Origin of the sequence: Pseudomonas sp. IPO3774 (genome assembly GCF_013386835.1) — a bacterium.
Lineage (GTDB): Bacteria > Pseudomonadota > Gammaproteobacteria > Pseudomonadales > Pseudomonadaceae > Aquipseudomonas.
In genome coordinates, this window is the sequence record NZ_JACAQY010000001.1 from 1 (window position 1) to 56,441 (window position 56,441).

At 59.9% G+C, this 56,441-nt stretch carries 54 protein-coding genes, 1 tRNA gene and 1 pseudogene (1 of these 56 running past the window's edge); 21 read left to right on the top strand and 35 right to left on the bottom strand.

Going from position 1 to position 56,441, the window contains the following annotated elements; genetic code table 11:
• Nucleotides 1-52: 52 nt before the first annotated feature.
• The 3 genes from nadA to HYE77_RS00015 all read right to left on the bottom strand — a co-directional run bounded on the left by nadA (nt 53) and on the right by HYE77_RS00015 (nt 4,317).
• Nucleotides 53-1,111, bottom strand: coding sequence for a quinolinate synthase NadA (gene nadA / locus HYE77_RS00005; protein ID WP_003209852.1), 1,059 nt, complete (start codon nt 1,109-1,111; stop codon nt 53-55).
• A 219-nt stretch (nt 1,112-1,330) separates the two neighbouring features.
• Complete coding sequence (locus HYE77_RS00010) at nt 1,331-2,902, bottom strand: lactate dehydrogenase (RefSeq protein ID WP_218174500.1); 1,572 nt, start codon at nt 2,900-2,902, stop codon at nt 1,331-1,333.
• A gap of 128 nt (nt 2,903-3,030) precedes the next feature.
• Nucleotides 3,031-4,317, bottom strand: coding sequence for an OmpP1/FadL family transporter (locus HYE77_RS00015; protein ID WP_003209847.1), 1,287 nt, complete (start codon nt 4,315-4,317; stop codon nt 3,031-3,033).
• Between the two features lie 359 nt (nt 4,318-4,676).
• Between HYE77_RS00015 and HYE77_RS00020 the strand changes: the two genes are divergently transcribed.
• On the top strand, nt 4,677-6,635 hold the full coding sequence (locus HYE77_RS00020) for a PAS domain-containing sensor histidine kinase (RefSeq protein ID WP_087692901.1): 1,959 nt from the start codon (nt 4,677-4,679) through the stop codon (nt 6,633-6,635).
• Here the strand turns inward: HYE77_RS00020 and HYE77_RS00025 are convergent.
• The gene (locus HYE77_RS00025; protein WP_003209844.1) at nt 6,632-7,537 is read right to left on the bottom strand and encodes a LysR family transcriptional regulator; all 906 of its coding nucleotides are present in this window, start codon (nt 7,535-7,537) and stop codon (nt 6,632-6,634) included. The genes HYE77_RS00020 and HYE77_RS00025 overlap by 4 nt on opposite strands.
• A 107-nt stretch (nt 7,538-7,644) precedes the next feature.
• Between HYE77_RS00025 and lldD the strand changes: the two genes are divergently transcribed.
• The 5 genes from lldD (at nt 7,645) to pstB (ending at nt 12,683) form a co-directional block, all read left to right on the top strand.
• On the top strand, nt 7,645-8,787 hold the full coding sequence (gene lldD / locus HYE77_RS00030) for an FMN-dependent L-lactate dehydrogenase LldD (RefSeq protein WP_003209842.1): 1,143 nt from the start codon (nt 7,645-7,647) through the stop codon (nt 8,785-8,787).
• A gap of 169 nt (nt 8,788-8,956) precedes the next feature.
• Complete coding sequence (gene pstS, locus HYE77_RS00035) at nt 8,957-9,973, top strand: phosphate ABC transporter substrate-binding protein PstS (RefSeq protein ID WP_003209841.1); 1,017 nt, start codon at nt 8,957-8,959, stop codon at nt 9,971-9,973.
• A gap of 66 nt (nt 9,974-10,039) precedes the next feature.
• A complete protein-coding gene (pstC, locus tag HYE77_RS00040; RefSeq protein ID WP_087692899.1) occupies nt 10,040-11,035 on the top strand; it encodes a phosphate ABC transporter permease subunit PstC in 996 nt (331 codons plus the stop codon).
• Entirely contained in the window at nt 11,032-11,904 is an 873-nt protein-coding gene (gene pstA, locus HYE77_RS00045; RefSeq protein ID WP_003209837.1) for a phosphate ABC transporter permease PstA, read from the top strand. The genes pstC and pstA overlap by 4 nt, the downstream gene beginning before the upstream one ends.
• Complete coding sequence (gene pstB / locus HYE77_RS00050) at nt 11,904-12,683, top strand: phosphate ABC transporter ATP-binding protein PstB (protein WP_003209835.1); 780 nt, start codon at nt 11,904-11,906, stop codon at nt 12,681-12,683. The genes pstA and pstB overlap by 1 nt, the downstream gene beginning before the upstream one ends.
• A 118-nt stretch (nt 12,684-12,801) precedes the next feature.
• Here the strand turns inward: pstB and HYE77_RS00055 are convergent.
• From HYE77_RS00055 to HYE77_RS00140, 18 genes are all read right to left on the bottom strand, one after another.
• Nucleotides 12,802-12,877, bottom strand: a tRNA-Lys gene (locus HYE77_RS00055).
• A 63-nt stretch (nt 12,878-12,940) separates the two neighbouring features.
• Nucleotides 12,941-13,618 carry a 7-cyano-7-deazaguanine synthase QueC gene (queC, locus tag HYE77_RS00060; protein ID WP_043225928.1) on the bottom strand — a complete coding sequence of 226 codons (678 nt, stop codon included), beginning with the start codon at nt 13,616-13,618 and terminating at the stop codon, nt 12,941-12,943.
• Between the two features lies 1 nt (nt 13,619).
• Nucleotides 13,620-14,267, bottom strand: a complete 648-nt coding sequence (queE, locus tag HYE77_RS00065; protein WP_003209831.1) for a 7-carboxy-7-deazaguanine synthase QueE — start codon at nt 14,265-14,267, stop codon at nt 13,620-13,622.
• Between the two features lie 164 nt (nt 14,268-14,431).
• Nucleotides 14,432-15,265: a tol-pal system protein YbgF gene (gene ybgF / locus HYE77_RS00070; protein WP_023659229.1), complete on the bottom strand. Its 834-nt coding sequence runs from the start codon at nt 15,263-15,265 to the stop codon at nt 14,432-14,434.
• 6 nt (nt 15,266-15,271) lie between these two features.
• The gene (gene pal, locus HYE77_RS00075) at nt 15,272-15,772 is read right to left on the bottom strand and encodes a peptidoglycan-associated lipoprotein Pal (RefSeq protein WP_003209827.1); all 501 of its coding nucleotides are present in this window, start codon (nt 15,770-15,772) and stop codon (nt 15,272-15,274) included.
• Between the two features lie 55 nt (nt 15,773-15,827).
• On the bottom strand, nt 15,828-17,108 hold the full coding sequence (gene tolB / locus HYE77_RS00080) for a Tol-Pal system beta propeller repeat protein TolB (protein WP_032868196.1): 1,281 nt from the start codon (nt 17,106-17,108) through the stop codon (nt 15,828-15,830).
• Between the two features lie 17 nt (nt 17,109-17,125).
• Nucleotides 17,126-18,199 carry a cell envelope integrity protein TolA gene (gene tolA / locus HYE77_RS00085; RefSeq protein ID WP_177068226.1) on the bottom strand — a complete coding sequence of 358 codons (1,074 nt, stop codon included), beginning with the start codon at nt 18,197-18,199 and terminating at the stop codon, nt 17,126-17,128.
• The gene (gene tolR, locus HYE77_RS00090) at nt 18,199-18,651 is read right to left on the bottom strand and encodes a protein TolR (protein ID WP_161635741.1); all 453 of its coding nucleotides are present in this window, start codon (nt 18,649-18,651) and stop codon (nt 18,199-18,201) included. The genes tolA and tolR overlap by 1 nt, the downstream gene beginning before the upstream one ends.
• Nucleotides 18,652-18,674: 23 nt before the next feature.
• Nucleotides 18,675-19,370 carry a protein TolQ gene (gene tolQ / locus HYE77_RS00095; RefSeq protein WP_003209819.1) on the bottom strand — a complete coding sequence of 232 codons (696 nt, stop codon included), beginning with the start codon at nt 19,368-19,370 and terminating at the stop codon, nt 18,675-18,677.
• Nucleotide 19,371: 1 nt separating this feature from the next.
• Nucleotides 19,372-19,827 (bottom strand): tol-pal system-associated acyl-CoA thioesterase, encoded by a 456-nt coding sequence (gene ybgC, locus HYE77_RS00100; protein ID WP_008432379.1) that lies wholly within the window; start codon nt 19,825-19,827, stop codon nt 19,372-19,374.
• Between the two features lie 138 nt (nt 19,828-19,965).
• A complete protein-coding gene (ruvB, locus tag HYE77_RS00105; protein WP_003209815.1) occupies nt 19,966-21,024 on the bottom strand; it encodes a Holliday junction branch migration DNA helicase RuvB in 1,059 nt (352 codons plus the stop codon).
• Entirely contained in the window at nt 21,025-21,636 is a 612-nt protein-coding gene (ruvA, locus tag HYE77_RS00110; RefSeq protein WP_003209814.1) for a Holliday junction branch migration protein RuvA, read from the bottom strand.
• A 115-nt stretch (nt 21,637-21,751) separates the two neighbouring features.
• A complete protein-coding gene (ruvC, locus tag HYE77_RS00115) occupies nt 21,752-22,276 on the bottom strand; it encodes a crossover junction endodeoxyribonuclease RuvC (protein WP_003209812.1) in 525 nt (174 codons plus the stop codon).
• A gap of 155 nt (nt 22,277-22,431) precedes the next feature.
• Nucleotides 22,432-23,178, bottom strand: coding sequence for a YebC/PmpR family DNA-binding transcriptional regulator (locus HYE77_RS00120; RefSeq protein ID WP_003209810.1), 747 nt, complete (start codon nt 23,176-23,178; stop codon nt 22,432-22,434).
• Between the two features lie 151 nt (nt 23,179-23,329).
• Nucleotides 23,330-25,105, bottom strand: a complete 1,776-nt coding sequence (aspS, locus tag HYE77_RS00125) for an aspartate--tRNA ligase (RefSeq protein WP_003209808.1) — start codon at nt 25,103-25,105, stop codon at nt 23,330-23,332.
• A 108-nt stretch (nt 25,106-25,213) separates the two neighbouring features.
• Nucleotides 25,214-25,435, bottom strand: coding sequence for an FmdB family zinc ribbon protein (locus HYE77_RS00130; RefSeq protein ID WP_003209804.1), 222 nt, complete (start codon nt 25,433-25,435; stop codon nt 25,214-25,216).
• A gap of 218 nt (nt 25,436-25,653) precedes the next feature.
• Entirely contained in the window at nt 25,654-26,007 is a 354-nt protein-coding gene (locus HYE77_RS00135) for a ribbon-helix-helix domain-containing protein (protein ID WP_043225921.1), read from the bottom strand.
• A 209-nt stretch (nt 26,008-26,216) separates the two neighbouring features.
• Nucleotides 26,217-26,690 (bottom strand): Dps family protein, encoded by a 474-nt coding sequence (locus tag HYE77_RS00140; protein ID WP_003209800.1) that lies wholly within the window; start codon nt 26,688-26,690, stop codon nt 26,217-26,219.
• 428 nt (nt 26,691-27,118) lie between these two features.
• Here HYE77_RS00140 and HYE77_RS32815 point away from each other — a divergent pair, with 428 nt between their 5' ends.
• Nucleotides 27,119-27,721 (top strand): cold-shock protein, encoded by a 603-nt coding sequence (locus tag HYE77_RS32815; protein WP_003209798.1) that lies wholly within the window; start codon nt 27,119-27,121, stop codon nt 27,719-27,721.
• A gap of 85 nt (nt 27,722-27,806) precedes the next feature.
• Here the strand turns inward: HYE77_RS32815 and HYE77_RS00150 are convergent, their stop codons facing one another.
• Together HYE77_RS00150 and HYE77_RS00155 are read right to left on the bottom strand one after the other, a co-directional pair.
• Nucleotides 27,807-28,013, bottom strand: coding sequence for a SlyX family protein (locus HYE77_RS00150; RefSeq protein ID WP_003209796.1), 207 nt, complete (start codon nt 28,011-28,013; stop codon nt 27,807-27,809).
• A gap of 3 nt (nt 28,014-28,016) precedes the next feature.
• Complete coding sequence (locus HYE77_RS00155; RefSeq protein WP_003209794.1) at nt 28,017-28,442, bottom strand: HIT domain-containing protein; 426 nt, start codon at nt 28,440-28,442, stop codon at nt 28,017-28,019.
• Nucleotides 28,443-29,325: 883 nt separating this feature from the next.
• On the opposite strand from HYE77_RS00155, the gene HYE77_RS00160 reads away from it, so the two are divergent.
• Complete coding sequence (locus tag HYE77_RS00160; RefSeq protein ID WP_003209790.1) at nt 29,326-30,597, top strand: OprD family porin; 1,272 nt, start codon at nt 29,326-29,328, stop codon at nt 30,595-30,597.
• Nucleotides 30,598-30,788: 191 nt separating this feature from the next.
• Here the strand turns inward: HYE77_RS00160 and HYE77_RS00165 are convergent, their stop codons facing one another.
• Together HYE77_RS00165 and HYE77_RS00170 are read right to left on the bottom strand one after the other, a co-directional pair.
• The gene (locus HYE77_RS00165; protein WP_003209787.1) at nt 30,789-31,631 is read right to left on the bottom strand and encodes a mechanosensitive ion channel family protein; all 843 of its coding nucleotides are present in this window, start codon (nt 31,629-31,631) and stop codon (nt 30,789-30,791) included.
• A 134-nt stretch (nt 31,632-31,765) separates the two neighbouring features.
• Nucleotides 31,766-32,251 (bottom strand): YajQ family cyclic di-GMP-binding protein, encoded by a 486-nt coding sequence (locus tag HYE77_RS00170; RefSeq protein WP_017475669.1) that lies wholly within the window; start codon nt 32,249-32,251, stop codon nt 31,766-31,768.
• 125 nt (nt 32,252-32,376) lie between these two features.
• Between HYE77_RS00170 and HYE77_RS00175 the strand changes: the two genes are divergently transcribed.
• Genes HYE77_RS00175 through HYE77_RS00185 form a run of 3 tightly spaced genes read left to right on the top strand, consistent with a single transcriptional unit; the run spans nt 32,377 to nt 35,958 of the window.
• Nucleotides 32,377-33,294: a putative 2-dehydropantoate 2-reductase gene (locus tag HYE77_RS00175; protein WP_177068227.1), complete on the top strand. Its 918-nt coding sequence runs from the start codon at nt 32,377-32,379 to the stop codon at nt 33,292-33,294.
• Nucleotides 33,295-33,340: 46 nt separating this feature from the next.
• The gene (locus HYE77_RS00180) at nt 33,341-35,377 is read left to right on the top strand and encodes an ATP-binding protein (RefSeq protein WP_003209782.1); all 2,037 of its coding nucleotides are present in this window, start codon (nt 33,341-33,343) and stop codon (nt 35,375-35,377) included.
• A 2-nt stretch (nt 35,378-35,379) separates the two neighbouring features.
• Nucleotides 35,380-35,958 (top strand): cob(I)yrinic acid a,c-diamide adenosyltransferase, encoded by a 579-nt coding sequence (locus HYE77_RS00185; protein ID WP_003209781.1) that lies wholly within the window; start codon nt 35,380-35,382, stop codon nt 35,956-35,958.
• A gap of 84 nt (nt 35,959-36,042) precedes the next feature.
• Here HYE77_RS00185 and HYE77_RS00190 read toward each other — a convergent pair whose 3' ends face one another.
• The 3 genes from HYE77_RS00190 to secA all read right to left on the bottom strand — a co-directional run bounded on the left by HYE77_RS00190 (nt 36,043) and on the right by secA (nt 41,104).
• Nucleotides 36,043-36,987: a Nudix family hydrolase gene (locus HYE77_RS00190; RefSeq protein WP_102369787.1), complete on the bottom strand. Its 945-nt coding sequence runs from the start codon at nt 36,985-36,987 to the stop codon at nt 36,043-36,045.
• Nucleotides 36,988-37,028: 41 nt separating this feature from the next.
• Nucleotides 37,029-38,246 (bottom strand): bifunctional glutamate N-acetyltransferase/amino-acid acetyltransferase ArgJ, encoded by a 1,218-nt coding sequence (gene argJ / locus HYE77_RS00195; RefSeq protein WP_177041498.1) that lies wholly within the window; start codon nt 38,244-38,246, stop codon nt 37,029-37,031.
• A gap of 122 nt (nt 38,247-38,368) precedes the next feature.
• A complete protein-coding gene (gene secA / locus HYE77_RS00200) occupies nt 38,369-41,104 on the bottom strand; it encodes a preprotein translocase subunit SecA (protein ID WP_003209775.1) in 2,736 nt (911 codons plus the stop codon).
• Nucleotides 41,105-41,409: 305 nt separating this feature from the next.
• Between secA and HYE77_RS00205 the strand changes: the two genes are divergently transcribed.
• On the top strand, nt 41,410-41,865 hold the full coding sequence (locus HYE77_RS00205) for a DUF721 domain-containing protein (protein WP_008432358.1): 456 nt from the start codon (nt 41,410-41,412) through the stop codon (nt 41,863-41,865).
• 121 nt (nt 41,866-41,986) lie between these two features.
• On the opposite strand, the gene HYE77_RS00210 is transcribed toward HYE77_RS00205, so the two are convergent.
• Entirely contained in the window at nt 41,987-43,465 is a 1,479-nt protein-coding gene (locus tag HYE77_RS00210; protein WP_177028602.1) for a helicase HerA-like domain-containing protein, read from the bottom strand.
• Between the two features lie 196 nt (nt 43,466-43,661).
• On the opposite strand from HYE77_RS00210, the pseudogene HYE77_RS32845 reads away from it, so the two are divergent.
• Both HYE77_RS32845 and HYE77_RS32850 read left to right on the top strand, forming a co-directional pair.
• Nucleotides 43,662-44,693: pseudogene (locus tag HYE77_RS32845) on the top strand (cache domain-containing protein); the annotation flags it as partial.
• 93 nt (nt 44,694-44,786) lie between these two features.
• Nucleotides 44,787-45,551 (top strand): methyl-accepting chemotaxis protein, encoded by a 765-nt coding sequence (locus HYE77_RS32850; protein ID WP_371132408.1) that lies wholly within the window; start codon nt 44,787-44,789, stop codon nt 45,549-45,551.
• Nucleotides 45,552-45,561: 10 nt separating this feature from the next.
• Here the strand turns inward: HYE77_RS32850 and HYE77_RS00220 are convergent, their stop codons facing one another.
• Both HYE77_RS00220 and purU read right to left on the bottom strand, forming a co-directional pair.
• Nucleotides 45,562-45,762 (bottom strand): hypothetical protein, encoded by a 201-nt coding sequence (locus tag HYE77_RS00220; RefSeq protein WP_023659227.1) that lies wholly within the window; start codon nt 45,760-45,762, stop codon nt 45,562-45,564.
• An 84-nt stretch (nt 45,763-45,846) separates the two neighbouring features.
• Nucleotides 45,847-46,695 carry a formyltetrahydrofolate deformylase gene (gene purU, locus HYE77_RS00225; RefSeq protein WP_003209762.1) on the bottom strand — a complete coding sequence of 283 codons (849 nt, stop codon included), beginning with the start codon at nt 46,693-46,695 and terminating at the stop codon, nt 45,847-45,849.
• 349 nt (nt 46,696-47,044) lie between these two features.
• On the opposite strand from purU, the gene mvaT reads away from it, so the two are divergent.
• Complete coding sequence (gene mvaT / locus HYE77_RS00230; protein WP_003209760.1) at nt 47,045-47,419, top strand: histone-like nucleoid-structuring protein MvaT; 375 nt, start codon at nt 47,045-47,047, stop codon at nt 47,417-47,419.
• Nucleotides 47,420-47,509: 90 nt separating this feature from the next.
• Here the strand turns inward: mvaT and sbcB are convergent, their stop codons facing one another.
• The gene (gene sbcB / locus HYE77_RS00235) at nt 47,510-48,937 is read right to left on the bottom strand and encodes an exodeoxyribonuclease I (protein WP_177068228.1); all 1,428 of its coding nucleotides are present in this window, start codon (nt 48,935-48,937) and stop codon (nt 47,510-47,512) included.
• 189 nt (nt 48,938-49,126) lie between these two features.
• Here sbcB and HYE77_RS00240 point away from each other — a divergent pair, with 189 nt between their 5' ends.
• From HYE77_RS00240 to HYE77_RS00265, 6 genes are read left to right on the top strand one after another with little or no spacing between them, the layout of a single operon-like run.
• Nucleotides 49,127-49,819 (top strand): RDD family protein, encoded by a 693-nt coding sequence (locus HYE77_RS00240; protein ID WP_003214165.1) that lies wholly within the window; start codon nt 49,127-49,129, stop codon nt 49,817-49,819.
• Nucleotides 49,816-50,796 (top strand): stage II sporulation protein M, encoded by a 981-nt coding sequence (locus HYE77_RS00245; RefSeq protein ID WP_087694641.1) that lies wholly within the window; start codon nt 49,816-49,818, stop codon nt 50,794-50,796. Before HYE77_RS00240 ends, HYE77_RS00245 begins: the two co-directional genes overlap by 4 nt.
• Nucleotides 50,783-52,312, top strand: coding sequence for a DUF4129 domain-containing protein (locus HYE77_RS00250; RefSeq protein WP_177068229.1), 1,530 nt, complete (start codon nt 50,783-50,785; stop codon nt 52,310-52,312). Before HYE77_RS00245 ends, HYE77_RS00250 begins: the two co-directional genes overlap by 14 nt.
• Nucleotides 52,309-53,466, top strand: coding sequence for a DUF4350 domain-containing protein (locus tag HYE77_RS00255; RefSeq protein ID WP_177068230.1), 1,158 nt, complete (start codon nt 52,309-52,311; stop codon nt 53,464-53,466). The genes HYE77_RS00250 and HYE77_RS00255 overlap by 4 nt, the downstream gene beginning before the upstream one ends.
• Complete coding sequence (locus tag HYE77_RS00260) at nt 53,463-54,443, top strand: MoxR family ATPase (protein WP_008432346.1); 981 nt, start codon at nt 53,463-53,465, stop codon at nt 54,441-54,443. The genes HYE77_RS00255 and HYE77_RS00260 overlap by 4 nt, the downstream gene beginning before the upstream one ends.
• Nucleotides 54,444-54,450: 7 nt before the next feature.
• Nucleotides 54,451-55,782 (top strand): DUF58 domain-containing protein, encoded by a 1,332-nt coding sequence (locus tag HYE77_RS00265; RefSeq protein WP_177068231.1) that lies wholly within the window; start codon nt 54,451-54,453, stop codon nt 55,780-55,782.
• Between the two features lie 16 nt (nt 55,783-55,798).
• Here HYE77_RS00265 and HYE77_RS00270 read toward each other — a convergent pair whose 3' ends face one another.
• A complete protein-coding gene (locus HYE77_RS00270; RefSeq protein ID WP_134327238.1) occupies nt 55,799-56,158 on the bottom strand; it encodes a PilZ domain-containing protein in 360 nt (119 codons plus the stop codon).
• A gap of 226 nt (nt 56,159-56,384) precedes the next feature.
• Nucleotides 56,385-56,441 carry the 3' portion of a tol-pal system YbgF family protein gene (locus HYE77_RS00275; RefSeq protein ID WP_003214151.1) on the bottom strand. Its footprint extends 318 nt past the window's final position, so 57 of the gene's 375 nt are visible here — the last part of the coding sequence; its start codon lies off the right edge, out of view; it ends in the stop codon at nt 56,385-56,387.

Genomic DNA, 56,441 nt, shown 5'->3' on the forward strand with positions numbered 1-56,441 from the left:
AGGTGGCCGTTACCGCAGCAATGGATATGTACACAAACCAACCCACCGCAAATCAAGCATTCCCCGCCAACCTCAACCGAGCCGCCTGAGTAAAATCCAACATCCGCTTCAGCGGTCTAACCGCCTGCGGAATCACCGAAGGCTCAACAAAAATCTCATTACTCCCCTCACGCAAACACTGCAGCGTACGCTCCAGGGTATTCATCGCCATCCAGGGACAATGCGCACAACTGCGACACGCCGCCCCATTCCCCGCCGTCGGCGCCTCGACAAACACCTTGTCCGGGCACAGCTGCTGCATCTTGTAGAAAATGCCACGGTCGGTGGCCACGATAAACGTCTTGTTCGGCAACCGCTGCGCCGCCGCAATCAACTGGCTGGTAGACCCCACCGCATCCGCCAACTCGATCACCGACGTCGGCGACTCCGGGTGCACCAGAATCGCTGCATCCGGGTACAACGCCTTCATGTCCTCCAACTGCTTGGACTTGAACTCCTCGTGCACGATGCACGCACCATCCCACAGCAACATGTCTGCACCCGTCTGACGCTGGATATAGGTGCCCAGGTGCTTGTCCGGCCCCCAGATAATCGTCTCGCCGTTATCCATCAGGCTTTCGACAATCTCCAGCGCACAACTGGAAGTCACCACCCAATCAGCACGGGCTTTCACCGCCGCCGACGTGTTGGCATAAACCACCACCGTGCGCTCAGGGTGCTGATCACAGAATGCCGAGAACTCATCCACCGGGCAGCCAAGGTCCAGGGAGCACGTGGCTTCCAGTGTCGGCATCAGGATGCGTTTTTCAGGCGTGAGGATCTTGGCCGTCTCCCCCATGAATCGCACGCCCGCCACCAATACGGTCTTGGCCGGGTGCGCCGCGCCGAAGCGGGCCATTTCCAGGGAGTCGGAGACACAGCCACCGGTTTCTTCGGCCAGGGCCTGAATCACCGGGTCGCAGTAGAAGTGTGCCACCAGCACCGCGTCCTGAGCCTTGAGCTCGGCGGCGATGGCGGCGCGGTAGCCCGCCTCTTCTTCGGCGCTCAGCACCTTGGGCTGCTTGGCGTCGAGGTGGGCTTGGACCAGAAGGCGTTCGGAAATTTGCGTCATGTTCGCAAGCCCTGCAGGCGCAGTTGCGCGAAAGTCGAGTGTACCACCGGCTCTGGAGCCTTTCGGGCGCCGCCGGACGAAGTGATTGTGTTCATCAAGCACGGTGAAGCTGCGCAAGGCTACAGAATATCGAATGGTTTCAAAAGCCTAATCTGGGATTCGGCCAGGCATGAAAAAGGGAAACCCGGCCAGGGGTTTCCCTTTTTTACAACGACCGGTTTAACCGGGCAAAGCGGACGGATCGCCTTGCAGCAACGCCCACTGATGCATGTTCGCCAGGGCATCCTTCAGGATGGTTTCATCGGCGCCCTTGGCACTCTTGCCTTCCCGCGCCGCATATTCCAGCAGTACCAGGTAGTCGCGATGGCTGGTGGCCTCGTTCGGTACCACGCTGTCTTTAACCAGTCGAGCCATCTCGTATCGCTGGGTGCGGGTGTTCTGGCTGGCGCTTTGGTCCACGGAGGCGTTGGTCAGGAAGCCATCCTTGTAGGTGATGTTCGCCGCACTGCTGGCCTTGTCGTCGACCTGCACATAGAGGTAGTTCTGCGACTCGCGCCTGGTATCGAAAGCCGGCGGCTTCCCGCCATCCAGGCCCTGATGGAAACTGGCCTTGAGGCTTGATCGCTGGACCTGATCGATCGTGCGATTGGAGAGGTCATTGCCGCCGATGCGCGTTTTCTGGGAAATCCCATAGGCAAACGTATCGGTTTCCCCTGGGCGCGCCGGGTTGGGGGAGCTGGCCGCCTGGCTGATGGAGGCCTTGAAATCCGCCAGGCCCGTCAGCAGGCCTTGATCTGCCGCGCTGCGGGTCAGCGGCGCAGGCGCTTTGGCGCCCTGCGGGTAGTTGCTGTTCATGGCGGTAAACGCATCCTTGAACATCGCCATCAGGTCAGCATCTGCCTTGCCCCGCGCCTGGGCCTTGTCGAACTGGGCCAGGTAGCTTTTCAGCGCGATTGCCTGTTGCTTGGCGTTGCCGAGGATGCCGGCGTTCTTCAGGTCGACCGAGAGATTCACTTCCCCCGCCGGGCTACTCATGCGCGTGGTGCGGCCCTGGCTGTCCGCATGGAATGCAAGCGTGAGGTCGTCAGTATTGCTCACTTTCAATTTGCCGCTGAGGTCCACCGAAGCCAATACGCTGGAATCAAACTGCGTCAGCTTGCTCAGCTCGAGCTTCGGCGGCTGGGCGGCCAGGCCGTCGATCGCGTCCTGGAAGGCTTCGCCCAACTTGGCGACTTCCTTGAGTTCGGCGGCGCTGAGGGCGCCACCGTCCACCTTCGCCTGCGCGGCCAAGCCTCCCAACTGGCTGGCCAGGCTGAAGGTGACGGTCTTGCCGCTGGCCGTCTTGACGGTCAGGCTGACCAGGTTGTCGGCCCTGCTGTGCAGCAGCGCCTGTTGAACCTTGAGTTCGGCGGGGCTTTGGGTCCTGGAAGAGCTGGTGCTCAGCGCCGACTGGGAAATGTCGGTACCGCTCTTCGCAAATTGCTCAATCAGGGTGGCGCCCAGGCCGCTGAAGCCTGTGCCTCTGGGCAGTGCAGGGAAATTCGTGCTGATCGCTTTGGTGACCGCATCGTCGCTGTCACTTTCCCAGGCATTGATCGGCCCATGGCCGGGCAATTGGCCGTTGCGGGAATACGTCTCGGCTTGAACGTCCACCGTGACATTGCCAAGGCTGACCACCGAGGAAGGTCGCACGGCAGCGGCGTCCGTTTCTGGCGCCTGCGTAGCTGGCGGGGTAACGGCGGGTCGATTGGTAAGGGCGATGGCGGAGCTGATCGGCGAAAGCGTAGTCATGACGATCCCTGTCTTGAGCTGGATTGCAGCCAATTTAACCAAGACAGGGAAGGTTTGGTAGCGCGACCGATACAATTGCTAGCAAAGAGCCATGTCAGAAAACTGACTCTTTGCCCTCTTCCGGTGCATCAGAAGCGGTAAGTCACCGAACCGCCGAAACCGTTGGCGCTGTTTTCATACTTGGCGTCGTAGGTCAGCGCCAGTTGCGGATTATTGTCGCGGACCTTGATCGGCTCTTCTTTCAAGTAGGAATAAGCGACGTCGAAGGTCAGGTTATCCACTGGCGTCCAGCCAGCGCCCAAGCTGAACACCGTGCGATCGCCCGTAGGAATACGTACGGACCGGTCGGTGTTGTTGGTGGGCGTCTGGTCCACCGAAAAGCCGGTCCGCAGCACCAGTTGCTTGTTCAACTGGTACGACAGGCCGATGGCGTGAGACCAGGTGTCATGCCAGTGCTGTTCTTCGGTGATGGAGTTCAGGCCGGCCAGTTCGGTGGCGAGGTCAGAGACGCCACTGTTGTTGATCGTAATCTTCTTCAACTGGCTCCAGCGGGTGTAGGTGCTGCCGACGTACAGGGTCCAGTCATCGTTGAGTTTATGGGTGACCGAGAAGTCCACGGACGACGGCGTGGTGACATCCAGCTTGGCGTCATACCGCTGCGGGCCGCCATCCACCAGGTCGGTGAGCACCCCCGAGGCGTTGGTTTTGCCCGACAGGTGATACACAACCTGCGAGTGGTAGGTCACACCAATGCGCGTGCTTTCAATCGGCTGCACCAGGATACCGGCGTTGAAACCGGTGGCGGTGTCGTCGCCCTTGACCTTCACGTTTTCCGTGCCGAGGCCAAATGCCGGGACCTTGGAGTCCAGTTCGCCACTGATACGGTTGAAGGTCGGACCGAAGCCCACCGAAACCTTGTCGTTGAAGGCATAGCTGACGGTTGGCTGCACGGTGATGACTTGAACCTTGCTTTTGTTGCCAAAGCCATTGCCCTGGAAGCTGTGTTCATAGTCGGTCACGAGGCCGAACGGCGCGTAGATTCCCAGGCCAAACGCCCAGTGTTCATCAATCGGCGTCACCAGGTAGCCCATCGGTACGGCGATGCCGGGGACCATATCGCCTTTGTTGGTGCCGGGGTTGTCCACGCCACCTTGGCTGGAACTGGCGTCCTTGATGTTCGACTTGGCATCCAGGTAGGTCGCCCCGATGCTCACTTCATTCTGCTTGAGGCGAGACATGCCCGCCGGGTTGCCGAACACCGTGCTGGCGTCATCCGCGGAGGAGGAACGCCCGGCGTAACCGGTCCCCATTGAACTGATGCTTTGTTCGTTGAGGGCAAAACCACCGGCAAACAAGGAAGTGGAGGCAAGGGAAATCGACAGCGCCAAAGCGCTCTTGAAGAGTTTTTTATTCATTATTAGAACTCGAATTATTGGGCAGCGAGAGGAAGCTACCAATCTTCGAGCGGGCAAATTATGAAGAGTTTTTCATGCGCAAAATTGTCCGACAATCCTATTTCTTTCAAAGACTTCGACGGTTTTTCCAGCACTTATTCAGACCCCGGAACCTGAATATGACTGACGGGTTTTAATCTCGCCGTCACGCTTGCAGCAGGCCGGATTGCCTGCCATCGAATATGCGTGAAGGCGCTGGTGATATAAGTGTCGCAATGACATGATGACGGCCATTTAACACGTGTGGCAGCACTCAAATGAATAGCACTATCGGGACGGGTCCTGAGACAAACAGCCCACCTGAATCTGGCGAGAGTGATTTGTCCGCCGCGGGCCTCAACCACAGCGAAGCCTTCACCGAACGCGTGCTTGCCAGCATCAACGATTGCATCAAGGTGCTGGACCTCGACGCCCGCCTGACCTTCATGAGCGAAGGCGGCAAGCAGATCATGGAAGTCAGCGACTTCAATGCGATCCGCGGCTGCCCCTGGCCCGACTTCTGGCACGACCAGGGCAATCTCGATGCCAAGGCTGCCGTTGAGGCCGCCAAGGCCGGTCGCAATGCCAGCTTTGTCGGCGCTGCCCACACCCTGGCCGGCAACCTTAAATGGTGGCACGTGAACGTCAGCCCGATCATGGGCAGTGACGGCCTGCCGGAGAAAATCCTCTGCGTGTCCCGGGACATCACGCCCCTGCGCGAAGCCGAAGAGTCCCTGCGCAAACTCAACGAGTCCCTGGAACAGCGGGTGGTCGAACGCACTCGCGATCGCGACCGTATCTGGCGCCTGTCGCCGGACCTGATGCTGGTGGCGCAACTCGACGGTGTGATCTCCGCCGTGAACCCGGCCTGGACACGCATGCTCGGCCACGCCGAAAACGACCTGGTGGGCAGCCAGTTGCTGGCCCTGGTTCACCCCGACGACCTGGCCGTCTCATCCTCGGCGGTCAGCCGTTTGGGGGATGGCAAGAACTTCCCCAATTTCAAGAACCGTTACCGCCACCAGGACGGCAGCTACCGCATGATCGCCTGGACCGCCGTGCCCGACAGCGACTACATCCACGCCGTGGGCCGCGACATCCAGGCTGAGGAAGAAGCCAAGGAAGCCCTGCGACTGTCGGAAGACGCCCTGCGTCAGTCACAGAAACTGGAAGCCATCGGCCAACTCACTGGCGGTGTCGCACATGATTTCAATAACCTGCTGACGGTGATCAAGTCCTGTGCCGACTTGCTCAAGCCACCTGCCCTGAGCGAAGCACGCCGCGTGAAATACGTGGAAGCCATCGCCAGCACGGTCGATCGCGCGGCCCGCCTGACGGCCCAGTTGCTCACATTCGCCCGCCGCCAGGCTTTGCGACCCGAGGTGTTCAACGTCGGCGAAAGTGTAAAGCGGGTGGGCGAGATGATGGACAGCCTGACCGGTTCACGGGTCAAGGTAAGCATCCAGGTGCCTGACGACGCCTGCTTTATCAACGCCGACGAAAGCCAGTTCGATACCGCGCTGGTCAACATGGTGGTGAACGCCAGGGATGCCATGGCCGGCAACGGGCATTTGACCATCACCGTTTCGACGGCAAGCTGGCTACCCTCGGTTCGCGCTCACCCGGTACGTGTCGCCGATTACGTGACCATCGAACTGGCGGACACCGGCTCGGGTATCCCGCCGGAAAAACTCGACGCGATCTTTGAGCCCTTCTACACCACCAAGGGTATCGGCCAGGGCACCGGCCTGGGCTTGTCCCAGGTGTACGGCTTCGCCAAGCAATCAGGCGGGGAAATCCTGGTACAGAGCGAGTGCGGCAGGGGTAGCCAATTTACGCTGTACCTGCCCAAGGTCGAGCCAAGTGCCATGCCGGTACCTCAAGACACCAGCGCTTCGCCCATCATCTCAGGCTTGTGCGTGCTGATGGTCGAGGACAACGCCGATGTGGGCCTGTACACCTCGCAAACCCTGGAGCAGATGGGCTTTCACGTGCTGTGGGTGCCGGATGCGAACAGCGCGCTGGAAGCCCTGGCCCCCAACCCGGAAAGCTTCCAGGTGGTGTTCTCCGATATCTCCATGCCCGGCATGAGTGGCCTGGAGTTGCTGGACGCAATCGAAGCCTTGTACCCATGGCTGCCGGTGGTGCTCACCACCGGCTACAACGACGAATACGCGCGTATCGCCCAGGAAGAGGCCAGCCGTTTTGTCTTGCTGCAGAAGCCGTATTCCACCGAGGTGCTGGCCCTGCTGCTGCAAAAAGTCGTCAAGAGCCGCCTGCCCCTGGTCGCACAAGGCTAGACCGCAGGCCGGGTCGTGTCCGGAACATTCCCCATCTCCAGGGCCAGATCCAGCCAGGCCCGCGCCGCCGGTGGCAAGTGCGCCTGTCGCCGCCAGGCCAGGGCGATGTGCCAATCAGTCTGGGGCTCGTCCAGCTGGATCAGGGCGATGCCGGCGTGCAGGTGTTTGTAAGCCAGCATGCTCGGTAGAAACGCGACACCCAGGCCTGCGGCAACCAGGTCGACGATAAAGTCGATCTGCGCACTGCGGGCGGTGATACGCGGGACTACGCCTCTGCGCTCGCAGGCTGTGAGAATGATCCGGTTAAGCGCAAACCCGGCCTCGAACAGAATAAAGGGCGAGTCAGCCAGGTCGGAAAAATCGACGCTTTTGCGCCCGGCCAAAGGATGGTCGATCGGCATCACCACCATCAGTGGCTCGACGCGCACATCCTGATATTCAAATTCTCCCGCCACCGGTACCAGCAACGCGGCCAGGTCCACCTCCCCGGCCTCCAGGCATTCGCCCAACTTCTTGCTGCCATGCTCGATCAGCTCGATCTCGATTTCCGGATAACGCTGTCGATACAAGGCAAACATCGCCGCAAACAGCACCCCACTGCCCACCGGCGGCAAGCCGATGCGCAATACACCGCGCTTGAGCCCCAGCAAGTCGTTGATCTCGGCCACCAGGTCACTGCGCTCCGCCAGCAACACCAGCGCTCGGCGGTAGGCAATTTCGCCGGCGGCCGTGAGCTCGCTCTTGTGGCCGATGCGATTGAACAACGGCGTGCCCAATTCATCTTCCAGAGTCTTGACCGCCTTGCTGACGGTAGACTGGGTGAGCGAAACCACCTCGGCTGCTTGTGAGAAGCTGCCCTGGCGAACTACTTCGACAAAGGCCAGCAACGTACGAAGGTTCATGAGTATTCCGTTTGCGACTTGATTCAAGTTGGAAAAGTTGTTTTTACCATGAAAGGCCTTTGTCTATCCTCACCCCACCGTTTTCTTCACTCGGGGCATCACTGTTCATGATCATTTCGTCTGCATCGGATTACCGCGAAGCCGCCCGCCGCAAACTGCCGCGTTTCCTGTTCGACTACATCGACGGCGGCGCCTACGCCGAACACACCCTCAGGGCCAACAGCTCCGACCTGTCGGATATCAGCCTGCGCCAGCGCATCCTGCGCAACGTCGAAAGCCTGAGCCTTGAAACCACGTTGTTCGACCAGCCATTGGCGATGCCGGTGGTCCTCAGCCCGGTGGGCCTGACCGGCATGTTTGCCCGGCGTGGTGAAGTCCAGGCGGCGAAGGCGGCAGCGAACAAGGGCATTCCGTTTTGCCTGTCGACCGTTTCCGTGTGCCCGATCGAGGAAGTGGCGTCCCAGAGCCCGCAATCGATCTGGTTTCAGCTGTATGTGCTGAAAGACCGCGGCTTCATGAAAAACGCCCTGGAGCGCGCCCAGGCCGCCGGGGTGAAAAACCTCGTGTTCACGGTCGACATGCCCACCCCCGGCGCGCGTTATCGCGACGCCCATTCGGGTATGTCCGGTGCCTACGGGCCGCAACGCCAAATCCTGCAGGCCATGACCAAACCGGCCTGGGCCTTCGATGTGGGCCTGCTGGGTCGCCCCCACGACCTGGGCAACATCTCCAAGTACCTGGGCAAGCCCACCCAACTGAAGGACTACATCGGCTGGCTGGCCAACAACTTCGACCCTTCCATCAGTTGGAAAGACCTGGAGTGGATCCGCGAATTCTGGAAAGGCCCGATGATCATCAAAGGCATCCTCGACCCACAGGATGCCAAGGACGCGGTGAGCTTTGGTGCCGACGGCATCGTCGTATCCAACCACGGCGGGCGCCAGCTTGATGGCGTGCTGTCCACAGCCAAGGCACTGGCGCCTATCGTACAAGCCGTGGGCAGCGATCTGACGGTGCTGGTGGACTCCGGCGTACGCTCGGGGCTGGACGTGGTGCGCATGCTCGCGCTGGGCGCCAAGGGCGTTCTGCTGGGCCGTGCACAGGCTTACGCACTGGCCGCCGACGGGCAGCGTGGCGTGGAGAACCTGCTGGATATCTTCGCCAAAGAAATGCGCGTGGCCATGACGTTGACCGGAGTCACGTCGATCGCCCAGATCGATGAGTCGATCCTGGTGCGCAGCCAGGGTTGATCAGTGCAGCGACCTCGGAACATCCCTTCCGGGGTCGCCCACAGATATTTCTAAATGTTTCTTCATAAAGCCAAACCGTCATTAAACAGACACATTTCAGGAATTAAATCGTCACGTCCCAGGCAGGTGGAGCCCTCCACCTGCCCCCTTCCTTTGAGGTGTCGTCGTGATGTTGCTGACCAAAAAGAGTCTGTCAGTGTTGTTCACTGCCCTGTGCCTGAGTGGTGTCGCTCACGCCACTGACGTCACGGGCGCAGGCTCCAGTTTCGTCTACCCGGTGCTGTCCAAGTGGTCCCAGGAATACAGCAAAAGCTCCAGTGACCGGATCAACTACCAGTCCATCGGCTCCGGTGGTGGTATCGCCCAGATCAAGGCGGCTACCGTGGACTTCGGTGCGTCCGACGCGCCGCTGTCGGCGGATGAACTGAAGGCCGGCGGCCTCGGCCAATTCCCAAGCGTGATTGGCGGCATCGTGCCGGTGATGAACGTCGAGGGCGTTGCAGCTGGCCAGCTGAAACTCGATGGTGATGTGCTGGCGAAGATCTTCCTCGGTGACATCAAGGCCTGGAACGACCCGGCGATTGCCGCCCTCAACCCCGGCTTGAAACTGCCGGGCGCGAATATCACCGTGGTCCACCGCTCGGACGGCTCGGGCACCTCGTACAACTTCACCAACTACCTCTCCAAGGTCAGTGATGGCTGGAAAACCAAAATCGGTTTCGGCACCACCGTGCCGTGGCCGGTCGGTGTGGGCGGCAAGGGTAACGAAGGTGTTTCGGCCTACGTGAAGCAGATCAAGAACTCCATCGGCTTTGTTGAATACGCCTACGCCCTGCAAAACAAGATGACCTACGCCTCACTGAAGAACGCGTCCGGCAAATTCGTCGAGCCCAACGCCAAGGCCTTCCAGGCAGCGGCTGATACTGCCGATTGGGCCAACGCCCATGACTTCAACCTGATCATGACCAACGCACCGGGCGAGAACGCGTGGCCGATCACGGCGACCACCTGGATCATCATGTACAAGCAGGCAAAAAACGCCGAGCAAAGCCAGGCCGCTTTCAACTTCTTCAAATGGTCGTTGGAGAAAGGTCAGCAGCAGGCTGCGGCATTGGACTACGTAGCGTTGCCCGATTCCCTCGTGACCCGGATCGAAGGTTACTGGAAGTCTGACTTCGCCCACTGATCCGCCTCTATAGCCCCCTTCCTCAAGCATGTGCATGCTTGATGGAGGCGGGTGAGCACTTCTGATATGAACGACACCGTGCAATCCCTGGTTATGACTACTCACGCAAGCGACGTGTCGGGTGATAGCCGCGCCGCTCGCGATCAGCGCCACGATCTGTGGTTCAAACGCTCGATGTTCGGGGCCGCGATGCTGGTGCTGCTGCTCTTGGCAAGCATCGCCGCCTCCACCCTGTGGGGCGGTGGCCTGGCCTTCAAGACCTTCGGTTTCGGTTTCATCACCAGCACCGAGTGGGATGCCGTCAACAACCACTTTGGCGCCCTGGTACCGATCTACGGCACCTTGGTCACCTCGTTGCTGGCGTTGCTGATTGCGGTGCCGGTGAGTTTCGGCATCGCGATTTTCCTCACCGAAGTGGCGCCGCCCTGGCTCAGAATGCCGGTCGCCTCCGCCGTTGAATTGCTCGCGGGCATTCCCTCGATTATCTATGGCATGTGGGGCCTGTTTGTTTTCGGGCCCTTTATGGCTGAACACTTGTCACCCTGGATCAATGACTACCTGGGTGCGCTTCCGTTTATTGGCTCGCTGTTCCAGGGGCCGCCGCTGGGCATCGGGATGCTGACCGCCGGCATCGTGCTGGCGATCATGATCACGCCGTTCATCACGTCGGTGATGCATGAGGTGTTCCGCAGTGTGCCGACTCAATTGAAGGAGTCGGCCTACGCACTGGGCAGTACTACCTGGGAAGTGGTTTGGGACATCGTCCTGCCCTACACCCGTTCGGCAGTGGTCGGCGGGATCTTTCTCGGCCTCGGTCGCGCCCTGGGTGAAACCATGGCCGTCACCTTCGTGCTGGGCAACGCGCAACAGTTCTCCGCCTCGTTGCTGATGCCCAGCAGTTCCATCGCGTCCGTCATCGCCAACGAGTTCAGCGAGGCGTACACCGACCTGCATCGTTCGGCGCTGATCGCCCTGGGCTTCCTGCTGTTTATCGTGACATTCGTGGTGCTGGCACTGGCGCGGCTGATGCTCATGCGCCTGTCCCGCAAGGAGGGCCTATGAGCAGCAACGAACGCCTGTACCGCAAGCGTGCCTTGAAGAACCGGGTGGCCATGCTGCTCAGTTGTGGCGCGACAGTCTTTGGCCTGCTGTGGCTGGCGTGGATTCTGCTGACCACCATCATCAACGGCTTTCAGGCGCTCAACCTGCGCCTGTTTACCGAGATGACGCCGCCACCCGGAACAGACGGCGGCCTGGCCAACGCGTTTTATGGCAGCGCCCTGATGTCCGGGATTGCGCTGCTGATTGGCACGCCCATCGGACTGATGGCCGGTATCTGGCTGGCGGAATTCGCACGGCACTCGCGCCTGGGTACCACGGTGCGTTTCATCAACGACATCCTGCTGTCCGCGCCGTCGATCGTGCTGGGCCTGTTCATCTACACCGGGGTGATCCTGCCGCTGAACCTGCTGACCAATCACCAGGTAGGTTTCTCCGCCATTGCCGGTGCCCTGGCGCTGGCCTTGCTGGTGATTCCGGTGGTGGTGCGCACGACCGACGAGATGCTCCAACTGCAACCTTCCACCATGCGCGAGGCGGCCCTGGCCCTGGGCGTACCCCAGTGGAAACTGACGTTGCAGATCGTGTTGAGAGCGGCCAAGGCCGGCGTGGTGACCGGCATCCTGCTGGCGCTGGCGCGGATTACCGGGGAAACCGCGCCGCTGCTGTTCACCGCCTTCGGCAACCAGTTCTGGAGCAGCAACCTGCTCAAGCCGATTGCCAGCGTGCCGGTGGTTATTTTCCAGTACGCCATGAGCCCCTTCGATGACTGGCACTCCCTCGCATGGGCAGGCGCCTTGGTACTGACGATGTTCGTGCTGGTGCTGAGCTTGCTGTCTCGCCTGATTCTTTTGCGCAATAGGTCCCACTGATGCAATCGACCCGCCTTGATCCTGAAAAAACCAAAATCCGTGTCCGTGGGTTGGAGTTTTTCTACAACAACCAGCGTTCGCTGAAATCCATCGACATCGACATTCCGGAAAAACGCATCACCGCGATCATCGGCCCATCGGGCTGCGGCAAGTCGACCTTGCTGCGGGTGTTCAACCGTATCTACTCGATGTACCCGAAGCAGGAAGCCCGCGGTGAAGTGCTGCTCAATGGCGAAAACATCCTCGCCCCCGGCTACTCGATGAACCGCCTGCGCAGCCACGTCGGGATGGTCTTCCAGAAGCCGGTGCCGTTCCCGATGTCGATCTACGACAACATCGCCTATGCCGTGCGTCACCACGAAAAGCTGTCGCGCCGGGAAATGGATGATCGAGTCGAGCAAGCCTTGCGCGGCGGCGCGCTGTGGGATGAGGTGAAGGACAAACTCAAACAAAGCGCCCAGAGTCTTTCCGGCGGACAACAGCAACGCCTGTGCATCGCCCGCACCATTGCGCTGCGCCCACAGGTATTGCTGCTGGATGAACCGACCTCGGCGCTCGACCCGATTTCCACCGGGCGCATCGAGCAGTTGATCACCGAGCTGAAAGAGCAATACACGGTGATCATCGTGACCCACAACATGCAGCAGGCCGCCCGGGTGTCGGACAGCACGGCGTTCATGTTCATGGGCGAACTGATTGAGCATGGCAATACGGATGAGATCTTCACCAAGCCGAAGATGAAACAGACCGAGGACTACATCACCGGGCGGTTTGGCTAGCTTTAACAAAAAAGCCGATCACTCTCTGTCGCGAGAGTGATCGGCTTTTTACTGGGCAAAAAAAAACCCGGAAATCCTCACTTGCGTGGGCCTTCCGGATTTTCTAAACCGCCAAAAATGGTGGGTCGTGTGGGATTCGAACCTACGACCAATTGGTTAAAAGCCAACTGCTCTACCAACTGAGCTAACGACCCGCTGTGTGGTGGCGCGTATAATACTGATTTCTAAGGATTATTCAACACCTTATTTAAAATAAATCAGAAATAACGCGTTGGGTCAGTAATTCCGGCCGCTTGGAAGCCCTCTGCACGCAGTCTGCAGCTGTCGCATTTCCCACAAGCGCGACCATCAGTGTCTGCCTGATAGCAGGAAACAGTCAGCGAGTAATCGACGCCAAGTCCTACGCCTGCCTTCACGATATCGGCCTTGCTACGGTTCTGCAGTGGCGCCAGGATGCGAAAGCCCTGCCCTTCTACACCGGCCTTGGTCGCCAGGTTGGCCATGCGCTCGAACGACTCGATGTACTCGGGGCGGCAGTCCGGGTATCCGGCGTAGTCCAGGGCGTTGACGCCGATGAAGATGTCGCGGGCATTGAGCACCTCGGCCCAGCCGAGGGCCAGGGACAGGAAGACCGTGTTGCGTGCCGGCACGTAGGTCACCGGAATGCCTTCGCTGGGGCCTTGCGGCACGTCTATGGAGCTGTCGGTCAGCGCCGAGCCACCCATGCCGTCGAGATTCAGGCCGATCACCTTGTGCTCAACCGCGCCCAGGTCTCGGGCGACACGGGCGGCAGCGTTCAGTTCGGCACGGTGACGCTGGCCGTAGTCGAAGCTCATGGTGTAGCAGCTGTAGCCTTCTGCACGGGCCATGGCGACCACGGTCGCGGAGTCGAGGCCGCCGGACAGCAGGATCACCGCACGTTTTTGATCAGTCATCTCAGCGCCCCGGCTCATCGTTCCACAGGTACTTGTGCAGCTGCAGTTGCAGACGCACCGGAAGGTTGTCTGCAACGACCCAGTCGGCCAGGTCGCGAGCATTCAGGTCATGATGGCTGGGGGAAAACAGCACTTCGCCGGCCCGGCGGTCCAGGCCATACTGGATCAGCTTGGAGGTCGCCCAGTCGTAGTCTTCACGGGAACAGATGACGAACTTGACCTGGTCGTTGGCCGTCAGCAGCTCAATGTTCTCGTAGCGGTTGCGGTGCACTTCCTTGGAGCCTGGGGTCTTGAGGTCGACGACTCGGCTGACCCGAGGGTCGACTGCAGAGATATCGAGGGCGCCGCTGGTTTCCAGGGACACCTCGTAACCGGCATCGCACAACTGCTTGAGCAAGGGAATGGCATTGGGCTGTGCCAGGGGCTCGCCACCCGTGACGCAGACATAACGCGGCCGGTAACCGGCCACCTGCTCAAGGATGTCTTCAAGGGTGCGCACGGTGCCGCCGCTGAAGGCGTAGGCGCTGTCGCAGTACTGGCAACGCAGCGGGCAACCGGTGAGGCGCACAAATACAGTGGGCAGCCCGGCAGTGCGCGTTTCACCCTGCAACGAGTAAAAAACTTCGGTGATACGTAATGTGTCTTGCATAGTCGCCACGGGCGTAACAGCTAAACAGGCTGTCCGCCTCCGTCAGGCACTTCGAGGAATTCCGCCAACGCGTAAACCCCAGGAAGCGTGTTTCATAAAAGGGCGTGGATTCTAACGAAAAAACCCGCGCAGGGCGCGGGTTTCTTCTGAACGGGTTGCGACGCTTACATGCGTTGCAGATCCCGCTGAGCCAACTGGGCCGCAGAGGTACCCGGATACTGGGCCACCACCTGCTGCAGAATGCCTTTGACCTTGTCGGTATGACCCAGGCGGCGTTCTACGTCAGCCAGTTTGTACAGCGAATCCGGCACCTTGGCGTGCTTGGGGTACAGCTGGCTGACCTTGGCAAATGCCTGGCCTGCGCCCTGCAGATCACCCTTGGCCAGGTTCACCTCACCCAACCAGTACTGGGCGTTGCCCGCGTACTGGCTGTTCGGGTATTTGCGCAGGAATGCGGTAAAAGCCTGGCTGGCCTTATCGAAATCCTTGGCTTTGATCAGGTCGAAGGCTGCATCGTAATACAGCTTTTCCTTCGCCGGATCACCCGGTTCGCTGCTGGCGGCAGGGGCTTGGCTCGCAGCCGCGGCCCCTGCCGCTGCACCACCGGCGGCGCTTGCGGCGCCACCGGCAGAAGAATTATCAGGAGTGGCGGCTGGTGTAACGCCGGCTCCAATGCGTCGATCAAGATCCTGGTAACGCTCCAGGCCTTCTTGCTTCAGCTGGTTCACTTGATTCTGCAGAACCTCAATCGTGCCTTGTTGCTGCGACAATTGATCCTGCATGCGTTGCAGCTGGTTGAACAGTTCGCCCTGTGCCGAAGGCGCGGCAGTTGCCGCGCCCCCGGCATAGGCGCCGTTCGTGCCATAACCCGCTGGCGGATAACTGCTCCCGCTATTGTTATAGCCAGAGTTGCTATCTTCCACAGGAACCGCAGCCCACACCGCAAGCGGTGCCAGGCTGAGAGCCAATACAGTTAGAGCACGACGGCACGTTCGCATGACGAATTACTTACGCAGTTCGACGCGACGGTTTTGAGCCCAGGACTGCTCGTCGTGGCCAGTAGCAACTGGACGCTCTTTACCGTAGGAAACCAGTTCCAGTTGGCCTGGAGCAACACCTTGCAGAACCAGGTAGCGCTGAACGGCTTTCGCACGACGCTCGCCCAGTGCCATGTTGTACTCACGAGTACCACGTTCGTCGGTGTTACCTTCCAGAACAACGCGAGCGCCGTTAGCTTTCAGGTCCTTCGCGTGAACGTCCAGAGCGCGCATGGCTTCTGGTTTCAGGTCCGAACTGTCGTATTCGAAGTAGAAAGTGGTGATAGCGCGCAGAGCAGCTTCTTCGCTCAGGGAGCCGTCAACTGCACCAGTGTTAGCGCCGTAACCAGCGTTTGGATCAACAGCTGCGCCTTCACCGGCATTGTCGCCGCCTTTAGACGAGCAACCAACGGCTACGGACAGAGCCAGAGCCAGAGCAGCAAACTTACCAAACTTCAGCATTTCCATCGTGAAACTCCTAATGAACCCCAGTGTGTTAAGTACTTCTTTTTGTAGCGCCGCGTCAGTTCAGGTAAGGGGACCAGGACGGTTCTCTGACTTCGCCTTGAGCGGTAGGAAGCGGGAGCCTTACGCGTCCATTAATGGACACGAGCATCAAGACTCCCCGGCCCTGCTGGCGGGTGGCGTAGATTACCATGGTGCCGTTGGGCGCAACAGTAGCTGACTCATCAAGGTTGGTATCTGTAAGGATTTTTACGGTTCCACGCTGCAAATCCTGGGCCGCAACCCGGAAATTAGTGAAACCATCCTGACGGTGAATCATCACCAACGTCTTTTCATCAGCCGAAAGCTTAGGTGCAGCGTTGTAGTTACCAATAAAGGTCACTCGTTCGGCGCCGCCGCCGTTGACGCTGGTTTTGTAGACTTGCGGCTTGCCGCCACGGTCGGAGGTGAAGTAGATGGTCGAGCCATCCTTGCCCCAGAACGGTTCGGTGTTGATGCCCGGGCCGCTGGTAACACGGCTCAGTTGGCGCGAAGCCATGTTCATCACGTAGATGTCCGGGTTGCCATCCTTGGACAATACGAATGCCAGGCGTGAACCATCCGGCGACCAGGCTGGCGCGCCATTCAGGCCTTCGAAGTTGGTGATCTGCTCACGGCGACCGGTATCGATGTGCTGGACGAAGATCCGTGGACGCTTCTGTTCAAAGGACACGTAGGCAATACGCTTGCCATCTGGCGCGAAACGCGGCGACAGGATCGGCTCACGGGATTGCAGCAACGTCACTGCACGCGCGCCGTCATAGTCGGAACGCTGCAAAGTGTAACGAGTGTTGTCTACCGAAAAACGCTCGGCCGTTACATAGAGCAAGCGCGTGGAGAAGGCACCCTTGATCCCGGTCAGTTTTTCAAACGACTGGTCGGAGATGTAGTGCGCCATGTCCCGCAGCTGATCCGTGGTGCCCGACACGCTGCCGGTCAGCACTTGCTGCTCGGTCGCGACGTTGAACAGGGTGTACTGGATCTGCAGGCGACCGCCGGCGGGCGTGATGCTGCCCACCATCAGGTACTGGGCGTTCAGCGCTTTCCAGTCACGGAAGATGACTTCGCTGGCCTGGGTCGGCTGGCTGATCATGTTGCCTTTGTCGATCGGTGCGTAATAGCCGGAGTTGCGCAGGTCATCGCTGATGATCTGCGACATGTCGTCCGGCAGCACGCTGCCGCCCTGCCAGCCAAACGGCACAACGGCGATCGGGGTGGCCCGATCGCTACCGCTGGTGACCAGGATGTTCTTTTCATCCGCCGCCGCTATCCCTGCCATGCAGCAAATAACGACAAGCATTCCTCGAAGAAGGTTTCTCACAAGGCTAGATCCTCAGGTGTGAATGTCATCTTGAATGAACGGTAGGGAGCGAAGTCGCTTGGTTTCATTCCCTGCATCTCGGTCAACCGGCCAATGTTCTTGACCGCTGCTACCGCCGAACTGTCGAACGAACCGTCGCCACTGGACTTGGCCACGCTGACCGAAGTCACCGTACCGTCCGGCAACATGCCGATCTGCAGCACTACTGTCATGCCTTTACGTGCCGAAGGAGGACGGGTCCACCCTTCCGCTGCCCGTGAACGAATCAGGTCGTCGAAACTGCCCGCGACTTCATCACCACGTTCATCGGCCAAGGCTTGCTGGCGCTGCGGCGTGTCGGAAAGCAAATCGGCCAAGGCCTGGGCCTTTTTGTCTTCGGTCGATTTACGCGCTGCTTCCTGGGCCCTTTTCTTGGAGGCATCGGCGGCAGCTTTCTTCTTCGCATCGTCGGCGATCTTCTTCTTCGCCTCGTCAGCTTCAGCTTTCTTCTTGGCGTCGTCCGCGGCTTTCTTCTTCGCGTCTTCGACTATCTTTTTCTTCGCGTCTTCAGCGGCCTTTTTCTTGGCCTCTTCTTCGGCAGCCTTCTTGGCTTCTTCTTCAGATTTCTTCTTGGCTATATCAGCCAATTGTTTCTCTTCAGCCTTCTTGGCTTCGGCAGCTTTATCGGCTTTCTTGGCTTCATCAGCCTTTTGCGCCTCTGCAGCTTTCTTCGCCTCGTCAGCCTTTTTCGATTCCTCGGCCTTTTGAGCCGCCTCTTCTTTCTTTTGTTCCGCAGCAGCCTTCACCGCTTCCTGCTCGACCTTCTTCTGTTCCATCTGCTCGACTTCAGTCTGGCGCGCAGCCGACTTCTGGGCCTCACCCGCAATCTTCTGATTGGTCTGGGTGGTGGCCTGGCTTTTCGATTTCAGCTGATACAGGGTCGCCTGCACGATCGGCTTGGCTGGCGGCAGGTCCGGGGTCATGGCAAAGCTGACGAACAGCATGCCAAACACCAGGACGTGCAGGGCAATTGCCCAGACGCTAGGCCAGAAGTAGCTTTCCGAGGCGGACGGCTCTCGCTGTTGGTGCATCAGGGCGCCTCGGTAATCAAGCCAACATTACCGACCCCGGCCTTCTGCAGCCCGCCCATGGCGCCCATGACGGAGCCGTAGTCGACGACCTTGTCGCCGCGAATGAACACCTGGGTGTGCTTGCCACCTTCGTTGCCGGCGCGAATGATCTTGGTCACGGCATCAGTCATCTGCGGCAAGGTCATGGCCTTGTCCTGCTGTTTCTGAGTGTCGACTTCGCTGCCAAGGTTCCAGTAATAGGTCTTGTCAGCCTTGATCGAAATGGTCAGGACCTGGGTGTTGTTGTCCTGCGGCAAGGCTTCGCTGGAAACCTTGGGCAGATCAACCTTCACGCCCTGATTGAGCATCGGCGCGGTCACCATGAAGATAACCAGCAGCACCAGCATCACGTCGATGTAAGGCACTACGTTCATCTCGGCGACCGGCTTGCGCTTTTTGCGAGCTCGAGCGATTAAAGCCATTGGGAATTACCTGCTTATTCTTCGCTGGTGTGCACTTTACGGTGCAGGATCGCCTGGAATTCATCGGCGAAGGTGTAGTAACGGCTGATCAAGGTTTCGCCACGAGCGGCAAAACGGTTGTAGGCGATTACTGCGGGAATAGCTGCGAACAGACCGATGGCGGTGGCGATCAGCGCTTCGGCGATACCCGGGGCCACGGTGGCCAGGGTCGCTTGCTGGGCCTGGGCCAGGCCGCGGAAGGAGTTCATGATCCCCCATACGGTACCGAACAGGCCGATATACGGGCTGACGGAACCGACGGTGGCGAGGAACGGCAGGCTTTGCTCAAGCTTTTCTTCTTCGCGGGAGATGGCGACGCGCATGGCACGGGCCACGCCTTCCATGACCGCTTCCGGGTCAACGCCTGGCTGCTGGCGCAGACGGGAGAATTCCTTGAAGCCGGCGCGGAAGATCTGCTCGACGCCCGAATCCGGGTCCGGGTTGCTGCCCGCCTGGCGGTACAGCTTGGACAGGTCGATACCCGACCAGAAGCGCTCTTCGAAGCTCTCCAGGGCACGTCGACCAGCACGCAGCAGGTTGCTGCGCTGAAAAATCATGACCCAAGAGGTAACCGATGCGGCTACCAGGACCAGCATCACCAGTTGAACCACGACACTGGCATTGCTGACCAGGCTCCACATGGAGGAATGGTCGACGACGGTAGGTTCCACGCTAAATCTCCTGCTCTGAATGTTTACCCGCGCCGCTCACGCCGGCAAAGGCCGCGCGTAGAGTTTCGGGAATGGCCCGGGGTTTCAAACTATTGGTGCGAACACAGGCCACCAGGAACTGCCCCTCACAGAGCAGCGTTGCATCCGTAGCCCGCCTGACCTGCTGTTTAAAGCGCAGGCTGGCACGGTTCAATTCGGTTATTTCTGCGCTGACCAGCAGCTCGTCGTCCAGTCGCGCCGGCGCGTGGTAACGCGCCTCGCTGGAATGCACGACAAACAACAGGTCCTCCCCTGCCAGCTGGGATTGGGCAAAGCCCAGCTCCCGTAGCCGCTCGGTTCGAGCCCGCTCCATGAACTTTAGGTAATTGACGTAATAAACGATGCCGCCAGCATCGGTGTCCTCGTAATAAACGCGACAGCGATGTGCGAACGACTGATCCCCGTTTTGCGCGCGCATACTCTAGTGCTTACTCCTCAGGTTGCCAATCCGGCCAGGCAACTGTTTTTCATTCTGTGGCACATTTCTAACGAAAGAATGACGACGCCAGCCACTAGGACAGCACAAACTCCGAATAAATCGAATCGCCAAGCGTTTTTAATCGTCTACTGCATCGAGGAATTCGTCTACTACGGGCATCTCGCCCAATCGTGACGGAATGTTTAACCCAAAGTGCAGATACGCATGCCGGGTGACCACACGCCCCCTTGGCGTGCGCATGATGTAGCCCTGCTGAATCAGATACGGCTCCAGTACATCCTCAATCGTATGCCGCTCTTCGCTGATGGCGGCGGCGAGGCTGTCCACGCCCACCGGGCCGCCGTCGAACTTCTCGATCATGGTCAACAGCAGGCGCCGGTCCTGGTGATCAAAGCCATGCTCATCCACATCCAGCAGGTTCAGCGCCAGGTCTGCCACGGGCTTGGTGATATGCCCCTTGGCCCGCACTTCGGCAAAGTCGCGCACCCGGCGCAGCAGACGGTTGGCAATCCGCGGGGTACCACGGGCGCGGCGGGCGATTTCAAAGGCGCCTTCCGGGTCCAGGGGCAAGCCAAGGATGCTCGCCGAACGGCTGACGATGGTGGCCAGATCCGCCGTGCTATAGAACTCTAGACGTTGAACAATCCCGAAACGGTCTCGCAGCGGGTTGGTCAGCATGCCCGCACGGGTGGTCGCACCCACCAGCGTGAACGGTGGCAGGTCGAGCTTGATCGAGCGCGCCGCCGGGCCTTCACCGATCATGATGTCCAGTTGGAAGTCTTCCATGGCCGGGTACAGTACTTCCTCGACGATGGGCGAAAGCCGGTGGATCTCGTCGATAAACAGTACGTCGTGGGGCTCCAGGTTGGTCAGCAGCGCCGCCAGGTCGCCCGGGCGCTCCAGCACGGGGCCGGAGGTGGACTTGATCGACACGCCCATTTCCTGCGCGATGATGTTGGCCAGGGTGGTCTTGCCGAGCCCGGGCGGGCCGAAGATCAACGTGTGGTCCAGGGACTCGCTGCGCCCGCGCGCGGCCTGGATGAACAGCTCCATCTGCTCGCGCACGGTGGGCTGGCCGATGTATTCGGCAAGGCTCAGGGGGCGAATCGCCCGGTCCTGGATTTCTTCACGATCACGAGGCCCGGTGGCCGCGATCAGACGATCAGCTTCAATCACTTAAATCATTCCCTTCAGGGCGCGGCGGATCATGTCTTCGCTGCTCAGGTTCTTGTCCTTGATGGCTGACACGGCCTTGCTCGCCTCTTGCGGCTTGTAGCCCAGGGAGATCAGCGCGCTGACCGCATCGCTTTCAGCGCTGGCCACCGGCACACCCGGCGCATCAGGCTGGTTGGGCACCAGGGCAAACATGCTCGGCACAACCTCCCAGGCCTTGAAGCGGTCTTTGAGCTCCACCAGCAGGCGCTCGGCGGTTTTCTTGCCAACGCCCGGTACCTTGGTCAGCGCGGACGTGTCCTGGGCCGACACACAGCGCACCAATTCATCCACTTCCAGGCTCGACATCAGCGCCAGCGCCAGCTTCGGCCCCACGCCGTTGAGGCGGATCAGCTCACGGAAAAAATCCCGGTCACGCTTGCCAACGAACCCATAGAGCAATTGCGCGTCTTCGCGCACCACCAGGTGAGTGTGCAGGGTCAGCGGTTCACCGACCGACGGTAAGCGGTAGAGGGTGGTCATGGGCACTTCAAGCTCATAACCCAGCCCGTTTACATCCAGAATCAGGTGCGGTGGCTGTTTCTCAGCCAGGGTGCCGCGCAAGCGTCCAATCACGTTCGAATCCTTAAGAATCGGCTCAAATCAAGGCCTGGCCGGTAATAACGCGGGCATGCCGGCCGACAGCACAGGCCGTTCATGCACCCCACGCAGAATGAATGCGCTGATGCTATCAGAGACGCAGCCGGCCGCCACGACTGCGTGCGGTCCCCAAGCCATGGGGCATCAGGCTGGAACGGGTATGGGCATGGCAAATGGCAATGGCCAGGGCGTCGGAGGCATCGATTTGCGGTTTGGCGGTGAGTTTGAGCATGTGCATGACCATCATCATCACCTGCTCTTTATTGGCAGCACCGGTACCGACCACGGCTTGCTTGACCTGGGTCGCGGTGTATTCAGCGATCTCCATGCCCTCCTCGGCTCCGGCCACAATGGCCGCACCGCGGGCCTGGCCGAGCTTCAGGGCGGAGTCGGCGTTTTTCGCCATGAACACTTTTTCGATGCCCATGGTCACCGGCCCATAGGTCTGGATCACTTCACGCACGCCGCGATACACGATCTGCAAGCGCTCGGCCAACTCGCCGGCGCCGGTACGGATACAGCCCGACGCCACGTACACGCAGCCTCGCGGGGTCTGTTGGACCACGCCAAAGCCGGTGATTCGCGAACCGGGGTCGATACCTAGGATTAGAGTCATAACGCCTGCAGTTGGATAAAAAATTCTTGATATAGCCAAGATCAAAATGTGGGAGCGGGCTTGCTCGCGAAGGCGGTGTATCAGTCACCGTATTGACTGACTGACACGCCGCCTTCGCGAGCAAGCCCGCTCCCACATTAGATCTGCATCATCCTTCAGCCTAGCTGTTCAGCCACCGATTCCGGAATATCGGCATTGGAATAGACGTTCTGCACGTCATCCAGGTCTTCAAGCATGTCGAGCATCTTGAGTACCTTCTGCGCCCCATCCAGGTCCAGCTCGGCGCTGGTGGTCGGCAGCATCACGATTTCCGCGTCGGTGCCTTTGAAACCAGCCGCTTCCAGGGCGTTGCGCACCGAATAGAAGCCCGCGAACGAGGTGAACACGTCGATGGAGCCGTCTTCGTTGGTCACCACGTCGTCGGCATCGGCCTCCATTGCCGCCTCAATCAGCGCATCTTCATCCACGCCCGGCGCGAAGGAAATCTGCCCCTTGCGCTCAAACAGGTAGGCCACCGAACCGTCAGTGCCGAGGTTGCCGCCACATTTGCTGAACGCATGGCGCACGGCAGCCGCGGTACGGTTGCGGTTGTCGGTCATGCACTCGACCATCACCGCCACGCCACCCGGGCCGTAGCCTTCGTAGCTCAACTCGACCATGTCGTCGGTATCGGCCGCACCGGCACCACGGGCCACGGCGCGGTCGATGATGTCGCGGCTCATGTTGGCGCCGAGGGCTTTGTCCAGGGCCAGGCGCAGGCGCGGGTTGGAACCCGGGTCACCGCCACCCTGGCGCGCGGCAACGGTCAGCTCGCGAATCCACTTGGTGAAGATCTTGCCTTTCTTGGCATCCTGACGCTCTTTGCGGTGCTTGATGTTCGCCCACTTGGAATGGCCAGCCATAACACAACTCCGAAATTCTGTAGAAACCTGTCGATCCCGCCCCAGGCGGGACTTCCCTCTTTAACGTGCAGCCCTTGTAACGCAAAGGCGCATCCGAAGATGCGCCCTTAGCTGACAATGTAAAACCCTATCGCGCTTTCACGCTGCGGCCTTACTCAGCCTTTGGTGTCTCGCGCAGACGGATATGCAGCTCGCGCAGTGCCTTGGCATCCACCACACCCGGCGCTTGCGTCATGACGTCGGCAGCACTTTGGGTTTTCGGGAAGGCAATCACTTCACGGATCGACTGGGCACCGGTCATCAGCATCACCAGACGGTCCAGGCCAAAGGCCAGGCCGCCATGGGGTGGCGCGCCGTATTTCAGGGCGTCGAGCAGGAAGCCGAACTTCTCTTGCTGCTCATCTTCGTTGATGCCCAGCAGGCGGAAGACCGATTGCTGCATTTCCTTGCGGTGGATACGGATCGAACCGCCACCCAGCTCGGTGCCGTTGAGCACCATGTCGTAGGCACGGGACAGAGCGCCAGCCGGGTTGGCTTCCAGCTCTTGCGGCGTGCACTTCGGCGCGGTGAACGGGTGGTGCAGTGCGCTGAAGCTGCCGTCGTCGTTTTCTTCGAACATCGGGAAGTCGACAACCCACATCGGCGCCCACTGGCAGGTCAGCAGGTTCAGGTCGTTGCCGACCTTGATCCGCAGTGCACCCAGCGCTTCGCTGACGATCTTCGACTTGTCGGCACCGAAGAACACGATGTCGCCGTCAACCGCGCCAACACGATCCAGGATCACGTTGAGGTTGGCTTCAGGGATGTTCTTGACGATTGGCGACTGCAGGCCTTCGACGCCCTTGGCGCGCTCGTTGACCTTGATGTACGCCAGGCCCTTGGCACCGTAGATGCCGACGAACTTGGTGTAGTCGTCGATCTGCTTGCGCGGCATGCTCGCAGCGCCAGGCACGCGCAGTGCGGCGATACGGCATTTCGGGTCGTTGGCCGGGCCGCTGAACACCTTGAAGTCGACATCTTTCAGTTGGTCTTCAACGTCAACCAGTTCCAGCGGGTTACGCAGGTCCGGCTTGTCGGAACCGTAGCGGCGCATGGCTTCTTCGAAGGTCATGTGCGGGAATTCGCCGAACTCCAGGTTCAGCACTTCCTTGAACAGGTTGCGGATCATCTGCTCGGTGATGCCCATGATCTCTTTTTCATCGAGGAAACTGGTCTCGATGTCGATCTGGGTGAATTCAGGCTGGCGGTCGGCCCGCAGGTCTTCGTCACGGAAGCACTTGGCAATCTGGTAGTAACGGTCGAAGCCGGCGACCATCAGCAGTTGCTTGAACAGCTGTGGCGATTGCGGCAGGGCGAAGAAGGAACCGGCGTGGGTACGGCTCGGCACCAGGTAGTCGCGGGCGCCTTCCGGGGTAGCACGGGTCAGGATCGGCGTCTCGACGTCGAGGAAGCCGTTCTCGTCGAGGAAGCGACGGATGCTGGTGGTCATGCGCGAACGCAGGCGCAGCTTCTCGGCCATTTCCGGGCGACGCAGGTCCAGGAAGCGATAACGCAGGCGGGTTTCTTCGCCAACGTCAGAGAACTCGTTCAGCGGGAACGGCGGGGTTTCCGACTCGTTCAGCACTTCCAGTTCGTAACCCAGCACTTCGATCATGCCCGACGCCATGTTGGCGTTGGTGGCACCGGCCGGACGCAGGCGAACCTTGCCGGTGATCTTCACGACGTACTCGCTGCGCACGCGATCGGCGGCGGCGAAGCTCTCGGCGCGGTCCGGATCGAACACCACCTGGGCCAGACCATCACGATCACGAATATCGAGGAAGATCACCCCGCCGTGGTCGCGGCGACGGTGAACCCATCCGCAAAGGGTGATTTCCTGACCTTCCAGGGTCTCGTTCAGTTGGCCGCAATAGTGGCTGCGCATCATGATAGTGGTTTCGCTTCTCGTAATTCGAAATTCGGTGGAGGCCCGCCTCATCACCGTACAGCTAAGTCAGGTGACGGATAATGCAGGAGCCTGCGCGTAGAGTTCAACTCAGTCTGCTTTGTCGCCGCCGGCCAGATTCTTCTTCGAACCGGTCTTGAAGTCGGTCTCGTACCAACCGTTGCCACTCAGGCGAAAGCCCGGCATGGACAACATCTTCTTGAGCTCCGGTGCCTGGCAGGCAGGGCAATCGACCAGCGGCGCTGCGCTGATCTTTTGAATGGCTTCCAACTGATGACCACAGGAAGCGCATTGATAGTCGTACATGGGCATGGAGATGTCTCGGCGATCAGATCATTACTGCGCCACGCCCTGCCCTGGCTCTATCCTGTGGGAAAGTCCCGGCATGCGCAGCAAGGCCCGAGATTATATCTGGTAAATCGAGGCTGTGCAGCCGTAGCGGCGCGCTGCTCTTTATATAGATGACTGCAGCAGGCTTCTGCCGGGCGCCCGACCCGGGGCAATCCCGGGACGGGCGCCCGGCACAAGGTTCATGCAGGGTCCGGCTGGACACTGGGCGCGACAAGCCGCCCTTTCAATACATGCACCACGCAAACCACCCTGACCAGACCGCTGAAGTTCTTTACACCGCCATAACGCAAGTGCACTTCCCGGTCTACGTAAGACAGCAGCGCACTGACCGAACACGTATTGATCCTGGCGATCTCCGCGAGGATATTCCAATACACCTCTTCGAGCCGCAAACACGTCGAAAAACCATTAAGCCGAACCGATCGGGACAATGGCCTGGCCAAGTTCATATCGAACCCCTTGGCAAAGGGATCTACCTTTATCTTGTGCAATCCGCACGTTTCCATAACTCCATTACCTGCTCCGCGTGACATACACTTGACACTCCATTGCCTGACGGCCACTCATGTTCTCGTTGGCCGTTGAGCTATAAAACATCAAGACGACAAGTGCAGCCAGAAGACAGGGAGCCGATCACCGTAGGACAAGCCAACGCGCGTATCAGGAAGCTCGCGGAATCGCGGAAATCGCCGGGAAGCAGGCATGCGAGGGGCGTCAGCTCGACGCCCGCCCGCCACCGGTGTTACTTGTTTTCGAGCAGGGAACGCAACATCCATGCGGTCTTTTCATGCACTTGCATACGCTGGGTCAGCAAGTCCGCCGTCGGTTCATCACTGACTTTATCCAACAACGGGAAGATACCCCGGGCTGTGCGAGTCACCGCTTCCTGGCCTTCGACCAGTTGCTTGATCATGTCTTCAGCGCTTGGCACACCCTCTTCTTCCTTGATCGAAGAAAGTCGCGCATACACCGAGTAGGCACCCGGTGCGGGAAAGCCCAGGGCACGAATACGCTCTGCGATTGAATCCACCGCCAGCGCCAGTTCGTTGTACTGCTCTTCAAACATCAAGTGCAGTGTACGAAACATGGGCCCCGTTACGTTCCAATGGAAGTTGTGGGTCTTCAGGTAAAGTACATAGGTATCGGAAAGCAGTCGCGAAAGTCCATCAACGATTGATTTACGGTCTTCTTCACTGATACCAATATCGATTGCCATGTGTTTCCCCTTCAATTGATAAAAATTCATTGATCAGGTGCAGGACCACTCTAGCAAGAGTGCCGGCCGTGCGCAGCCTGGCTGACCCTTTCGAGGTGCGGCAAATCGCCCCTTGCAGAGCGGGCTTGCCCGACAGGCAAGGCTTCAACAGCTACCGGAAAAATTACCCAGCACCTGCGAAAAAGCCTGCACCTGTCTAGGACAAGTGTTTGACGCAGAAATGCCGTGCCCCTTGTAACAGCCTGAAATGCTTGATTTGAGTAGGCACAGGCTTTGCTGTTAAATAGGCAGCGTGTCGCCGCCGATATTTTTCGCGGCAAGCGGCATAGGCTGATACCCGTGCACGTGCCCAACGCCTCCCATTGTTCAGAAGCGAACCGTGCCCGTCAGCTCTTCCTTGTGATCCGTCTTAACGTGAGTTAATCAAAATGTTGAAAATCGTCCACCTGCTAACGGGCGCTGCAGCTTTGCTGCTGTCCTTTATCCCCAGCCTGCGATCAGAGACCCTGCCTTACCTGCAGCAACCTGACGCTCTCTACCTGACCTTCTTTGGTCTTCTTAACCTGACACTGGCTCCAGTCATTCCTTACTGGAACAAAGGCCCGCGTCATCAACTGCAAAACCTGGTCAGCGCCCTGCTGGTCCTGGCTGTTGTCGTGCAAACCCTCACCCTGCTGGCGCCTATGCCTGAAGTGGGTGGCCACCCGGCCGTCCTGCTCAGCCTGGCAATAGCACTGGTAGCCATCGTTCTTCATCTGGCCATCAGTTTTTACCGCTCCTCCCCGGCCGCTGCGTCGCAAAGCTACGACATGACCAACCGGGATACCGGGACCGTCAAGTGGTTCAACACCTCCAAGGGCTTCGGCTTTATTTCCCGGGATTCGGGCGACGATATCTTCGTCCACTTCCGGGCGATTCGCGGCGAAGGCCATCGCGTACTGGTGGAAGGCCAGCGCGTGGAGTTCTCCGTCATGAACCGTGACAAGGGGCTGCAAGCTGAAGATGTGATCGCCGCATTGCCGCGTCGCTGATTCCAGCACCCCGAAAAAAAGAAACCGCGATGCAGCCTGGCTGCATCGCGGTTTTTTTATGCCCGGGGGGTCAACCCCTGCCTTATTAATAATGAGGCGGCGGCGCCTCTTCCTCGGACGACTCGAACTGGCCGCCCATTTCTTCCTGGCGCTTGAGCAACGCAGTCATCTGCAACTGCAGGCGTTCCACGGCACGCTGCTGGGTGACCAGGATGTCATTCAGGGTCTCGATGGTGTCGTCCTGAAAGGCCAGGCGGCTTTCCAGGTCGGTCACGCGGGCTTGAAGATCCATGGCTCAAGCCTCCAGGAACGTGAAGTCGGCCGGCAGGATCTCGCGCAGGCGCGCACGAATTGCCACCACTTGCTCGTCACTGTAGGGCTTCGCCGGGTGCTTGCCCCAGACCGGCGCAGGCCAGGCCGCGTCGTCGCGCTTGCGTACGATCACATGCACGTGCAGTTGGCTGACCACATTACCCAAGGCACCGATATTCATTTTGTCGGCGCCGAACCCTTCGTTCAGCCACTGTGCCAGTGCCGTGCTTTCCTGCCACACCCGCTGCTGGTCGGCGACATCCAGTTGAAACACTTCGCTGATACCGTCGATGCGCGGCACCAGGATGAACCAGGGGTAATTCGAGTCATTGGAAAGCAGCAGCCGACACAGGGGGAAATCCCCGATAGGCAAGGTGTCTTGTTGAAGGCGTGGATCTAAGGCGAACACAGCAGTCACTCCCGTTCGGCGGGTCAGGTTTCAGGCGCCCAGCATACCTGCGAATGCCGGTCGCTTCACGGCGAATGCGCGTGGCCGAATACGCGCCCAAACAGGACGCCACGAAAAAAAGCGCACCATTTCGAGACAGGCCAATATTTCAGCTACGCTAAATGACCAATGTATCCAATTCTGGTCAAAGTCGGGACGCAGAACATGCTTCAAGACCTTGAGCCAGACGGCTTTCAAAAGGCGAAGGCTGAACGGGAGCAGAAACGCTGTCAGTGAAGCACTGCACCAAAATGACCCATTTGTGCTTCAAAGGGATCCGCCAACTACCCACCGAACGGGGTGAACCGGTAACGTTTTGCTCTGGTACAGGTTTTATGCGCCACCGAACCGGAGTGCGGCAGGCGCGTCAAGGCCAAACCAAACGGCGTAAAAAGCCCGTGCTTATGCGGTTTTTACAGGCCGTTGACACTTTTCACGAAAAAATCACATTCGGTTACCGGTTTGTGCACGCTTGTTGCATTCACACCCATATCGTCGACAACGGCACCGGCGGGAAGCAGGTGTTTCGCGACGGAAAATAACAGCGGTTCAATGCCTGGCAGGGATGAGTTGAAACTTTCAGGGGTGACTTTTCCACCCCGCTTCCAAGGTTTTAAAACAGCATTGAAGTTGTCAGTCCGGTTACAAGTGGACTGTGAATTTGCGACATGGAGCTAGCAATTTACGACAGGCCCGTAAAGAAGCTGAAAGGATAGATGTGCAAGTATCGTCAATAATGTCTGCGTGATATAACTTTGCGCCGACACAAAAAAGAAAGAGCCGCCCAGACAAAAATATAGGTGGGACGGCAGTACTCTTCCTAAAACCAAAGGAGCAAATCACGATGCGCGTGATGAAGTGGAGCATGATCGCCCTGGCTGTTTCAGCAGGCACCTCGCAGTTCGCAATGGCGTCCTCCCAGGACGATTCCAAGGGCTTTGTTGAAGACAGCACTTTCAGCATCAACACTCGCCTCCTGAACTTTAGCCGCGACTTCCGTAACAATGACACCGGCAAGAGCCGCGTCGACGAAACCGGTCTGGGCTTCAACGGCCTGTACCAGTCGGGCTTCACCCAAGGCACCATCGGTGTGGGTGTCGACGTCATCGGTCTGTTGGGCGTCAAACTGGACAGCGGCAAGGGTCGTTCCGGCACTGGCCTGTTTCCAACTGGCTCCGACGGTCGCGCTCAGGATGATTACTCCAAGGGCGGCGGCGCAGTTAAGTTCCGTATCTCCGATACGGTCCTGAAAATCGGCGACCAGTACACCACCGCGCCTGTATTCGCTTCCGATGACAGCCGTCTGCTGCCTGAATTGCCACAGGGTATCTCGCTGACCAGCAACGAGATCAAAGGCCTGAAACTTGAAGGCGGTCACTTCACTTCGAGCGTGGCACAAGCCCAGACCTACCGCGACAGCCTGGGCCTGACAAAAACCGACTTCATCGGTGGTGTCTACGCCCTGACTCCAGAAGTCAGCGCCAGCCTCTACTACGCGAAGACCGAAGACTACTGGAAGAAAACCTACGCCAACCTGAACTGGACCCATGCGCTCAGCAATGAGCAGTCCCTGGCGGTCGACTTCAACATCTACAGCACCAAAAGTGATGGCGCTGGCCTGCAACGGGCTGAGAAAGACGGCACCACCAAACTGGACAACCGTGCCTACAGCTTGCAAGGCGCGTACACCATCCAGGCTCACACCTTTACCCTGGCCTACCAGAAGGTCAGCGGTGACGGTGACTACGGCTACGGCGTAGACGGCGGCGGCACGATCTTCCTTGCCAACTCCATCGCTCGTTCCGACTTCAACGCTGAAGACGAGAAGTCGTTCCAGGCTCGCTACGACCTGAACATGGCGACTTTCGGCGTACCAGGCCTGAGCTTCATGACTCGCTACGTCAAAGGTACCGGCGCCAACACCGCCGACACCTCGAACGGCAAAGAGTGGGAACGTGACATCGAAGCCAAGTACGTGATCCAGAGCGGCCCGGCAAAAGACCTGAGCCTGCGCGTGCGTCAAGCCACTTATCGCTCCAGCGATGGTGTGTACTACGGTTCGGCGTCCATCGACGAACTGCGTCTGATCGCGCAATACCCGCTGAACATCTTGTAATTGGCAGTTTGATTACAACGATGACTTAGGGTTTCGGCCCTAACTAAAAAGCCGCTCACTTGTTCGCAAGTGAGCGGCTTTTTCATTGCAACTTAATCTCAACAACCGGATAACTAGCAAGCTAACTATCTAGTTTAATCCTGCGTAACAAACCTGACACATCGGCCAGGTTTAATCATCCAGTCACACTATTACTTCCCAGCACTTTCCTGCATGACGCGAATAACCCGTTGTGGAAACGGAATATCAATACCCGCCGCTTTCAAACGGTCACGTGCCAGTTCATTGAACATGAACATCACATCCCAGTAATCCGAAGTCTTGGTCCAGACTCGCAGGGATACCGTGATCGAACTGTCGCCCAAGGTCGAAACTACCGCTGCCGGCGCAGGATCAGCCAATACACGTGGATCCTTGGCCAGTTCCAGCAGCACTTCACGTGCTTTCTGCAGGTCGGCTTCATAGTCGACACCCACGTCAAACACCACCTTGCGGGTCGGCTGACGATTGGTGTTGGTGATGAGGCCGTTGGACAGGCTGCCGTTCGGGATGATCACCGTCTTGTTGTCGCCGGTGCGCAACACGGTGTGAAAGATCTGGATGCTGTCGACGGTACCGGAAGTGCCCTGGGCTTCGATCCAGTCACCAATGCGGAACGGACGGAACAACAGAATCAGCACGCCGCCGGCAAAGTTCGCCAGGCTGCCTTGCAAGGCCAGGCCGATGGCCAGGGTAGCGGCACCGATCGCGGCAACGAACGAGGTGGTTGCGACGCCGATCATCGAGGCCACGTTGACCACCAGCATGACCTTGAGCGCAATGTTCGCAAGGCTGGTAATGAAGTGTTGCAGCGCCAGGTCAGCATTACGCAATGCCAGCAAACGCCCTACCCGGTGGGTCAAGACGTTGATCAGCCACCAACCGATGGCCAGGGTGACCACTGCCAGCAAAAATCGGCTGCCGTATTCCATGATCATCGGTAACCACGACTCCGAGGTCTTGATCAAGTGATCCACTTCAGCGTTCAAATCCATCTACATTCTCCTGTTTGCCGGATGTGCGGCCTTATCAATCCCCACATAACAAATGAGCCCCGAAGGGCTCAATCGTTTCTGCAGGTTCTGGGCGTGGGACGTCAAAAACGTCCACAGGTTCCCGAGGGGTCCACTCAGTCGCGGAAGTTATTGAACTGCAGCGGCATGTCGAAGGTCTTGGCGCGCAGGGCAGCAATGGCCTCTTGCAAGTCGTCACGCTTCTTACCGGTGATACGTACCTGCTCGCCCTGGATGGAGGCCTGGACCTTGAGCTTGGCGTCCTTGACGTGGGCGACGATTTTCTTCGCCAGCTCCTTGTCGATGCCTTCCTTGAGCACGGCTTCCTGCTTCATCAGCTTGCCGGAGGCATAGGCGTCCTTGATTTCAAGGCACTGCGCATCGATCTTGCGCTTGACCAGGGACAGCTTGAGGATCTCAATCATCGCTTCCAGCTGGAAGTCGGCTTCTGCGGTCAGGTTGACGGTCAGCTCCTTTTCCTTGAACTCGAAGCTGCCCTTGCCCTTCAAGTCATAGCGGCGATCGAGCTCCTTGACGGCGTTCTCGACGGCGTTAGTGACTTCGTGTTTGTCCAGTTCGGATACCACGTCGAACGACGGCATGTAATTTCTCCAATAAAAAGGGGCGCGGCTCAGTAGAGATGGAGCACGCCCAGGCTAAAATGCCCGGGCATTATAGCGGTTCTTTCGCCTCGTTCACTGCGGGCAGCCTTACGGAGTAAAAACTGATGTCGACCACCTGGCACGTCCTCGGCGCCGGCAGCCTCGGAACACTGTGGGCCGCCCGCCTGGCCCGCGCCGGGCTGCCCGTGCGCCTGATCCTGCGGGATCCCGGGCGGTTGGCGAGTTATCAGACGGCCAATGGCCTGACCCTGGTCGAGCAAGGCGTGGCCCACACCTACCCGGTCGTCGGCGAAACCTCCGACAGCCCTGGGCCAATTCATCGCCTGCTGGTGGCATGCAAGGCTTACGACGCCCAGGAAGCCGTCGCACAGCTGGAACATCGACTGGTGCCAGACGCCGAACTGATCCTGCTGCAAAACGGGCTGGGCAGCCAGGACGCAGTCGCCGCCCAACTGCCCCAGGCACGCTGCATCTTCGCCTCCAGCACCGAAGGCGCGTTTCGCGAGAGTGACTGGCGAGTAGTGTTTGCCGGCCATGGCTACACCTGGCTGGGGGATGCTCGGCACCCTACTCCGCCGCTGTGGCTGGATGACCTGCAAGCCGCCGGCATTCCCCATGAGTGGAGCACCGACATCCTCACCCGCCTGTGGCGCAAACTGGCCCTGAACTGCGCCATCAACCCGCTGACCGTGCTTTACCAATGTCGCAATGGCGAGCTGCAAGACCATCAGTGCGAAGTGGCCACCCTGTGCGCCGAACTCGCCGACCTGCTGGAATGCTGCGGCCAACCCGCTGCCGCAGAGGATTTGCACAGCGAAGTGGAACGGGTAATCCAGGCCACGGCGGCCAATTACTCCTCGATGTACCAGGACGTGGCCAGTGCCCGACGCACCGAAATCAGCTATTTGCTGGGCTATGCCTGCCAGGTGGCCGCCCGCCACCAACTGAGCTTACCGCACCTGCAACAACTCCAGGCGCGCCTGGTACGGCAACTGTCTGCGCGCGGATTGCCCAGCGACTGAAGCACGCGCTACCCTGCCTGCTTGTTCCTTTGCAGCGAAAACCTTGATGCCACTGCGCCAGCGTCTCGAAAATCTACCGGTTGGGCAGAAACTGCTGGCGGCCCTGCTGGTTTTGTTGACCACCGTCTTGCTGGTGGCCAACCTGACCTTTATCAGCGCCGCCTACTGGATCTCCCAGGAAAGCATGGCGCCCCAGGCCTTGCAGGCCATCGGTCGGCTGGTGTCCAACCCTTCGCTCGCCGCCGAGTCCCTGGACTCACCGCTCAAGGCGCAAACCCTGCTGGATGAACTGACCAGCTACTCGCCATTGCGGGCCGCGGCCTTATACGACGGAGATGGCACGCGCCTGGCCCAGCTGCAACATGCCAATCGCCTGCACCTGCCAGATAATTTCCGGGACATTGAAACCTGGCGTACCACCGAATTTCGCAGCAACCAGGTGATCACCCTGCCCCGTGCCGGCAAACCGTCCGGGCACTTGCTGCTGGTGGCCAGCAGCGAACTGCCGGTGGCTTTCTATACCGGGACCTTCACCGCCAGCCTGGGTATCCTGATCTTCAGCGTGTTGCTGTGGCTGGTGATCGCCCGGCAGATCAAGCGCCTGATTACCCGGCCGATCCATGAACTGGAAGAATTGTCGCGCCAGGTCACCCGGGAAGAGAACTACGCCCTGCGCGCCGGGCGCGGCAATCATGATGAAATCGGCAGCCTCGCCGAAGCTTTCAACACCATGCTTTCGCGCATTGAAGCCCGTGAGCAGCAACTCAAGCGCGCGCGAGACGATTCCCAGGCCGCCTACGATCAAGCCCAGGGCCTGGCGGAAGAAACCCGCCACACCAACCGCAAGCTGGAACTGGAAGTCCAGGTGCGCAGCAAGATCGAGAAAAAGCTCACCGGCTTCCAGAACTACCTCAACAGCATCATCGACTCGATGCCCTCGGCGCTGATCGCCCTCGACGAACAACTCTACGTCACCCAGTGGAACCAGGAAGCCAGCGCACTTTCCGGGACCCGCCTGGACGAGGCGCTGAACCAGCCGATCTTCCTCGCCTTCCAGCCGCTCAAGCCGTTCCTGCCGCAGATCAAGGCCACGGTAGAGCAACACACCGTAGAGCGGATCGAGCGCGTTACCTGGGTCAAGGATGACGAACCCAAGCACTACGCCCTGACCTTCTACCCGTTGATGGGCGGTGCCGGGCGCGGCGTGGTGATCCGGATCGACGACATCACCCAGCGCCTGTCCCTGGAAGAAATGATGGTGCAGTCAGAGAAAATGCTCTCGGTCGGTGGCCTGGCCGCCGGCATGGCGCACGAAATCAACAACCCGCTGGGAGCGATCCTGCATAACGTGCAGAACATTCGCCGCCGGTTGTCCAACGAACTGCCGAAAAACCTCGAGCACGCCGAACAGGCGGGCATCGACCTGGACTCGGTCAACCGCTACCTGCAAAGCCGCGAAGTGCCACAGTTGCTCGACGGCATCCAGCAGGCTGGCGCCCGGGCGGCGAAAATCGTCACCCACATGCTCAGCTTCAGCCGCCGCAGCAACCGGCAGATGGCGCCGTGCGACTTGCCGGCCTTGATCGACCAGGCCGTGGAAATTGCCGGCAACGACTTCGACCTCACCGTCGGCTTCGACTTCAAGGGCCAGGCGATCATCCGCCAGTTCGACCCGCAACTGGGCCCGGTCCCCGGCACCGCCAACGAACTGGAGCAAGTACTGCTCAACCTGCTGAAAAACGCCGCCCAGGCGATTCATCAGCGCGAAGACGGCAGCGAGCCCGGCCGGATCATCCTGCGCACCCGGCTCAACCCGCCGTGGGCAGAAATCCAGGTGGAAGACAACGGCATCGGCATGAGCGAGAACGTGCGCAAACGCACGTTTGAGCCGTTCTTCACCACCAAGGAAATCGGCCAGGGCACCGGGCTTGGGTTGTCGGTTTCGTATTTCATCATCACCAACAATCACAAGGGGCAGATGGAAGTGCATTCGACCCTTGGCCAGGGTACCTGCTTCACCTTGCGCCTGCCCCTGGCGGGCAGCCAATTGCCACCCAACGAACTCACTCAACTGGAGCGCTAACCATGGGCTTTCGCCTGTCGAAAATTTACACCCGTACCGGCGACAAGGGCGAAACCGGCCTGGGCGACGGCCGCCGCGTGCCCAAGGACCATCCACGGGTGGAGGCGATTGGCGAGGTGGATGCGCTGAACAGCCAGTTGGGTTTGTTGCTGGCGGGATTGGAGGAACAAAGCGGGCAGCATCCAGCGTTGAAGGATGTGATCGAGGTGCTGACACCTTGCCAGCATCGTCTGTTTGACCTGGGCGGCGAATTGGCGATGCCGGTGTACAAGGCGCTGAACGCGGCGGAAGTCGACCGCCTTGAGGCGGCGATCGATCGCTGGAATGAAGAGGTCGGGCCGCTGGAGAACTTCATTCTGCCGGGTGGTTCGGCGTTGATTGCCCAGGCCCATGTATGCCGAAGCCTGGCTCGCAGTGCGGAGCGCCGGTGTCAGCACCTGAATGCGCAGGAACCGCTGGAAGGCGTCGGGTTGGCGTACATCAACCGGCTGTCGGACTTGCTCTTTGTGGCAGCCAGGGTGATTGCCAAGCGCCAGGGCGTTGCAGAGATCTTGTGGCAGGCGGCGGCAAAGCCGCACTGATGCTTACTGACCGATTGCAACCTGTGGCGAGGGAGCTTGCTCCCTCGCCACAACAGCTCCCCTGGCCACTCGCCAGGGTTATGCCTAAACCTCAGGCCAGAACGCCCGAATCCCCGCCACACCTTGAGCACCAGCCTCCCAGGCCTTTTCCCGCTCAGCAGGACCCACCCCACCGAGCAAGAACACCGGCTTGCTGAACCCACTGATCAACTGCTGTGCCTGCTCCCAGCCCAACGGCTCGGCATCAGGATGAGTCTGGGTCGGCTGCACCGGCGACAAGGTGACGAAATCCACGTCCATCAACTCCGCCAAGGCTAATTCCTCAGCATTGTGGCAAGACGCCGCCAACCAGCGATCCTTCGGCAAAGGACGTCCCTTGCTGGCGTACTTGCGCAGTTGCGCCGAGGTCATATGCCAGCCGGCCGCGGGAAAATCCCCCAGCCATTCAAACGGCCCCTTGAGCATCAGTTGCGCCTTGCCCGCACACAGGCCCACGGCGTCCACCGCCAGGTCACGGTACTTGGGGTCGTAACCGTTGGGGGCACGCAGCTGAACCAGCTTGATGCCACCAGCGATGGCTTTTTGAATACCGCGCAGCAGGACGGGTGTCTCCAGCTCGCCCGGAGTGATCAAGTAGTCAGCCGGCAAACGCGCCGCCGCAACGATCGGCGCATTGGCTGCCGGAAACTCATAGTTCGGCAGGTCCCGCTGGGCCACCCACTCAAGGGGTTGGCCTTCGGCACCGTGGGGCTCGCCGGTAAAGGCCGAGACTTCCCAGACATCCAGCAACACCTGTTTGTCCGGGTAATCATGCTGCACCTTGATCAACGGGCGAGCCGCCGTGACCTGGATGCCCAGCTCCTCCTGCAATTCACGGGACAGCGCGGTAGCGACCGACTCATCGGCCTCCACCTTGCCACCGGGAAACTCCCAGAGGCCGCCCTGATGCTGGGTATCGGCGCGGCGCGCCAGCAGAATCCTGCCGTCGACACCCCGGATGACCGCTGCTGCTACATGAACTCGTTTCACCGCACTATTTCCTCTGAATCGGTTTGAAGACCTGCCTGGTATCAGGTGCGGTATTCCGCGTTGATCTTCACGTACTCGTGGGACAGGTCGGTGGTCCAGATGGTTTCGCTGCACTCACCGCGACCCAATTCGATACGGATGGTGATTTCTTCCTGCTGCATCACCGCCGAACCCTGGGCTTCGGTGTACGTCTCGGCCCGGGCGCCACGGCTGGCGATGCACACTTCGCCGAGGAACACGTCGATCTTGCTCACGTCCAGGTTCGGCACGCCGGCACGGCCCACAGCGGCCAGGATACGGCCCCAGTTCGGGTCGGAGGCAAACAGCGCAGTCTTGATCAGCGGCGAGTGAGCCACGGTGTAACCGACGTCCAGGCATTCCTGGTGGTTACCGCCGCCGTTGACTTCAACCGTCACAAACTTGGTGGCGCCTTCGCCGTCGCGCACGATGGCCTGGGCCACGTCCATGCACACTTCGAACACCGCCTGCTTCAACGCAGCGAAATACGCGCCGTTGGACGAGGTGATTTCCGGCAGGTCAGCCTGGCCGGTGGCGATCAACATGCAGCAATCGTTGGTCGAGGTGTCGCCGTCGATGGTGATGCGGTTGAAGGACTTGTTGGCGCCGTCGAGCATCAGGTTTTGCAGCACGTCACGGGAGACTTTGGCGTCGGTGGCGATATAGCCCAGCATGGTCGCCATGTTCGGGCGAATCATGCCGGCGCCTTTGCTGATGCCCGTGACGGTAACGGTCACGCCTTCGTGCACAAACTGACGGCTGGCGCCTTTTGGCAGGGTGTCGGTGGTCATGATCCCGGTAGCCGCAGCCGCCCAGTTATCCACCGACAGGTCATCCAGCGCTGCTTGCAGCGCGCCTTCGATTTTCTCTACCGGCAGCGGCTCACCGATCACGCCGGTGGAGTACGGCAGCACCTGGCTGGCGTCCACGCCGGTCAGCTCCGCCAGCTTGGCGCAGGTGCGGGCAGCGGCGGCCAGGCCAGGTTCGCCGGTCCCGGCGTTGGCATTGCCGGTGTTGGTCAACAGGTAACGCACCGGGCCTTCGACACGCTGCCTGGCCAGAATCACGGGCGCGGCGCAAAACGCGTTCAGGGTGAACACACCCGCGACGGTCGAGCCTTCGGCACAGCGCATCACCACCACATCCTTGCGCCCCGGGCGCTTGATGCCCGCCGAAGCGATACCGAGTTCAAAACCGGCAACCGGGTGCAACGTGGGCAAAGGACCAAGACCAACAGCCATGAATGCGCTCCTAAAAATATTGGGTGTGTACCCCGTCGCTATCGACGGTGACGAAATGGCAAAACGCCGCGACGGCTGATGCCGGTCGCGGCGCGGGGGTGTTGCAGCGTCAGGCGAAAATCTTAGTTGATTTCGCCGTGGCAGTGTTTGAACTTCTTGCCCGAACCGCACCAGCACAGTTCGTTGCGGCCCAGCTTCTGTTCGTTGCGCACCGGGGCCTGGGCCAGGGCCACATCGACCTCTTCGCCCAATACTTCCGGAGCCTCAAGACCAGGCGCTTCGTCGTGCTGGAACTGCATGCGCGCAGCCAGTGCCTCGGCTTCCTGACGCAGGCGGGCTTCTTCCTCGATCGGGTCTTCGCGACGCACCTGAACGTGGGACAGCACACGAATCGAATCGCGCTTGATCGAATCCAGCAGTTCGGAGAACAGCGTGAACGACTCGCGCTTGTACTCCTGCTTCGGGTTCTTCTGGGCGTAGCCACGCAAGTGGATGCCGTGACGCAGGTGGTCCATGGTCGACAGGTGGTCTTTCCACAGGTCGTCCAGCACGCGCAGTACGATTTGCTTCTCGAAGGTGCGCAGTGCTTCGGCACTCGCCTGCTCTTCTTTCTCGTTGTAAGCGGCCAGCAGCTCGGTCATGAGCTTCTCGCGCAGGGTTTCTTCGTACAGGTGGTCGTCTTCGTCGAGCCATTGCTGGACCGGCAAATCGACACCGAAGTCGCTCTTCAACGCAGCTTCCAGGCCGGCAACATCCCACTGCTCAGGCAGGGACTGTGGCGGGATATGGGCGCTGACGGTGGCGTTGAGCACGTCCTGGCGGAAATCGGCAATGGTCTCGCCGATGTTGGTGGCGGCCAACAAGCTGTTACGCATGTGATAAATCACTTTACGCTGTTCGTTGTTGACGTCATCGAACTCGAGCAGTTGCTTACGAATGTCGAAGTTACGGCCTTCTACCTTGCGCTGGGCTTTCTCGATGGCGTTGGTCACCATGCGGTGTTCAATCGCTTCACCGGACTGCATGCCCAGGGCTTTCATGAAGTTCTTCACCCGATCCGAGGCGAAGATGCGCATCAGGCTGTCTTCCAGGGACAGGTAGAAACGGCTGGAACCGGCGTCACCCTGACGACCGGCACGACCACGCAGCTGGTTGTCGATACGGCGCGATTCGTGACGCTCGGACGCGATCACCTGCAAGCCGCCGGACTCCAGCACTTGCTGGTGGCGCTTCTGCCAGTCGGCCTTGATCTGCGCGATCTGCTCTGGGGTCGGGTTGTCCAGGGACGCAACTTCCACTTCCCAGTTACCGCCCAACAGGATGTCGGTACCACGACCGGCCATGTTGGTGGCGATGGTCAGTGCGCCCGGGCGACCGGCCTGGGCAATGATCTCGGCTTCTTTTTCGTGGAACTTGGCGTTGAGGACCTTGTGCTCGATGCCTTCCTTGGCCAGCAAGCTGGACATGTGCTCGGAAGTTTCGATGGTGGCAGTACCCACCAGCACTGGACGGCCCTGGGCCATGCATTCCTTGATGTCGGCGACGATTGCAGCGTATTTCTCGTCGGCGGTCAGGAACACCAGGTCGTTGAAGTCTTTACGCGCCAGCGGCTTGTTCGGCGGGATAACCATCACCGACAGACCGTAGATCTGGTGGAATTCGAACGCTTCGGTGTCGGCTGTACCGGTCATGCCGGACAGTTTGTTGTACAGACGGAAGTAGTTCTGGAAGGTGGTCGAGGCCAGGGTCTGGCTTTCAGCCTGGATGTTCAGGGCTTCCTTGGCTTCGATCGCCTGGTGCAGGCCTTCCGACAAACGGCGACCCGGCATGGTACGACCGGTGTGTTCGTCGACCAGTACGACCTGGCCGTCCTGCACGATGTATTCAACGTTGCGATGGAACAGCTTGTGGGCGCGCAGGCCGGCATACACGTGGGTCAACAGGCCCAGGTTGTGCGCCGAGTACAGGCTCTCGCCTTCGGCCAGCAGGCCGATCTGGGTCAGCATGTCTTCGACGAACTGGTGACCGGCTTCGTTGAGTTCGACCTGGCGGGTCTTCTCGTCGATGGTGAAGTGACCTTCTTTGGTCACCACGCCTTCCACTTCCTCGATGTGTTGCTCAAGGCGCGGGATCAGCTTGTTGATCTCGGTGTACAGGCGCGAGCTGTCCTCGGCCTGACCGGAGATGATCAGCGGGGTACGGGCTTCGTCGATCAGGATGGAGTCGACTTCGTCGATCACGGCAAAATTGAGTTCGCGCTGGAATTTTTCTTCCATGCTGAACGCCATGTTGTCGCGCAGGTAGTCGAAACCGAATTCGTTGTTGGTACCGTAGGTGATGTCGGCAGCGTAGGCGGCGCGCTTCTCTTCCGGCGGCTGGAACGGCGTGACAACGCCGACGGTCAGGCCGAGGAATTCGTACAGCGGACGCATCCAGTTGGCATCCCGGCGGGCGAGGTAGTCGTTCACCGTCACAACGTGCACGCCCTTGCCGGACAGTGCGTTGAGGTAAACGCCCAGGGTTGCCACCAGGGTCTTGCCTTCACCGGTACGCATTTCGGCAATCATGCCTTCATGCAAGGTCATGCCGCCGATCAACTGGACGTCGAAGTGGCGCATGCCCATGACACGCTTACCGGCTTCACGGGCGACCGCAAAGGCTTCGGGAAGCAGCTTGTCGAGGGTTTCACCTTTGGCTATGCGGGCCTTGAACTCTTCGGTCTTGGCGCGCAATTGCTCGTCCGAAAGGGCAACCATCTGCTCTTCGAAGGCATTGACCAGCTGCACCGTCTTGAGCATGCGTTTGACTTCACGCTCATTCTTGCTTCCAAAAAGTTTCTTTAACAAAGGCGCAAACATATCGGCAGGTTCTTCCACACATAGGGATGGAGGGCGCCCCGTGAGTCGCCCGAGCAGCCCTCACGGCCGCATGCGAACGAGCATTCTACCCGGAAACGTGGGTGAGGAAAGTGGCGTTATTCCACGATGCTGGCACGGCGCTCTTGGAGGGCTTGTTTAAAATAAGGGCTTTTTGCTGAACTTCAACCCATTCGGGTAATAAGTTACTCGTTGATTTAATGGATAAACTGCCGGTAATGCAATGGCGGCGGTGTCGCAGACGCTTTCTGCTACCATGGCCTCTCTGTTACTTAAGGTGTCTAGTCATGGCATTTCGCCCTCTTACGGCCCGAGCTCCCGCCGTGTTGCTTCGCGAAGCCAAGCCTTTAAAAGCCATCTTCGGCCATGCGCAACGCCTTGGTCATCTGCAACGCCTGGTAGAAAGCCAACTGCAGCCCGCCGCTCGCGAACACTGCCATGTGGCCTCGTGGCGCGAGGGCAATCTTCTGCTGATTGTCACCGACGGCCATTGGGCGACGCGCCTGCGCTACCAGCAGAAACGTTTGCAGCGCCAATTGATGGCCTTCGACGAATTCGCCAGCCTGACGCGCATCCAGTTCAAGGTGCAACCGCCGACCGTGCCGCAAGGTGCGGTGGGGCATACGATGGATTTGTCGGAAATCGCCGCCGAAACCATTCAGGCCACCGCAGACGGGATTACCGATCCGAACTTACGCGCTGCGCTGGAGCGGCTGGCCGCTCACGCCAAACCCAAAACCTGAGACCGGCGCAGAACCAAGTGTGGGAGCGGGTTTGCTCGCGAAGGTGGCGTGTCAGTCACTGCATATATTGACTGATCCACCGCTTTCGCGAGCAAGCCCGCTCCCACATTTGATCCCATCGTTATTTACGTTTGCTGCCACCCAACAACGACCCCAGTAACCCGCGCACCAACTGCCGGCCCATCTGATTGGCCGCCTGTTGCATCGCCGATTTCAGTGCCTTGCCTGCCGTAGTACCGAGGAACGCACCGGCCTTGTCGGTGAAGCTCGGTTCTTCAGCTGCGGGCGTCGCCTCCTGTTGCGGCCCCAAGTCCTTGCGCGCCATCAACACTTCGTACGCCGACTCACGATCAATCGGCTTGTCATAGCGCCCCTGCAATGGCGAACTGGCAATCAGTGCTGCCCGCTCAGCTTCGCTCAGTGGCCCGATCCGCGATTGCGGCGGTGCTACCAGTACGCGTTGGACTACTTCAGGCGTCCCCTTTTCCTGCAAGGTTCCCACCAATGCCTCACCTGTACCCAACTCGGTCAGCACCGCCAGCGCATCAAATGCCGGATTGGGCCGGAAACCATCGGCCACCGCCCGCAGGGACTTCTGCTCCTTGGTGGTGAACGCCCGCAGCCCGTGCTGGATGCGCAAGCCGAGTTGCGCCAGCACGGTGTCCGGCAAGTCCCCGGGAGACTGGGTGACGAAATACACACCGACGCCTTTCGAGCGAATCAGCCGCACCACTTGCTCCAGGCGATCCTGCAGGGCCTTGGGGGTGTCGGCAAACAACAGATGCGCCTCATCGAAAAACAGCGCCAGCAGCGGCTTGTCGGCATCGCCACGTTCCGGCAGTTGCTCGAACAGTTCGGCCAACAGCCAAAGCAGGAAGGTCGCGTAGACCTTCGGCGCCTCATGCACCAACCGGCTGGCGTCCAATAGATGAATACGCCCGCGGCCGTCACTGGCCGGTTGCAGGATGTCTTCGAGTTGCAGCGCCGGCTCGCCGAACAACGCTTCGGCACCCTGCTGCTCCAGCACCGCCAGGCGCCGCAACAGCGCCTGGCTGGAACCGGTGGTCATCAGGGCCGCGTCTTCCCCGAGCAACTCCGGGTGATAGCGCAAATGGTTCAGCAGCGCCTTGAGATCCTTGAGGTCCAGCAGTAACAGGCCTTCACGATCGGCCACCTTGAAGGCTGCGTAGAGGGCCGATTGCTGGCTGTCGGTGAGCTCCAACAGGCTGCCGAGCAACAGCGGGCCCATTTCACTCATGGTGGTGCGCAACGGATGACCGGACTGGCCGTGGATATCCCACAACGTCACCGGATACGCCTTGGGCGTGTAATTAAGGAAAGGCATGCCGGCTATGCGCTCGGCGACCTTGCCCTGAGGGTTGGCCGCAGCGCCCAGGCCACACAGGTCACCCTTGATATCGGCGGCAAATACCGCGACCCCGGCGTCGCTGAAAGCTTCCGCCAGGCGCTGCAAGGTCACGGTCTTGCCGGTGCCGGTGGCGCCTGCAATCAGGCCGTGGCGGTTGGCCAGGCGCATCGACTGGGCAATCGGCTGGCCCTGAAGATCTGCACCAATAATGAGTTGCGAGGAGTCAGGCATTTTGTCACCCATGGTTAATCTTTGGCGCTGAATGGTCGATACAGATAAAGCGAGAGACCCAAAAAGTCTTGGAAAAACAGGCCGGATAATTCCTGCAGGAGCAGATGGAAATATCACACTTTTTTTGACGCAGCCATTCCGCGCGTCCCAGAAGGACGTGCATCGGATATTAAGACCATAGCGGACCCCACAAGCCATGAATAAAAATCTGCGTTTCAGCCATAAAATCCTGCTTGCCGCCGCTCTTGTCGTCATTGCCGCCTTTGCGTTGTTTACCCTCTACAACGACTACTTGCAGCGTAATGCGATTCGCGACGACCTGAACAACTACCTGCATGAAATGGGCGATGTCACTGCCAGCAACATCCAGACCTGGCTTACCGGGCGCATTGTGCTGATAGAAAGCGCCGCACAGAACATCGCCATCAACCCGGATTCAACCAGCGTCGCCAGCCTCCTGGAACAGAAGGCCCTGACGTCCTCGTTCATGGCCACGTACCTTGGCGACAGCAAGGGCGGCTTCGTCATCCGCCCCGATACCAAGATGCCCGACGGCTTCGACCCACGGGTACGCCCCTGGTACAAGGGCGCGCAGGGCAGCAACGGCTCAACCCTGACCGAACCCTACATTGACGCGGCCACCGGCCAGTTGATCATCTCCATCGCCACCCCCAGCACCAAGGCCGGCCAGAGTGTCGGCGTGGTGGGCGGCGACCTGAGCCTGCAAACCCTGGTAGACAACATCGGTGCCCTGAACTTCGGCGGCATGGGTTATGCCTTCCTGGTCAGTGCCGACGGCAAAGTGCTGGTACACCCGGACAAGGGCCTGGTGATGAAAACCCTGGCCGACGTCTATCCGAACAACACCCCCAGGATCAGCAGCGACTTCAGTGAAGTCGAGGTAAACGGCAAGACACGTATCGTCACCTTTACCCCGATCAAGGGCCTGCCCTCGGTGAACTGGTACCTCGGCCTGTCGGTGGATAAAGACAAATCCTTCGCCATGCTCAGTGAGTTCCGCACCTCGGCGATCATCGCCACGATCATCGCCGTGGTCATCATCATCGCCCTGCTGGGCATGCTGATTCGCATCCTCCTGCAGCCACTGCACGTCATGACCCGCGCCATGGAAGACATCGCCGACGGTGAAGGCGACCTGACCCGCCGCCTGACCATCCAGAACCACGACGAATTCGGCGTGCTTGGCAGCGCTTTCAATCGTTTCGTGGAGCGGATTCACACCTCGATTCGCGAAGTTTCCTCGGCCACCGAGCAGGTCAATGAAGTGGCCCTGCGGGTGGTCAGCGCCTCCAATTCCTCGATGGTCAATTCCGACGAGCAGGCCAACCGGACCAACAGCGTCGCGGCCGCGATCAACGAGCTGGGGGCCGCCGCCCAGGAAATCGCCCGCAACGCCGCACAGGCCTCCAACCAGGCCAGCGATGCCCGGCACTTGGCCGAAGACGGTCAGCAAGTGGTGGAACGCAATATCAAGGCGATGAACCAGTTGTCGCAGATGATCAGCGCCTCCAGCACCAATATCGAAGCGCTTAACAGCAAGACAGTGAACATCGGGCAGATTCTGGAAGTGATCACCAGCATTTCCCAGCAAACCAACCTGCTGGCCCTCAACGCGGCGATTGAAGCCGCACGGGCCGGGGAAGCCGGGCGCGGCTTTGCGGTGGTGGCCGATGAAGTGCGCAACCTGGCGCACCGCACCCAGGAGTCGGCGCAGCAGGTGCAGAAGATGATCGAGGAGCTGCAAGTCGGCGCCCGGGATTCGGTCAGCACCATGAGCGAAAGCCAGCGGCACAGCCAGGACAGTGTGGAAATCGCCAACCTGGCGGGCGAGCGTCTGAACAGCGTGACCCAGCGTATAGGCGAAATTGACGGGATGAACCAGTCGGTAGCCACCGCTACCGAGGAACAGACCTCGGTGGTGGAGTCAATCAACATGGACATCACCGAGATCAACACCCTCAATCAGGAAGGTGTGGAAAACCTGCAATCAACCTTGCGGGCCTGTTCCGACCTGGAACAGCAAGCGGCGCGCTTGAAACAACTGGTGGGTAGTTTCCGGATTTGATCCCGCCGGGTCAGCGGCTGCCTTGCACAGCCGCTGACGCCTTTTCTTCAGGCAATTCGGATGTGTCCTGCAATTGTTCCCACAACTCGGCGGCGCCTGGAAACTCGGTGCCGTCCTCACTGCTCAGGTCATCCGGGTCATATCGACTCAAACAACCCTCTCCCAGCGTCGCGGGGGCTTTGGAAGTCGCCTTGTCCAGTGGATCGCTCATGCTCCAGTCCTCACCCGCGCTCAAAAAAAGGGCCTGTAGCGATTTAACGCCCAGGCCCTTCATTCTTCAATCAAAACACTTCAATCAGAACACGACAGTCTTGTTGCCGTGCACCAGTACCCGGTCTTCCAGGTGATAGCGCAGGCCGCGAGCCAGCACCATCTTCTCGACGTCACGGCCAAAACGGACCATGTCTTCGATGCTGTCGCTATGGCTGACACGCACCACGTCCTGCTCGATGATGGGACCGGCGTCCAACTCTTCGGTGACGTAGTGGCACGTTGCACCGATCAGCTTCACGCCACGCAGGGATGCCTGGTGATACGGCTTGGCACCCACAAACGATGGCAGGAAGCTGTGGTGAATATTGATCACCTTGCCAGCGTATTCACTGCACAACTCCGGCGGCAGAATCTGCATGTAGCGCGCCAGTACCACGACGTCCGCATCGTGCTGCTTGACCAGGCGCGAGACCTCGGCAAAGGCCGGCTCCTTGTCCTGCGGGTTGACCGGGACGTGGTAGTACGGAATGCCATGCCACTCGACCATGCTGCGCAGGTCGTCATGGTTGGAAATCACGCAGGAGATTTCGCAGTCCAGTTCATCGCTGTGCCAGCGGTGCAGCAGGTCTGCCAGGCAGTGGGACTCACGACTGGCCATCAGGACCACGCGTTTTTTCTGTTCCGTGTCGGTGATGCGCCAGGTCATCGAGAACTCTTCAGCGATCGGCGCAAATGCCTCGCGAAATGCCTCTAGACCAAAGGGCAGCGTATCGGCACGAATTTCGTGACGCATGAAAAACCAGCCGCTGAGATTGTCCGAGTGATGGCTCGCTTCGGTGATCCAACCGTTGTGGGAAGCCAGAAAGTTACTGACCTTGGCAACGATGCCAACCCGGTCCGGGCAAGCAATCACCAGCCGAAAAGTGCGCATTAGGGGGAAACTCCAGAACTTCGCAAAGGCCGCCATTCTAGCGATTGCGCAGAAAAACTGCAGTATTCCTCAACGCTTATTCTGATCGGCTGCGTCAACCCTGCCCCTTAATAGCGTAAGGTTTTTCCCCATTATGTGTGCAAACGCGTGGACTCCGGCAGTAAGCCAAGACTTAACCAGAGTATCTTTAGGCCATCCCCCTTACTAATTAACTCAATTCCACGCTTTTGCCACAAACAACCAAAGTAAATTACATAAATGCGGCCTTAAATGTTTACTTGGGCAAACTGTCTGACTATTATTGAGCCACTATCCCCTTTCACCCAGCGCCCTGCATAAGGTAGTCCCCATGTCCCTGATCAACGAATATCGCGCCACCGAAGAAGCTATCAAAGAGCTGCAAGCCCGTTTGAAGAACCTGTCCCAAGACGACAAACTGCAAACCGAGCTGGAATTCGAAGGCAAATTGCGCACCCTGATGGGCGAATACTCCAAATCCCTGCGTGACATCATCGCGCTGCTGGATCCGGATTCGAAAGTTAAGGCTCCACGTGGCGCCGTAAAAGCTACCGGCACCAAGCGTGCACGCAAGGTTAAACAATACAAAAACCCGCACAACGGCGAAGTGATTGAAACCAAAGGTGGCAACCACAAGACTCTGAAAGAGTGGAAAGCCAAGTGGGGCGGCGACGTGGTTGAAGGCTGGGCTACCCTGCTGGGCTAAGCCTCGCCAGGACGCTGCGTGATACGCAACGCAATAAAAAACGCCAGCTTGCTGGCGTTTTTTATTGTCCGTATTTTACCGGGAAGCTGATTACCGACTCATTCGAGTCGCTAAGGCATCAACATACTCCTGCCATTCATCAAGCACCTGGCGCTGAAACGGTGTGGCACTAACAGCCAACTCAAGACACGCCTGCTTAAAACCCTCAAGGGTGTTTGGCGCGCCCCATTGAGGGTCTGACAAACGTTGCTGACAGAAAACTCTCCAGCGTTGTTGCTCTTCACTATTCAAGGTGTCTGGAAAGTTGCGTGCACGATAGCGAAATAATAATTCAGGCAAACGTTCATCATCGAAAGGCCATTGCTGGCGCGCTAGTTGCGCCGGCTCGGCGACTCTCACTTGCTCACATAAACGTCGATCACGATCCCCGATAAAACCATCGTATAGCTGCTGCTCGGGATCGGCGCTTGGCGCAAAATCTTCCTCGGCGTAAATCGCCGCCAGTTTATCGCGCCATAGTTCCTGTGCGTCGCTTAGCCGCAGGGCCCGCGCATCACACTCATCCATATCCAGCTGCAAACGCTCGCGGTCTTGCGGCCGAAGCACGCTCAACGGTGCGACCACCGGGCAACGATTGATGTGCAGCAACTTGAGCGGTACCGGCAATTCACCTTCGGCCAGTTCGTCGCGGCGGGTATATAAGCGCCGGCGCAAGGTATCGGCGTCCTCGTCCAACAGCCCTTGCGGATCGAGCCCCAGGTCGCAGACGATCAATGCATTGCGATTGCGCGGGTGCCACGCCAGCGGCAGCACCACCCCCAGGTAATGACGCTCGGCAGAAAAACGACCGGAAATATGCACCATCGGCTGCAACAACCGCACCTGGTCCATGACCCGTTGTTTGCTACGCAGTTGAAACAGCCAGTCATAGAGCTTGGGTTGCTTCTCGCGGATCAACCGGGCCAGGGCGATGGTGGCGCGCACATCGGACAAGGCGTCGTGGGCCTGGCCGTGGTCGATGCCGTTGGCGGCCGTCAACCGCTCAAGCTTGAGGGTGACGCGCCCGTCCTGTTCCGGCCAGACGATCCCGTCAGGGCGCAGGGCGTAGGCAGTGCGCACCACGTCGATCAGGTCCCAGCGGCTGTTGCCGCCCTGCCATTCCCGGGCATAGGGATCGAAGAAATTGCGGTACAAGCTGTAGCGCGTCATCTCATCGTCAAAACGCAAGGTGTTGTAGCCGGCCCCGCAAGTGCCCGGGGTGGCCAGCTCGGCGTGCACCCGGGTCATGAAGTCGGCTTCGGCCAGGCCTTTTTCCGCCAGCACGCCGGGAGTGATGCCAGTGATCGCGCACGCTGCCGGATGCGGCAGGATATCGTCGCTGGGGTGGCAGTAGAGATTGACCGGCGGCCCGACCTCGTTAAGCTCGAGGTCGGTGCGAATACCGGCTACCTGCAGCGGGCGGTCGGTACGCGGATTGATGCCGGTGGTTTCATAGTCGTACCAGAAAATGGTGGTCACGGGCTATTCCTGTGCTGAAGACCGGCAAAGTCTAGGCGCTTGCAGGCATCGGGGGCCAGCGCTGTGTTCCCTGTACAAACATTCAGTAAATCGTTGAGTGGTTGCTTCCACCGTCGACACTGCTAGCATCGGTCTTTCCAACCCCGCCGCTGCCGCTCAGGCGCCAGCGCCGCACTGCCAAGGACCGCGATGCCACCTGCGCCACTGGATACCCGCTACCAGATCGAGACCCCGGAGGGTATCGACCTGCCCCTGCGCCCGGCCGGCCTGCTGGTACGCTCACTGGCCTTTGCCTTCGACCTGGGTTTGCGCGGCCTGATTCTCGGCATCCTGTTTATCGCATTGGCCTTTCTCGGCAACCTGGGCATTGGCCTGGGTTCGCTGCTGCTGTTCCTCGTCAGTTGGTGGTACATGGTGCTTTTCGAAGTGCTCAACCAGGGCTGCTCGCCCGGCAAGCAGGTCATGGGCCTGCGGGTGGTACAGGACGACGGCACGCCCATCGGCTGGTCCGCCTCGCTGATCCGTAACCTGCTGCGTTTTGTCGACATGCTGCCCTTCGGCTATTTCCTCGGCGCCATCAGTTGCCTGCAACACCCCAACTTCAAGCGCCTGGGCGACCTGGCGGCCGGGACCCTGGTGATCTACCGCGAACAACCGCTTTCCCGCCCGCAAGTGCCCCAGGCCCCGGCGCTGCGCCTGCCGTTCGCCCTTGAGCTGAACGAACAACGGGCGATTCTCAGCTTCGCCGAACGCCAGGGCGAACTGTCGGCCGAACGGGTCAACGAACTGGCCGCTATCCTGGCCACGCCCCTGCAGGTCTCCCCTGCCCGCGCCGTGGCAGAACTCAACGGTGTGGCCCGCGGATTGTTGGGGCCAGCATGAAACAGAGTCTTTTCGAAAGCCGCCATCAGCCACAATGGCAAGCCTTTGCCGAGCAATTGACGCAATTGGAGAAAGGCAAAGCCAAAGGCGCCGACTTCGTCGACTTCCCTCATCAATACCGGCAGTTGTGCCAGCACCTGGCCCTGGCCCAGGAGCGCGGCTACAGCAGCTACCTGGTGGACCCGTTGCAGCAGCTTGCCTTGCGCGGCCATCAACAGTTGTATCGTCATCGCAGCCGGATGGGGGCAAACGTGCTGAGCTTCCTGCTGGCCGATTTCCCCAGGCTGGTTCGCGCGCAATGGCCATTTGTGCTGGCTGCCGGCCTGCTGTTCTTTGGCAGCCTGCTCGGCATTGCCTTGCTGGTGTACCTGTTTCCGGACTTGATCTACAGCATCGTCAGCCCTCGGCAGGTGGCCGAGATGCAGTCCATGTACAACCCCGATGCCAGCCGCCTGGGCCGGGCAGCCGAGCGCGCTTCCAGCGAAGACTGGATGATGTTCGGCTACTACGTGATGCACAACATCGGTATCGCGTTCCAGACCTTTGCCGCCGGGTTGCTGTTCGGCCTGGGCAGCGTATTTTTCCTGTTCTTCAATGGCCTGATCATTGGCGCCGTTGCCGGGCACCTGACGCAAATCGGCTACGGGCAAACGTTCTGGTCATTTGTCATCGGCCATGGCGCCTTCGAGCTCAGCGCAATTGCCCTGGCTGGCGCGGCTGGCCTGCAACTGGGCTGGGCGCTGATTGCACCGGGGCCCCTCACCAGAGGCGAATCCCTGCGCCTGGCCGCGCGCAAAAGTGTGCAAATGATTTGTGGTGTGATGGTGTTCCTGCTGATCGCCGCGTTTATCGAGGCGTACTGGTCGTCCACCAATGCCGTGGCGCCGTGGGTCAAGTACCTGGTCGGCACCGCCCTGTGGTTGCTGATGGCGGCCTACCTGCTGTTTGCCGGACGGAATCGCCATGCGCCTGAGTGATGCCAGCGTCGTGATCCGCCCGCGTACCTCCTGGGAGGCCATGGACCTCGGCATCCTGCTGGCCCGGGAACACCGGCTGCTGTTGATGAGCAGTTGGGCCATCGTGACCTTGCCGGTCTTCGCCCTGTTCAGCGTGCTGCTGTGGAATCACCCCACCACCGCGCTGTTGCTGTTCTGGTGGTTGAAACCGGCATTCGACCGCCTGCCACTGTATATCCTGTCCAAGGCCCTGTTCGGCGAAACACCCAGCCTGAAACAAGCGCTGCGCCAATCGCCGCGGCTGCTCAAGGGCCAACTGCTGGCCAGCCTGACCTGGCGGCGCTTCAGCCTCAGCCGTAGCTTCGAGATGCCGGTGGTCCAGCTCGAAGGGCTGCAAGGCCAGGCGCGCCAACAACGTCTCGGGGTGTTGCAGCAGCGCAACGCAGGCGCCGCGCGCTGGCTGACCCTGATCGGGGTGCACCTGGAAATCGCCCTGTGGTTCGGGTTGATGGCCGTGTTCTATTTCTTCCTGCCGCAAGAGGTCGAACGCGACTGGGATTGGCAGCAACTGGCGCTCACCGCCGGCCACGACTGGCGTTGGCTGGAGCACCTGACCAACATGTTCTACGCCTTGATCCTGGTGTTCTGGGAGCCGATCTATGTCGCCTGTGGCTTCAGCCTTTACCTGAACCGCCGCACGGTGCTGGAAGCCTGGGACCTGGAACTGGTGTTCCGCCGAATGCGCCAGCGCCTGAGCGGTGTGGCGTCGCTGCTGTTGCTGGTGGCCGGGCTGACGCTGATTCCGCCGATCCCATCGGCATGGGCTGATGAACCGGTTCCCCAAACGCCGCTGACTACACAATCGGCCAGTCACTCGATCAAGACGCTGTTGGAGCAGCCACCGTTCAAGAACCCGGAAACGCTCACTCGCTACCGCTTCGGCGAGGATAAAGCAGCCGACAAAAACAAAGCGGCAGGTGATGCCAAGCTGCCAGCCTGGCTGGAAGCATTGCTGAAAAACCTCAACAGTGATTCGTTCAAGCACATCGCCAAGGGCCTTGAAGTACTGCTCTGGGGATTGCTGGCAGGTGGCCTGGCACTGGTGATCTGGCGCTACCGCGACTGGCTGCATGCCTTTGTCAGCCGCCGCAGCCCGCGCAAACCCAAGGCTGCCAAACCCGTGCCTTCGCAGCTGTTCGGCCTTGAACTGGGGGCTGACACCTTGCCCGAAGACATCGCAGACGCCGCCGAACAGCTGTGGGCAACACAGCCCCGGGAAGCCCTCGGCCTGCTCTACCGTGGGTTGCTCAGCCGCTTGCTGCACGACTTCAACCTGCCGCTGAAAAGTGCCGACACGGAAGGTGAAGTCCTGGAACGTATCCGCCAACTGCAACAACCGCAGCTGCTGGCATTCAGCGGTGAGCTGACCCGTTACTGGCAAAACCTTGCCTATGGCCATCGCCTGCCGCCTGCCTTGGTGCAACAACAGCTATGCAGCGATTGGCGAACCCTGTTCGGTTCGGGAGCGGCGCAATGAACCGGCCGTTGCTGTGGGTCGGGCTGCTGGTCGCGGGCTTGCTGGCAGCAGGCGGTTTTTATGCCTGGCACAAGGCGATTCCTTATCAGGAAGTGGTCGATCGCGGCCCTTCACCCGAAGCCCTGGCCAACCCCTACCTGGCAGCTGAACACTTTCTGCGCCGGCAGGGCCTGGTGGTGGAACATGCCAACAGCCTCGAACGGCTGGCCAGCCTTTCGCCCAAGGGCAACAGCCTGCTGTTGCTGGGCGAGCGCAGCAACATGAGCCCGCCGCAGGTCGAGCAATTGCTGCAGTGGACCCGGGCTGGCGGCCATCTGCTGCTGGTAGCCGAAGCGCTGTGGGATGAGGACACCGGTGAAAGTGGCGACCTGTTGCTGGATCGTGTGCAGATACACCAATCCTTCAGTGAAGAATTCGACGCTCCGGCACCCGCGCGTAAAAAGAAAACGCCGGACCTGACCAAACTCTATGTGGACAACGAAACAGCGCCGGCCTATTTCAGCTTCGACACCGACTTCAACCTCACCGACCCCAGGCACCTGGCACAATTCTCGGCCAACAGCGCCCGGTCGACGCACCTGATGCAGGTCAACCTCGGGCAAGGGCGTGTGACCGTGGTCACCGACAGCGACCTGTGGAAAAACCCCGGCATCGGCCTGCACGATAACGCGTGGCTGCTCTGGTACCTGAGCCAGGGCACCCAGGTCACACTGCTGTTCAACACTGATGTCGAGGACCTGTTCAGCCTGTTGTTGCGCTACTTCCCCCAGGCACTGGTGGCACTTGCCGCACTGATCGCCCTGGGCCTCTGGCACGCCAGCCTGCGCCAGGGTCCGATCCGGCAACCGGCGCCCAAGGCACGGCGGCAATTGCAGGAACACTTGAACGCCAGTGCCGACTTCCTGTTGCGCCGCAGCGGGCAAGACAGCTTGCTGCAAGCTTTGCAGCGCGACATCCAGCGCACCGCTCGGCGCCGTCATCCCGGGTTCGAACACCTCGATACAGCCGAACAATTGCGGGTGCTTGAACGCCTGACCCGCCAACCCTCCCTTGTTATCAGCCAGGCCCTTGGCCCACCTGCGACGAAACGGCTCTCCAGCGCCGATTTCAGCCGCCAGGTGGCCTGCCTGCAAAACCTCAGGAATGCCCTATGAGCGAATTTCCCGCCACTGACCCGATTCAGCGCGCCAGCCAACTGGCCCAGGCCTTGCGCGTCGAACTGCGCAAGGCGGTTATCGGTCAGGACCCGGTGATCGATGACGTGCTCACGGCGTTGATCGCGGGCGGCCATGTGTTGCTTGAAGGGGTTCCCGGCCTGGGCAAGACCTTGCTGGTACGCGCGCTGGCACGCTGTTTTGGAGGCGAGTTCGCACGCATCCAGTTCACCCCGGACCTGATGCCCAGCGACGTGACCGGCCATGCCGTATACGACCTGCATACCGAACAGTTCAAGCTGCGCAAGGGACCGTTGTTCACCAACCTGCTGTTGGCTGACGAGATCAACCGTGCCCCGGCGAAAACCCAGGCAGCGTTGCTGGAAGCCATGCAGGAACGCCAGGTAACCCTTGAAGGCGAGGCGCTGCCCATCGGCCAGCCGTTCATGGTACTGGCCACCCAGAACCCCATCGAGCAGGAAGGTACTTACCCGTTGCCCGAAGCCGAACTGGACCGTTTCATGCTCAAGGTGCGCATGGACTATCCCGAGGCACAGCAGGAACTGGACATGGTGCGCGAAGTCACCCGCTCGTCCCGAGCCGACATGCTCGACGTACAGCCGCTGCGCACGGTGCTGCAAGCCGAAGACGTGCTGCTGTTGCAACAGATTGCCAGCGAGTTGGCGCTGGATGAGCAGGTGCTCGACTACGCCGTGCGCCTGGCCCGCACTACGCGCAGTTGGCCGGGCCTGACCATCGGCGCCGGGCCCCGGGCCTCCATCGCCCTGGTTCGCGGTGCACGGGCGCGGGCCTTGCTGCGCGGGGGCGAGTTCGTGACCCCGGACGACATCAAGGGCTGCGCCCTGGCAGTGTTGCGCCATCGGGTGCGTATTGCCCCGGAGCTGGATATCGACGGGTTGGAAGTCGACCAGGTGCTCCGGCAATTGCTGGACCAAGTCCCGGCGCCACGCCAATGAGACGCCCATGAGACCAACCCGCCTGCTGTTGACCTGGCTCGGTGTACTGCTGGGCCTGAGTATCCTGCTCGGCGCACTGGTGGCGCTACAGGTCAAGGTGCCAGACGCCCTGCACTCAGTGACGTGGGGCCTGCTGCTGGCCCTGTTGCTGCTGGCCCTGCTGGATGCCAGCCGCCTGCGCCGCCGGCCGTCCCCGCGCGTGCGACGGCAGATGCCCGGCAGCCTGGCACTGGGGCGCTGGGGGGAAGTGCGGGTAACCCTGGAGCACGATTATCCCCAGCCGTTGGCGGTCCAGGTATTCGATCATGTGCCTGACGGCCTGGCGGTGGAGGACCTGCCGCAGTCCATCGAACTGCGGCCCGGCGAGCACAGTGAACTGGGTTATCGGCTAAGGCCCCAAAGGCGCGGGCATTTCAGCTTTACCCGCTGTGAAGTGCATCTGCCCAGCGCCCTGGGGCTATGGTTGGCCCGGCGCCTGATCGACGTCAGCGACGCCACCCGGGTCTACCCGGACTTCGCACGCCTGTATGGCGCGCAGTTGCTGGCGGTGGACAACTGGCTCAACCAGCTGGGCGTACGCCAGCGGCAACGGCGTGGGCTGGGCCTGGAGTTTCACCAGCTGCGTGAGTTTCGCGAAGGTGACAGCCTGCGCCAGATCGACTGGAAAGCCACCGCCCGGCAACGCACGCCCATTGCCAGGGAGTACCAGGACGAGCGCGACCAGCAGATCATGTTCATGCTCGATTGTGGCCGCCGTATGCGCAGCCAGGACGCCGAACTGTCGCACTTCGACCACGCGCTCAACGCCTGCCTGCTGCTCAGTTATGTAGCCTTGCGCCAGGGCGATGCCGTAGGGCTGTGCACCTTTGCCTGCGACCAGCCGCGCTACCTGGCGCCGGTCAAGGGCAGTGGCCAGCTCAACCTGTTGCTGAATGCGGTGTATGACCTGGACACGTCCCGGCGTACGGCCGATTACCAGGCGGCCGCCAGCCAACTGCTGGCCCGGCAGAAACGTCGCTCGCTGGTGATCGTAGTGACCAATTTGCGGGATGAGGAAGATGAAGAGTTACTCAGCGCCGTAAAGCGCATCAGCCGCCAGCACCGGGTAATGGTCGCAAGCCTGCGGGAGGAGGTCCTTGACCAGTTACGCCAGGCTCCCGTGCAAACCCTGCCCGAAGCCCTGGCCTACTGCGGCACGATCAACTATCTCAATACCCGGGACGAGCTCCACGACCGCTTGAACGCCCACGGGCTGTCGGTACTGGACACACTGCCTTCGGACCTGGGTGCCGCCCTGGTGACCCGCTACCTGGGCTGGAAAAAAGCCGGCGCGCTATGAACGCCGGATGCAGCACCTAGGCAGAGGCCTGCAACGGATCAAAGCTGAAGTAATCCAGCAGCGCGCTGATCACCTCCCCATATTCGGCAGGGGCCTGGGATATGCTGAACCCGGAATCGTAATGCTGGGGGTTTATATCCTCATGACACCACAGGCAGGTGGCCGTGAGGTCTACCGCCTGCACCTCACCCTCAGGCCCGGGGATCTTCAAGCGCAGCTCGAACTCCACATCGACCATCATGGGTAACTGGCTGATCAACATCAGGCCCTGCTCGGAAACATTGCCCAGATAGCCGATTGGCTTGTCCGTCAGGCGATTGAACACTTGAAGGAAGCAAGGTAACTGATGTCGCTCGATCCGTCGGGGAGTAAACATGATGAGGTCGCCATCCAATGGCCATGATTGTGGCCGCTCCAGTGATTCGAAACGAGCCTGAAGGCCCGCTCTCCCCGGATATCGGTGCGACAACCGCAAACGCGTTGCCACTTTTACAGCTGCCAAATCCGGGAACGCCATCCGTTTGAATAGAAACTTATACAAACTGACATTCAAAGATTAGCCCAAGACTGGCAACGAGCCAGCTATGGCATGACAAATATCATCACAACGACGCCGGCCGCGGCTGGGCAACGCTCGCGCCGGGGTAATGCCCCAGTTG

Coding starts and splice junctions, on each gene's coding strand:
- nadA (WP_003209852.1), bottom strand. CDS start 1,111: ATGACGCAAATTTCCGAACGCCTTCTGGTCCAAGCCCACCTCGACGCC.
- HYE77_RS00010 (WP_218174500.1), bottom strand. CDS start 2,902: ATGACTACGCTTTCGCCGATCAGCTCCGCCATCGCCCTTACCAATCGA.
- HYE77_RS00015 (WP_003209847.1), bottom strand. CDS start 4,317: ATGAATAAAAAACTCTTCAAGAGCGCTTTGGCGCTGTCGATTTCCCTT.
- HYE77_RS00025 (WP_003209844.1), bottom strand. CDS start 7,537: ATGAACCTTCGTACGTTGCTGGCCTTTGTCGAAGTAGTTCGCCAGGGC.
- lldD (WP_003209842.1), top strand. CDS start 7,645: ATGATCATTTCGTCTGCATCGGATTACCGCGAAGCCGCCCGCCGCAAA.
- pstS (WP_003209841.1), top strand. CDS start 8,957: ATGTTGCTGACCAAAAAGAGTCTGTCAGTGTTGTTCACTGCCCTGTGC.
- pstC (WP_087692899.1), top strand. CDS start 10,040: ATGAACGACACCGTGCAATCCCTGGTTATGACTACTCACGCAAGCGAC.
- pstA (WP_003209837.1), top strand. CDS start 11,032: ATGAGCAGCAACGAACGCCTGTACCGCAAGCGTGCCTTGAAGAACCGG.
- pstB (WP_003209835.1), top strand. CDS start 11,904: ATGCAATCGACCCGCCTTGATCCTGAAAAAACCAAAATCCGTGTCCGT.
- queC (WP_043225928.1), bottom strand. CDS start 13,618: ATGACTGATCAAAAACGTGCGGTGATCCTGCTGTCCGGCGGCCTCGAC.
- queE (WP_003209831.1), bottom strand. CDS start 14,267: ATGCAAGACACATTACGTATCACCGAAGTTTTTTACTCGTTGCAGGGT.
- ybgF (WP_023659229.1), bottom strand. CDS start 15,265: ATGCGAACGTGCCGTCGTGCTCTAACTGTATTGGCTCTCAGCCTGGCA.
- pal (WP_003209827.1), bottom strand. CDS start 15,772: ATGGAAATGCTGAAGTTTGGTAAGTTTGCTGCTCTGGCTCTGGCTCTG.
- tolB (WP_032868196.1), bottom strand. CDS start 17,108: ATGCTTGTCGTTATTTGCTGCATGGCAGGGATAGCGGCGGCGGATGAA.
- tolA (WP_177068226.1), bottom strand. CDS start 18,199: ATGCACCAACAGCGAGAGCCGTCCGCCTCGGAAAGCTACTTCTGGCCT.
- ybgC (WP_008432379.1), bottom strand. CDS start 19,827: ATGCGCGCGCAAAACGGGGATCAGTCGTTCGCACATCGCTGTCGCGTT.
- ruvC (WP_003209812.1), bottom strand. CDS start 22,276: ATGACTCTAATCCTAGGTATCGACCCCGGTTCGCGAATCACCGGCTTT.
- HYE77_RS00120 (WP_003209810.1), bottom strand. CDS start 23,178: ATGGCTGGCCATTCCAAGTGGGCGAACATCAAGCACCGCAAAGAGCGT.
- aspS (WP_003209808.1), bottom strand. CDS start 25,105: ATGATGCGCAGCCACTATTGCGGCCAACTGAACGAGACCCTGGAAGGT.
- HYE77_RS00130 (WP_003209804.1), bottom strand. CDS start 25,435: ATGCCCATGTACGACTATCAATGCGCTTCCTGTGGTCATCAGTTGGAA.
- HYE77_RS00135 (WP_043225921.1), bottom strand. CDS start 26,007: ATGTCACGCGGAGCAGGTAATGGAGTTATGGAAACGTGCGGATTGCAC.
- HYE77_RS00140 (WP_003209800.1), bottom strand. CDS start 26,690: ATGGCAATCGATATTGGTATCAGTGAAGAAGACCGTAAATCAATCGTT.
- HYE77_RS32815 (WP_003209798.1), top strand. CDS start 27,119: ATGTTGAAAATCGTCCACCTGCTAACGGGCGCTGCAGCTTTGCTGCTG.
- HYE77_RS00150 (WP_003209796.1), bottom strand. CDS start 28,013: ATGGATCTTCAAGCCCGCGTGACCGACCTGGAAAGCCGCCTGGCCTTT.
- HYE77_RS00160 (WP_003209790.1), top strand. CDS start 29,326: ATGCGCGTGATGAAGTGGAGCATGATCGCCCTGGCTGTTTCAGCAGGC.
- HYE77_RS00165 (WP_003209787.1), bottom strand. CDS start 31,631: ATGGATTTGAACGCTGAAGTGGATCACTTGATCAAGACCTCGGAGTCG.
- HYE77_RS00170 (WP_017475669.1), bottom strand. CDS start 32,251: ATGCCGTCGTTCGACGTGGTATCCGAACTGGACAAACACGAAGTCACT.
- HYE77_RS00175 (WP_177068227.1), top strand. CDS start 32,377: ATGTCGACCACCTGGCACGTCCTCGGCGCCGGCAGCCTCGGAACACTG.
- HYE77_RS00180 (WP_003209782.1), top strand. CDS start 33,341: ATGCCACTGCGCCAGCGTCTCGAAAATCTACCGGTTGGGCAGAAACTG.
- HYE77_RS00185 (WP_003209781.1), top strand. CDS start 35,380: ATGGGCTTTCGCCTGTCGAAAATTTACACCCGTACCGGCGACAAGGGC.
- argJ (WP_177041498.1), bottom strand. CDS start 38,246: ATGGCTGTTGGTCTTGGTCCTTTGCCCACGTTGCACCCGGTTGCCGGT.
- secA (WP_003209775.1), bottom strand. CDS start 41,104: ATGTTTGCGCCTTTGTTAAAGAAACTTTTTGGAAGCAAGAATGAGCGT.
- HYE77_RS00205 (WP_008432358.1), top strand. CDS start 41,410: ATGGCATTTCGCCCTCTTACGGCCCGAGCTCCCGCCGTGTTGCTTCGC.
- HYE77_RS00210 (WP_177028602.1), bottom strand. CDS start 43,465: ATGCCTGACTCCTCGCAACTCATTATTGGTGCAGATCTTCAGGGCCAG.
- HYE77_RS32850 (WP_371132408.1), top strand. CDS start 44,787: ATGGTCAATTCCGACGAGCAGGCCAACCGGACCAACAGCGTCGCGGCC.
- HYE77_RS00220 (WP_023659227.1), bottom strand. CDS start 45,762: ATGAGCGATCCACTGGACAAGGCGACTTCCAAAGCCCCCGCGACGCTG.
- purU (WP_003209762.1), bottom strand. CDS start 46,695: ATGCGCACTTTTCGGCTGGTGATTGCTTGCCCGGACCGGGTTGGCATC.
- mvaT (WP_003209760.1), top strand. CDS start 47,045: ATGTCCCTGATCAACGAATATCGCGCCACCGAAGAAGCTATCAAAGAG.
- HYE77_RS00240 (WP_003214165.1), top strand. CDS start 49,127: ATGCCACCTGCGCCACTGGATACCCGCTACCAGATCGAGACCCCGGAG.
- HYE77_RS00245 (WP_087694641.1), top strand. CDS start 49,816: ATGAAACAGAGTCTTTTCGAAAGCCGCCATCAGCCACAATGGCAAGCC.
- HYE77_RS00250 (WP_177068229.1), top strand. CDS start 50,783: ATGCGCCTGAGTGATGCCAGCGTCGTGATCCGCCCGCGTACCTCCTGG.
- HYE77_RS00255 (WP_177068230.1), top strand. CDS start 52,309: ATGAACCGGCCGTTGCTGTGGGTCGGGCTGCTGGTCGCGGGCTTGCTG.
- HYE77_RS00260 (WP_008432346.1), top strand. CDS start 53,463: ATGAGCGAATTTCCCGCCACTGACCCGATTCAGCGCGCCAGCCAACTG.
- HYE77_RS00265 (WP_177068231.1), top strand. CDS start 54,451: ATGAGACCAACCCGCCTGCTGTTGACCTGGCTCGGTGTACTGCTGGGC.
- HYE77_RS00270 (WP_134327238.1), bottom strand. CDS start 56,158: ATGTTTACTCCCCGACGGATCGAGCGACATCAGTTACCTTGCTTCCTT.